The organism is Mycobacterium sp. SA01 (assembly GCF_041287105.1).
Lineage (GTDB): Bacteria > Actinomycetota > Actinomycetes > Mycobacteriales > Mycobacteriaceae > Mycobacterium.
Map to the genome: position 1 here is coordinate 173,014 of NZ_JBGGNO010000015.1, position 57,671 is coordinate 230,684.

The 57,671-nt window shown below is 66.9% G+C and carries 50 protein-coding genes and 2 pseudogenes (2 of these 52 only partly in view); 23 read left to right on the forward strand and 29 right to left on the reverse strand.

Going from position 1 to position 57,671, the window contains the following annotated elements:
• A protein-coding gene (locus tag AB4879_RS07175; protein ID WP_102807775.1) for a hypothetical protein crosses the window boundary here: on the reverse strand, positions 1 to 236 show its start. Its footprint begins 601 nt before the window's first position; 236 of the gene's 837 nt are visible here — the first part of the coding sequence; the start codon lies at positions 234 to 236; its stop codon lies beyond the left edge, outside the window.
• A gap of 68 nt (positions 237 to 304) precedes the next feature.
• Positions 305 to 601, reverse strand: a complete 297-nt coding sequence (locus AB4879_RS07180) for a hypothetical protein (RefSeq protein ID WP_102807774.1) — start codon at positions 599 to 601, stop codon at positions 305 to 307.
• A gap of 153 nt (positions 602 to 754) precedes the next feature.
• Here AB4879_RS07180 and AB4879_RS07185 point away from each other — a divergent pair, with 153 nt between their 5' ends.
• On the forward strand, positions 755 to 1,516 hold the full coding sequence (locus AB4879_RS07185) for an isocitrate lyase/phosphoenolpyruvate mutase family protein (protein ID WP_370507036.1): 762 nt from the start codon (positions 755 to 757) through the stop codon (positions 1,514 to 1,516).
• Between the two features lie 76 nt (positions 1,517 to 1,592).
• Here the strand turns inward: AB4879_RS07185 and AB4879_RS07190 are convergent, their stop codons facing one another.
• The 12 genes from AB4879_RS07190 to AB4879_RS07245 form a co-directional block, all read right to left on the reverse strand.
• The gene (locus AB4879_RS07190; protein WP_370507037.1) at positions 1,593 to 4,496 is read right to left on the reverse strand and encodes an RND family transporter; all 2,904 of its coding nucleotides are present in this window, start codon (positions 4,494 to 4,496) and stop codon (positions 1,593 to 1,595) included.
• The gene (locus AB4879_RS07195) at positions 4,493 to 4,933 is read right to left on the reverse strand and encodes an MmpS family transport accessory protein (protein ID WP_102804990.1); all 441 of its coding nucleotides are present in this window, start codon (positions 4,931 to 4,933) and stop codon (positions 4,493 to 4,495) included. Before AB4879_RS07195 ends, AB4879_RS07190 begins: the two co-directional genes overlap by 4 nt.
• 14 nt (positions 4,934 to 4,947) lie before the next feature.
• Positions 4,948 to 5,463 (reverse strand): MarR family winged helix-turn-helix transcriptional regulator, encoded by a 516-nt coding sequence (locus AB4879_RS07200; RefSeq protein WP_370507038.1) that lies wholly within the window; start codon positions 5,461 to 5,463, stop codon positions 4,948 to 4,950.
• 173 nt (positions 5,464 to 5,636) lie between these two features.
• On the reverse strand, positions 5,637 to 6,188 hold the full coding sequence (locus tag AB4879_RS07205) for a GNAT family N-acetyltransferase (protein ID WP_370507039.1): 552 nt from the start codon (positions 6,186 to 6,188) through the stop codon (positions 5,637 to 5,639).
• Positions 6,189 to 6,198: 10 nt separating this feature from the next.
• On the reverse strand, positions 6,199 to 7,092 hold the full coding sequence (locus AB4879_RS07210) for a 5-oxoprolinase/urea amidolyase family protein (protein ID WP_370507040.1): 894 nt from the start codon (positions 7,090 to 7,092) through the stop codon (positions 6,199 to 6,201).
• Complete coding sequence (locus tag AB4879_RS07215; protein WP_370507041.1) at positions 7,089 to 7,730, reverse strand: allophanate hydrolase subunit 1; 642 nt, start codon at positions 7,728 to 7,730, stop codon at positions 7,089 to 7,091. Before AB4879_RS07215 ends, AB4879_RS07210 begins: the two co-directional genes overlap by 4 nt.
• A 24-nt stretch (positions 7,731 to 7,754) precedes the next feature.
• The gene (locus AB4879_RS07220; RefSeq protein ID WP_370507042.1) at positions 7,755 to 8,471 is read right to left on the reverse strand and encodes a queuosine precursor transporter; all 717 of its coding nucleotides are present in this window, start codon (positions 8,469 to 8,471) and stop codon (positions 7,755 to 7,757) included.
• A 23-nt stretch (positions 8,472 to 8,494) separates the two neighbouring features.
• The gene (locus AB4879_RS07225) at positions 8,495 to 9,469 is read right to left on the reverse strand and encodes an ABC transporter substrate-binding protein (RefSeq protein ID WP_102804995.1); all 975 of its coding nucleotides are present in this window, start codon (positions 9,467 to 9,469) and stop codon (positions 8,495 to 8,497) included.
• Positions 9,470 to 9,478: 9 nt separating this feature from the next.
• Entirely contained in the window at positions 9,479 to 10,078 is a 600-nt protein-coding gene (locus tag AB4879_RS07230) for a LysE/ArgO family amino acid transporter (protein ID WP_102804996.1), read from the reverse strand.
• Between the two features lie 83 nt (positions 10,079 to 10,161).
• The gene (locus AB4879_RS07235; protein WP_142391297.1) at positions 10,162 to 10,377 is read right to left on the reverse strand and encodes a hypothetical protein; all 216 of its coding nucleotides are present in this window, start codon (positions 10,375 to 10,377) and stop codon (positions 10,162 to 10,164) included.
• Positions 10,378 to 10,477: 100 nt separating this feature from the next.
• Positions 10,478 to 11,281 (reverse strand): siderophore-interacting protein, encoded by an 804-nt coding sequence (locus AB4879_RS07240; protein ID WP_370507043.1) that lies wholly within the window; start codon positions 11,279 to 11,281, stop codon positions 10,478 to 10,480.
• On the reverse strand, positions 11,281 to 11,889 hold the full coding sequence (locus AB4879_RS07245; protein WP_370507044.1) for a TetR/AcrR family transcriptional regulator: 609 nt from the start codon (positions 11,887 to 11,889) through the stop codon (positions 11,281 to 11,283). The genes AB4879_RS07240 and AB4879_RS07245 overlap by 1 nt, the downstream gene beginning before the upstream one ends.
• A gap of 86 nt (positions 11,890 to 11,975) precedes the next feature.
• Here AB4879_RS07245 and AB4879_RS07250 point away from each other — a divergent pair, with 86 nt between their 5' ends.
• The 7 genes and pseudogenes from AB4879_RS07250 (at position 11,976) to AB4879_RS07280 (ending at position 17,431) form a co-directional block, all read left to right on the forward strand.
• On the forward strand, positions 11,976 to 13,226 hold the full coding sequence (locus AB4879_RS07250; RefSeq protein WP_370507045.1) for a cytochrome P450: 1,251 nt from the start codon (positions 11,976 to 11,978) through the stop codon (positions 13,224 to 13,226).
• Between the two features lie 71 nt (positions 13,227 to 13,297).
• Positions 13,298 to 13,570, forward strand: coding sequence for a hypothetical protein (locus AB4879_RS07255; RefSeq protein WP_370507046.1), 273 nt, complete (start codon positions 13,298 to 13,300; stop codon positions 13,568 to 13,570).
• The gene (locus AB4879_RS07260) at positions 13,567 to 14,466 is read left to right on the forward strand and encodes a LysR family transcriptional regulator ArgP (protein WP_370507123.1); all 900 of its coding nucleotides are present in this window, start codon (positions 13,567 to 13,569) and stop codon (positions 14,464 to 14,466) included. The genes AB4879_RS07255 and AB4879_RS07260 overlap by 4 nt, the downstream gene beginning before the upstream one ends.
• Before the next feature lie 63 nt (positions 14,467 to 14,529).
• Positions 14,530 to 14,799: a hypothetical protein gene (locus tag AB4879_RS07265; RefSeq protein WP_370507047.1), complete on the forward strand. Its 270-nt coding sequence runs from the start codon at positions 14,530 to 14,532 to the stop codon at positions 14,797 to 14,799.
• Between the two features lie 188 nt (positions 14,800 to 14,987).
• A pseudogene (locus AB4879_RS07270) lies at positions 14,988 to 15,737 on the forward strand (L,D-transpeptidase); the annotation flags it as partial.
• 68 nt (positions 15,738 to 15,805) lie between these two features.
• Entirely contained in the window at positions 15,806 to 15,937 is a 132-nt protein-coding gene (locus tag AB4879_RS07275; protein ID WP_286145603.1) for a hypothetical protein, read from the forward strand.
• A 27-nt stretch (positions 15,938 to 15,964) separates the two neighbouring features.
• Positions 15,965 to 17,431 carry a peptide MFS transporter gene (locus tag AB4879_RS07280; protein WP_370507048.1) on the forward strand — a complete coding sequence of 489 codons (1,467 nt, stop codon included), beginning with the start codon at positions 15,965 to 15,967 and terminating at the stop codon, positions 17,429 to 17,431.
• Here AB4879_RS07280 and AB4879_RS07285 read toward each other — a convergent pair.
• The 5 genes and pseudogenes from AB4879_RS07285 to AB4879_RS07305 form a co-directional block, all read right to left on the reverse strand.
• Positions 17,428 to 19,068: an AMP-binding protein gene (locus AB4879_RS07285; RefSeq protein ID WP_370507124.1), complete on the reverse strand. Its 1,641-nt coding sequence runs from the start codon at positions 19,066 to 19,068 to the stop codon at positions 17,428 to 17,430. The genes AB4879_RS07280 and AB4879_RS07285 overlap by 4 nt on opposite strands.
• Positions 19,063 to 20,565 (reverse strand): annotated as a pseudogene (locus AB4879_RS07290) (long-chain-fatty-acid--CoA ligase); the annotation flags it as partial. The gene AB4879_RS07285 and the pseudogene AB4879_RS07290, both read right to left, overlap by 6 nt.
• Positions 20,562 to 21,617: an acyl-CoA dehydrogenase family protein gene (locus AB4879_RS07295; RefSeq protein ID WP_370507049.1), complete on the reverse strand. Its 1,056-nt coding sequence runs from the start codon at positions 21,615 to 21,617 to the stop codon at positions 20,562 to 20,564. The gene AB4879_RS07295 and the pseudogene AB4879_RS07290, both read right to left, overlap by 4 nt.
• A gap of 1 nt (position 21,618) precedes the next feature.
• The gene (locus tag AB4879_RS07300) at positions 21,619 to 22,866 is read right to left on the reverse strand and encodes an acyl-CoA dehydrogenase family protein (protein WP_370507050.1); all 1,248 of its coding nucleotides are present in this window, start codon (positions 22,864 to 22,866) and stop codon (positions 21,619 to 21,621) included.
• Positions 22,867 to 22,879: 13 nt separating this feature from the next.
• Positions 22,880 to 23,776 (reverse strand): enoyl-CoA hydratase, encoded by an 897-nt coding sequence (locus AB4879_RS07305; protein WP_370507051.1) that lies wholly within the window; start codon positions 23,774 to 23,776, stop codon positions 22,880 to 22,882.
• A 226-nt stretch (positions 23,777 to 24,002) separates the two neighbouring features.
• Here AB4879_RS07305 and AB4879_RS07310 point away from each other — a divergent pair, with 226 nt between their 5' ends.
• From AB4879_RS07310 to AB4879_RS07330, 5 genes are read left to right on the forward strand one after another with little or no spacing between them, the layout of a single operon-like run.
• The gene (locus AB4879_RS07310) at positions 24,003 to 25,112 is read left to right on the forward strand and encodes an LLM class flavin-dependent oxidoreductase (RefSeq protein ID WP_370507052.1); all 1,110 of its coding nucleotides are present in this window, start codon (positions 24,003 to 24,005) and stop codon (positions 25,110 to 25,112) included.
• Positions 25,113 to 25,129: 17 nt separating this feature from the next.
• Positions 25,130 to 27,667, forward strand: a complete 2,538-nt coding sequence (locus AB4879_RS07315) for an FAD-binding oxidoreductase (protein WP_370507053.1) — start codon at positions 25,130 to 25,132, stop codon at positions 27,665 to 27,667.
• Positions 27,668 to 27,680: 13 nt separating this feature from the next.
• Positions 27,681 to 28,736 carry an alpha/beta fold hydrolase gene (locus tag AB4879_RS07320; RefSeq protein WP_370507054.1) on the forward strand — a complete coding sequence of 352 codons (1,056 nt, stop codon included), beginning with the start codon at positions 27,681 to 27,683 and terminating at the stop codon, positions 28,734 to 28,736.
• Between the two features lie 13 nt (positions 28,737 to 28,749).
• Positions 28,750 to 29,889: a 3,4-dihydroxy-2-butanone-4-phosphate synthase gene (locus AB4879_RS07325; protein ID WP_370507055.1), complete on the forward strand. Its 1,140-nt coding sequence runs from the start codon at positions 28,750 to 28,752 to the stop codon at positions 29,887 to 29,889.
• 38 nt (positions 29,890 to 29,927) lie between these two features.
• On the forward strand, positions 29,928 to 30,698 hold the full coding sequence (locus tag AB4879_RS07330) for an SDR family oxidoreductase (protein ID WP_370507056.1): 771 nt from the start codon (positions 29,928 to 29,930) through the stop codon (positions 30,696 to 30,698).
• Between the two features lie 17 nt (positions 30,699 to 30,715).
• Here AB4879_RS07330 and AB4879_RS07335 read toward each other — a convergent pair whose 3' ends face one another.
• Positions 30,716 to 31,921 carry a TetR/AcrR family transcriptional regulator gene (locus tag AB4879_RS07335; protein ID WP_370507057.1) on the reverse strand — a complete coding sequence of 402 codons (1,206 nt, stop codon included), beginning with the start codon at positions 31,919 to 31,921 and terminating at the stop codon, positions 30,716 to 30,718.
• 194 nt (positions 31,922 to 32,115) lie between these two features.
• Between AB4879_RS07335 and AB4879_RS07340 the strand changes: the two genes are divergently transcribed.
• Complete coding sequence (locus tag AB4879_RS07340; RefSeq protein ID WP_370507058.1) at positions 32,116 to 33,078, forward strand: LuxR C-terminal-related transcriptional regulator; 963 nt, start codon at positions 32,116 to 32,118, stop codon at positions 33,076 to 33,078.
• A gap of 4 nt (positions 33,079 to 33,082) precedes the next feature.
• On the opposite strand, the gene AB4879_RS07345 is transcribed toward AB4879_RS07340, so the two are convergent.
• Positions 33,083 to 33,946 carry an alpha/beta fold hydrolase gene (locus tag AB4879_RS07345; protein ID WP_370507059.1) on the reverse strand — a complete coding sequence of 288 codons (864 nt, stop codon included), beginning with the start codon at positions 33,944 to 33,946 and terminating at the stop codon, positions 33,083 to 33,085.
• A 197-nt stretch (positions 33,947 to 34,143) separates the two neighbouring features.
• On the opposite strand from AB4879_RS07345, the gene AB4879_RS07350 reads away from it, so the two are divergent.
• Positions 34,144 to 34,476: a hypothetical protein gene (locus AB4879_RS07350; RefSeq protein ID WP_102805015.1), complete on the forward strand. Its 333-nt coding sequence runs from the start codon at positions 34,144 to 34,146 to the stop codon at positions 34,474 to 34,476.
• A 13-nt stretch (positions 34,477 to 34,489) separates the two neighbouring features.
• Here AB4879_RS07350 and AB4879_RS07355 read toward each other — a convergent pair whose 3' ends face one another.
• The gene (locus AB4879_RS07355; RefSeq protein ID WP_370507060.1) at positions 34,490 to 35,248 is read right to left on the reverse strand and encodes a DeoR/GlpR family DNA-binding transcription regulator; all 759 of its coding nucleotides are present in this window, start codon (positions 35,246 to 35,248) and stop codon (positions 34,490 to 34,492) included.
• 10 nt (positions 35,249 to 35,258) lie between these two features.
• On the reverse strand, positions 35,259 to 37,202 hold the full coding sequence (locus AB4879_RS07360; protein WP_370507125.1) for a PTS mannitol transporter subunit IICBA: 1,944 nt from the start codon (positions 37,200 to 37,202) through the stop codon (positions 35,259 to 35,261).
• Between the two features lie 248 nt (positions 37,203 to 37,450).
• On the opposite strand from AB4879_RS07360, the gene AB4879_RS07365 reads away from it, so the two are divergent.
• Positions 37,451 to 38,509: a zinc-dependent dehydrogenase gene (locus AB4879_RS07365; protein WP_370507061.1), complete on the forward strand. Its 1,059-nt coding sequence runs from the start codon at positions 37,451 to 37,453 to the stop codon at positions 38,507 to 38,509.
• A gap of 66 nt (positions 38,510 to 38,575) precedes the next feature.
• Here the strand turns inward: AB4879_RS07365 and AB4879_RS07370 are convergent, their stop codons facing one another.
• The 3 genes from AB4879_RS07370 to AB4879_RS07380 are packed head-to-tail and all read right to left on the reverse strand — an operon-like array spanning position 38,576 to position 42,590.
• On the reverse strand, positions 38,576 to 40,036 hold the full coding sequence (locus tag AB4879_RS07370; protein WP_370507062.1) for an aldehyde dehydrogenase family protein: 1,461 nt from the start codon (positions 40,034 to 40,036) through the stop codon (positions 38,576 to 38,578).
• A 1-nt stretch (position 40,037) separates the two neighbouring features.
• On the reverse strand, positions 40,038 to 41,243 hold the full coding sequence (locus tag AB4879_RS07375; protein WP_370507063.1) for an acyl-CoA dehydrogenase family protein: 1,206 nt from the start codon (positions 41,241 to 41,243) through the stop codon (positions 40,038 to 40,040).
• Positions 41,244 to 41,246: 3 nt separating this feature from the next.
• Positions 41,247 to 42,590: an NAD-dependent succinate-semialdehyde dehydrogenase gene (locus AB4879_RS07380; protein ID WP_370507064.1), complete on the reverse strand. Its 1,344-nt coding sequence runs from the start codon at positions 42,588 to 42,590 to the stop codon at positions 41,247 to 41,249.
• Between the two features lie 108 nt (positions 42,591 to 42,698).
• Between AB4879_RS07380 and AB4879_RS07385 the strand changes: the two genes are divergently transcribed.
• Together AB4879_RS07385 and AB4879_RS07390 are read left to right on the forward strand one after the other, a co-directional pair.
• Positions 42,699 to 43,304, forward strand: coding sequence for a helix-turn-helix domain-containing protein (locus AB4879_RS07385; RefSeq protein ID WP_233209093.1), 606 nt, complete (start codon positions 42,699 to 42,701; stop codon positions 43,302 to 43,304).
• 46 nt (positions 43,305 to 43,350) lie between these two features.
• Positions 43,351 to 43,599, forward strand: coding sequence for a hypothetical protein (locus AB4879_RS07390; protein ID WP_036342815.1), 249 nt, complete (start codon positions 43,351 to 43,353; stop codon positions 43,597 to 43,599).
• Positions 43,600 to 43,605: 6 nt separating this feature from the next.
• Here the strand turns inward: AB4879_RS07390 and AB4879_RS07395 are convergent, their stop codons facing one another.
• Both AB4879_RS07395 and AB4879_RS07400 read right to left on the reverse strand, forming a co-directional pair.
• The gene (locus tag AB4879_RS07395) at positions 43,606 to 45,369 is read right to left on the reverse strand and encodes a sulfatase-like hydrolase/transferase (protein WP_370507065.1); all 1,764 of its coding nucleotides are present in this window, start codon (positions 45,367 to 45,369) and stop codon (positions 43,606 to 43,608) included.
• Positions 45,362 to 45,832, reverse strand: a complete 471-nt coding sequence (locus tag AB4879_RS07400; protein WP_370507066.1) for an SRPBCC family protein — start codon at positions 45,830 to 45,832, stop codon at positions 45,362 to 45,364. Before AB4879_RS07400 ends, AB4879_RS07395 begins: the two co-directional genes overlap by 8 nt.
• A gap of 67 nt (positions 45,833 to 45,899) precedes the next feature.
• On the opposite strand from AB4879_RS07400, the gene AB4879_RS07405 reads away from it, so the two are divergent.
• The 3 genes from AB4879_RS07405 (at position 45,900) to AB4879_RS07415 (ending at position 49,346) form a co-directional block, all read left to right on the forward strand.
• Entirely contained in the window at positions 45,900 to 46,499 is a 600-nt protein-coding gene (locus AB4879_RS07405) for a GNAT family N-acetyltransferase (protein WP_370507126.1), read from the forward strand.
• A 93-nt stretch (positions 46,500 to 46,592) separates the two neighbouring features.
• Positions 46,593 to 47,951, forward strand: a complete 1,359-nt coding sequence (locus AB4879_RS07410; protein ID WP_370507067.1) for a hypothetical protein — start codon at positions 46,593 to 46,595, stop codon at positions 47,949 to 47,951.
• Positions 47,952 to 48,011: 60 nt separating this feature from the next.
• A complete protein-coding gene (locus tag AB4879_RS07415; RefSeq protein ID WP_370507068.1) occupies positions 48,012 to 49,346 on the forward strand; it encodes a salicylate synthase in 1,335 nt (444 codons plus the stop codon).
• Positions 49,347 to 49,352: 6 nt separating this feature from the next.
• Here the strand turns inward: AB4879_RS07415 and AB4879_RS07420 are convergent, their stop codons facing one another.
• Entirely contained in the window at positions 49,353 to 50,948 is a 1,596-nt protein-coding gene (locus AB4879_RS07420) for a (2,3-dihydroxybenzoyl)adenylate synthase (protein WP_370507069.1), read from the reverse strand.
• A 111-nt stretch (positions 50,949 to 51,059) separates the two neighbouring features.
• On the opposite strand from AB4879_RS07420, the gene AB4879_RS07425 reads away from it, so the two are divergent.
• Both AB4879_RS07425 and AB4879_RS07430 read left to right on the forward strand, forming a co-directional pair.
• On the forward strand, positions 51,060 to 54,473 hold the full coding sequence (locus tag AB4879_RS07425; protein WP_370507127.1) for an amino acid adenylation domain-containing protein: 3,414 nt from the start codon (positions 51,060 to 51,062) through the stop codon (positions 54,471 to 54,473).
• Positions 54,466 to 57,671: the beginning of an amino acid adenylation domain-containing protein gene (locus AB4879_RS07430; protein ID WP_370507070.1), read on the forward strand. It continues 3,235 nt past the right edge of the window; 3,206 of the gene's 6,441 nt are visible here — the first part of the coding sequence; its start codon is at positions 54,466 to 54,468; its stop codon lies beyond the right edge, outside the window. Before AB4879_RS07425 ends, AB4879_RS07430 begins: the two co-directional genes overlap by 8 nt.

Consider the following 57,671-nt stretch of genomic DNA (forward strand, 5'->3'; position numbering starts at 1 on the left):
CATGCCTTGCTCAGGCACGGCGAATAGAACGGCGTCAGGTAGTGGTACTGCGGGACGAAGAAGTGGTCCCGCTGGAACGCGCGCACCGTCGCGTAGATGACGAAGGCCGCGAATCCGAGGTCGGTCCAGATCGGCGCTTTCAGCCAGTTGTCGGTCCGCAGCGTGCGTTGCGGTATCTGGGCACGGCCGGGTGAGAAGACGCCGGTCTTCGGGCGGTTAGCCGCAGGTGCGCTCATCTACTGTGATCCCCTTCGCATGAACTCATCGGAGGGTACCCAGATCACGGCACCCGGTTAAATTCGGGTCAGCGGCGGTTGTGGCCGCCCACGCCCTCGTCGTCGACGTCGCGCCAGAAGGCGGAGTCGTAAGGGGTGTCGGGGATCCCGATCTTCTCGGTTGACGACACGGCCGTTTGCTGGGTTAGGGCAAGCTCATTGGCGTCGATATCAAGAAGTTCCACGTCATTGAGGATGCGCTCGGCATCGTTGACGATTCGGCGCATTGCCGGACTGTCGGCGTAACGGCTCTGCAACGAGCTCACGCAGCGCCGCAATCCACCGATCAGATGGTGAAGTTCGGCCAATTCTGTGGTGGTGGACAAGGGGACCTCCCTGGGCTGAAGGTGTTATGGATCACAGTACGACACCCGATGCTAGCCACATTCGGATCCCAACGTGAGACAGGTCACGTCGGGAATGGCGTTGCGGCAGTCGTGTTGGACAGCCCAGGATCACGCCGACAGATAGGGGACCCGATGTCCGGTACGAGCAGTCTTGCCAAGCACGCCGACGCACTGCTGGCGTTGCATCAGCCGGGCAATCCGGTGGTGTTGCCGACGGTGTGGGATGCCTGGTCGGCGAACCTGGCGGTGGCGGCCGGGTTCGCGGCGCTGACCGTCGGCAGCCATCCGATGGCCGATTCCGTCGGCAAGCCCGACGGCGAGGGGATGAGTTTCGACGACGTCGTCGCCCGCGTCACCCAGATCACCTCGGCGGTGGATGTGCCGGTCTCGGTGGACATCGAGTCCGGCTACGCACAGCCTGCCGAGCGCCTCATCGATGGGCTGCTGAGCGCCGGCGCGGTGGGCCTCAATATCGAGGACACCGTGCACAGTGAGGGCAAGCGACTGCGATCCTCAGCCGAGCATGCCGAACTGGTGGGCGCGCTGCGTGCCGCCGCCGACAGCGCCGGGGTGCACGTGGTGGTCAACGCCCGCACCGACCTGTTCCTGCGCAACGACGGCGACGACGCCGACCGGGTGGACCGGGCGATCGCCCGGCTGACCGAGGCGGCGGCCGCCGGTGCCGACGTGCTGTACCCGGTGGGCCGTCACGAATCGGAGACGTTGCGCCGCTTGGCAACTGAGCTGCCGCTACCGATCAACGCGATCGCGCTGCCGGAGTCCGACGACCCGGCGTCGTTCGGGCCGCTGGGGGTGGGGCGGATCAGCTTCGGGCCGTTCTGGCAGCGGGCGCTGAGCGTGCGGGCCAACGAGATCCTGGACCGCTGGCGCTAGCAGTTCCACCGAGCGTGGGGGTTGTCGTGGAGAATCCGCGAAAACTCGACGACAACCCGCACGCTCGGCGAGGTTCCTAGGCCTGCGCCGGCATCGCCGCCGTGTCCGCGTCGTCGCTGGGTCGTTTGCGCGGCTGCGGGGGCAGGAAGTGGTGGTCGCCTCGGGGGTAGACCACCTGCGGCCACCAGAACCACCGGCCCAGCATCGTCGCGATCGACGGCATCAGCAGTGACCGCACGATGAAGGTGTCGATCAGCAGGCCGATCGCGATCGTCGACCCCATCTGGGCCAGCACCACCAGCTTGCTGAACATCATGCCGGCCATGGTGGCGGCGAACACCAGACCGGCCGACGTCACGACGCTGCCGGTGCCGGCCATCGATCGGATGATGCCGGTCTTCAACCCGGCGTGGATCTCATCCTTGAACCGCGAGACCAGCAGCAGGTTGTAGTCCGACCCCACCGCCAGCAGGATGATGACGGACATCAGCATGACCAGCCACTGCACTTGGATCCCGAACAGGTCCTGCCAGAGCAGCACCGAGATACCGAACGACGCGGCGATCGAGCTGCCTGCCGTTCCCACGATCACCAGTGCGGCGACCACACTGCGGGTCAGGATCAGCATGATCATGAAGATCAGCGTCAGCGACGACACCACCGCGATCAGCAGGTCGTAGCGCGCGCCGTCGGACATGTCCTTATAGGTCGCCGCCACGCCACCGAGATAGATCTTGGCGTTCGACAGCGAGGACATCTTCAGCGCCTCTTGGGCGGCCTTGCGTTCGGAGTTGACGCGGGCGATGCCGTCCACTGTCGCGGGGTCACCCTCGTGGGTGATGAACATGCGGGTCGACTTGCCATCCGGCGAGAAGAACATCTTCAGGCCGCGCTCGAAGTCGGGATTCTGGAAGGCTTCCGGCGGCAGGAAGAACAGGTCGTCGTTCTTGGCCTGGTCGAAACTCTCACCCATCGCCAGGGCGGTGTCGTTGGACGCCTGCATCTGGTCCAGCAGGGCCTTCTGCGAGTTGTATGACGCCAGTGCCAGATCGCGGCTGACCTTCATCGACGCGATCGTCTGGGGGAGCAGGGCGGTCAGCTGTGGCGCGATCGCGGCCAGCTGATCGGTATTGCCCTGCACGCCTTGGGTTTTGTCGGTCACCTCGTCGATCCCGTCGAGGGAGTCGAACAGTGACCGGGCCGCGGCGCACAGCGGGATGTCGTAGCAGTGCGGTTCCCAGTAGAAGTAATTGCGCATCGGCCGGAACTGGTCGTCGAAGTTCGCGATGTTGTCCCGCAATTGCTTGGTGGTCTCCAGCAGATCCTGGGAGCGGGCCGCGGAGTCCTGAGTGAGCTGCGTCTGCTTCAGGGACAGCTGATATTGCTTCTCCAGGATGTCGATCGAGACGTTCATCGAGTCAACCGTTTTCAGCTGGTTGTCCAACTGATCGCGCTGGAACGGCAGGTTCATGTTGCTCGTCTGGCCCTGGATGCTCGTCTGGAAGGGGATCGAGCTGTGCTGGATCGGGATGCCCAGCGGCCGGGTGATGCTCTGCACCATCGCGATGCCCTCGGTGTGCATCACATTGCTGGCGATCTTGTTCAGTACCAGCATGTCCGCGGAATTGCGCATGTCATGGTCGGCTTCGACCATGAGGATGTCCGGATTCATCCGGGCTTCGGTGAAGTGTCGATTGGCCGCGGCAAAGCCTTGATTGGCCGGGGCGTCCGCAGGGAGGTAGTGCTGGTCGTTATAGGCCGGCTTGTATCCCGGTATGGCCACGATGCCGATCAGCACCACGAACAGGCTCGCCACGAAAATCGGTGCGGGCCAACGCACCACCGCGGTGCCGACGCGCCGCCAGAATCTGCTGTGGGCGGGCCGCTTCGACTCGTACAGCCCGACGCGGCTGCCCAGGTAGAGCACGGCCGGCCCGAGGGTGACCGCGATCGCGACGATCACGAGCATGCCGATCGCGACGGGCGCGCCCATGGTGGTGAAGTACGGCAGGCGCGCGAACGACAGGCAGTACGTCGCGCCGGCGATCGTCAGTCCCGAGCCCACGATGACGGGCGCGACGGATCTGAACGTGGCGTAGTAGGAGTCGTCGCGGTCCAATCCCAGGGCGCGGTCTTCGCGATATCGGCCGAAGATGAAGATGCCGTAGTCGGTGGCGGCCGCGATCGCCAGCATTGTGAGGATGTTGCCGGCGAAGGTGGTCAGCCCGAACGCGCCGTGCAGAGCCAGGAGTGACACCACGCCGCGGGCGGTCAACAGTCCCAGGAACGTCAGGAACAGCTGGATCAGCGTGGTTCGGATCGATCGGTAGACGATCAGCAGCATGCCCGCGATGGCGGCCAGGGTGATCAGGGTGATCATCGCGAGGCTGGCGTTGCCGATGACGTGCAGGTCGTCGGTGAGCGCTGCCGGTCCGGCGACGTACGCCTGGACGCCGGGCGGTGCCGGGGTCTCCTTGATGACCTTGCGAACCTCGTCCACGCCTTCGTTGGCCAGCGTCTGGCCCTGCTCGCCGGCGAGGTTGATCATCACGTAAGACGCTTTGCCATCGGCACTTTGGGCGCCGGCTGCCGTGAGCGTGTCACTCCAGAAGTCCTGGATGTGCTGGATGTGCTCGGGGTCTTGTTCCAGCTTGCGGATGATCTCGTCGTAGTACTGGTGGGCGTCCGGGCCGAGGGGCTTCTGGCCCTCGATGACGACCATGATCGTGCTGTTGGAGTTGAACTCTTTGAAGTTGGCCCCCATCAACTTCATCGCCTTCATCGACGGGGCGTCTTCGGGTGCCATGGGCGCCGAGTGCATCTCGCCGACGACTTCGAGCTGGGGCGCGACGACGTTGACCAGGACAGCCATCGCGATCCAGAACAGGATGATCGGCAGTGCGAGGATGCGCAGTAGGTGCGGGACGACCGGCCGCTTCGGCGCGCTGGCGGGTTCGGGCGCGGTGACGGTGTGGGTCATGCCGACTTCACCAGGCAGTAGGTCTGGGCGTTGACGCCATCGGCCGATTGCTCTTCACGGACGGTTCCGTTCACGGTGACGCGGCATCCAATCTGATCTCCGTCGGTCCGCGCCATGAGGCTGGCGCTGACAGCGGGCAATGTTGTCGACAGGGTGATCGACCAGGGCAGCGGGACGGTGATGGTATGCACCTTGGCTTCCGGGTCGAAATAACTGATCTGGGCGTTGGTTCCGGGCGCGCCGTAGACGTCGTAGACCATGACCTTGGGGTTGAACTGGACGATCTCGATGCCCGAGCCCGCTCCGGCATTCAGGTCCTGAGAGGCGAACATCTTGTGCAGTCGTGAGACGACCAGGCCCGAAACGGACAGCACCACTATGAGTACCAACGGAATCCAGATGCGTTTGAACACGCGGCCGACCGGAATAGCTTTCACCCGAACACCTTCCGTCACCTGCCCGGCCGCGGCGCGGCCGGCCCTTCGTCTGCATGCTCTGAAGCGCCGTCTGTCCCGCAGTCGGCATTGGCGACGAGCCGGCCGATCAGCGGCAATGCCACTCGCGCCGAGAGCCACAGCGCCGACTGCTCTTCGGCCGTCAGTGTCGTCATCAACGCCGCCAGCCGTTCCCGGCGTAGACGCTTGCGATCATCGAGCAACGCCTGGCCCTCGGTGGTGATTCCGATCAGGCAGGCCCGGCCGTCGTCGGGGTCGGGCAGCCGGGTCACCAGCCCGGCGCGTTCCAGCCGCTGGACCAATTGGGTCATCGACGGCTGGCTGACGCCTTCCTTGCCGGCCAGCGTGGTCAACCGGACCGGGCCCTCGCGGTACACCCGGTTCATCGTGAACGCGGCGGAGGCGCTGAGATCGGCGCGGTCGCTGAGGAACCGGATGGTCAAGTCCATCGCCTGGTCGAGGGCGTCGCCTACGCACTCGCTGACCTCGGGATCGGTCAGCTGTTTTGCCACCGGGTATCTATATCACGAAGGCTATATAGCGGCAATCGGAGCCCGCCCGTACCGCGAGGACACCAGGCCCTCAACCTCGTCGACGCTGTCCAGAGCGCTTCCCTGTTGGTTGGGCGGTGAGCTGCCGAAGGCAAGGATGGCGAGTTGTATGCGGTTGCTTATCTATCGGGCGCTCACCAGACGTCGCCGGGACGCCAGTCGCACGCCAGTTCCGCCGTGGCATCGACCTCGACATCGACCGGCAGGACGAAGATCGAACCGTCGTCATCCGGTGTGCGGGTCGGGCCACCCGGCGCCAACGTCGATGTCGGCCCCTGCCAGTGCAGCCACCCGCGGGGCCGGTAAATCGTCTCGCCGAGCGGAGTCGAACTCAGGGCGCCGATTTGATAGGCGCCACGGATCACCTGCTCGACCGCGTCGAGCACGGCGTGGGCCAGCCCCTGCCCCCGCCAGTCGTCGCGCACCGCGACGGCTTCGACATAGCCACAGCGCAATGCCGTCCCGCGGTAGAGGAGTCGGCGCTGAACGACGGCCGCGTGGGCGATCAGCGCGCCGCGGTGGGTGACGATCGCATGCATCCCGCCCAGCGCGTGTTCCCAGTCCGAGTCGGTGAATTCAGCCGGGCCGCCGAACGCATCGGTGAGCATCTGACGGGCGCTCAGGCGGGTCTCGGCATCCAGATCGCTGGTGTGGATCAGCCGGGCGGTGTGGACCTGCGCGTGCACACCCTCAGCTCTACCAGTCCGGGGAGCCGTCCGCTGGGATACGGGGTGTGGTCCAGCGCAGTCGCACGGATTGGCCGGGCCGGATCTGTGCCACCGTGTCGGTATCGGCGTCGGTGACCACGCCGATGACGGGGTAGCCGCCGGTCACCGGGTGATCGGGCCCCAGGATTACCGGCTGGCCGTTGGGCGGCACCTGAATTGCGCCACGGATGGCTCCTTCGCTGGGCAGCTGGCGGTCGGGCCATCGGTATGTCAGAGGGCGCCCGCTCAGCCGCATGCCGACTCGGTCGCTTCGGTCGGTGGCAACCCAGTCGGTATGGACCAGTGCGTCCGGCATGACGAACCAGTCGTCGCGCGGTCCCGGCACGACGCGCAGCTCGATTCGGCCGGCGGCGATCGCGGCCACCGGCGCCTGGTCGAGTTCGGGGTACCGCTCGCTCGGGGTGCCCACCGGAAGTACGTCGCCCGCGCGCAGTGGTCGGGGCCCGATCCCCGACATCGTGTCGTAACTGCGCGAACCCAGCGCCGGTTCGACGTCGATCCCGCCGCGCACCGCGAGGTAACTACGCAGGCCGGCGTGCGGCACGCCGAGAGAGACCACTTCGCCGGCGCGGACGCGATGAACACTGTTGGTGCCGAAAGGAATTCCACCTACCGCGGGACCGGCGTCGGCGCCTGTCACAGCGATGTCGACGTCGCCGCCCTGTACCCGCGCGGTGAATCCACCCAGGGTGATCTCCACCGTGGCCCGGTCGTCGGGGTTGGCCACCAGCCGGTTGGCCAACCGGTGTGCGCCACGGTCGGCCGCCCCTGAGCGGGTCACCCCGACGTGCGCCAGACCGGGCCGGCCGAGATCTTCCAGCAGCGCCAGGGGGCCGGTCCGCAGGACCTCGAGCGTGATCATGAGCGACCTGGCGTGATCGCCCGGAATCGCACCCACATGCCGGGCAGGAGCAGCGCGGGTTGTGGGCGCGCGATGTCCCACAACACCGCGTCGGTGCGTCCGATCAGCTGCCAGCCACCGGGCGAGGGCCGCGGATAGATTCCGCTGAAATCGCCCGCCAGGCCTACCGATCCGGCAGGCACCGCGGTGCGGGGATCGCTGCGCCGTGGCACGATCAGGCGGGAGTCTCCCCCGACCAGGTAGGCGAAACCCGGTGCGAATCCGCCGAATCCGACTCGCCACGGCGTCCTGGTGTGCGCCTCGACCACCTCGGCGGTTGTCATGTCGGTGTGCGTGGCGACATCGAGTAGGTCGGGTCCGTCGTAGATCACGTCGATCGTGACGTCGGCCTCGCCGCTCGGATGGTGCTCGACGTGCCCGGGATCGATGCGTAGTCGGGTGAGGCGCTGCCGCGTCGGTGCCTGGTCAGCCGGGTCGGCGAGGGTCAGCAACACGGTGCGGGCCGTCGGCACGATGTCCAGGACGCCGGGCAACCGTGCCTCGCGCAGGCTGGCGGTCAGTGCCAGCACCGCGTCGGTGGACGGGCATTCCAGCAGCAGCGCTCGGTCGCCGTAGTCGCGAATTGTGTTGGACACCACGAGGTCTGCCGCCGTTGCCGAAGATCAGACCATCAGGGTGTAGGTCGGCTCGTGACGTTTGATGTATCCGATGACCCGATACGTGATTGGCAACATGATCACTTCGACGGCGGTCTTGTAGACCCAACCCAGCGCGGTGTAGGTGACGAAGTCGCCGAAGCTGGTGATGCCGATGGCGCCGGCGGCGATGCTGCAGAAGACCAGGGTGTCGCCGAGCTGGCCGGCGAAAGTCGAGCCGACCAGCCGCGCCCACAGGTGCTTTTCCTTGGTGCGTTCTTTGATCTTGACGACGGTCCACGCGTTGATGGTCTGGCCGACGATGAAACCGGCCAAGCCGGCGATGATCAGCTGGGTGTAGGCGTGGACGACGTTCTCGAAGTGTTCCTGGTTGGTGTAGAAGTCGGCCGACGGGAGATAGATCGTCACCCAGAACGCCAGTGCCGCAAGGATGTTCATGGCAAAGCCGAGGATGATGGCCCGGCGCGCGGCTTTGAACCCGTACACCTCGGACAGCACGTCACCGATCACGTACGTCAGCGGGAAGACGATGAAACCGCCGTCGGTGATGATCGACCAGTTTCCGATGACGGGCCCGAATGCGACGCCCTTGGTGGCGGTCACATTGGAGATGATCACCAGAGCCGTGAAGACCGAGACGAAGACCGGATAGTAGCGAGAACCGACCTGCGCGAATCCGGGAGTGGGAACGTCGGCGCGCGCGGTGGCCTGGCTGCTTGTCACAGGTGCTATCCAAGCACGGCAGGTCAGGCCAGCGCGCGTGAGAGCAGCGGCGGCAATTGATCCGCCACCACCGGATAGGACAGCGGCGAGGCGAACGCGATCGCTCCGGCGAGGTCCAGGCCGGTGAACACGTTCCGAGTGGCCAGCTTGGCGATCCCGGGATCGGCGGACAGCGCCGCCTGGTCCGCGTCGCTCTCGGTGGACCAGATCAGCACGTCGGCCGAGTCGAGGGCGTCGGTGAGCTTGTCGCGTGGGATTGCCGCCCGGTGGTCGTCGACGGCATACGCGGTGATGCTGTCGGCGATCTGGAAGCCCATCGCGGTCAGGAAGTCGGTGCGCCAGCCGGGCAGCGTCGCCGCCACGGTGCCACCGGAGAAGGTGCCCGCCAGCAGCACCGCCTTTTTGTCTTTGAAACCGGGGTTGTTCTTGGCGACGTCGGCGAACTTGGCGTCGACGTCGGAGATCAGCTGCTTCATCTGCCTGCCCTGGAACACCGCGGTTCCCACCGCGGTGGCCTGGTCCTTCCACGGTTCGAAGAAGGCGTCGTCGTCGGACTGGGCGATCGTCGGCGCGATCGCCGACAGCTTCTTGTACGTGTCGGCGTCGAGCCCGGCGTTGACGGCAACGATCAGGTCGGGTTTGAGCGCCGCGATCTGGTCGACCTGAATTCCGTTGTCCAGGTTGAGGACAACGGGCTGGGCTGACCCGAGCTTGGCGCGGGCCCACGGCCACACGCCGAATGGTTGGTCACCGAACCAGTTGGTCACCGCGATGGGGACCACCCCGACCGCCAGCAGATCGTCTTGCTCGGTGAAGCCGGCGCTGACGACGCGTTTCGGCGGCGCGGAGATGGTGGTTTCGCCGAAGATGTGCTTGATGGTTACCGATGTGGGGTTGGCGTCGTCGCCGGATCTGTTCGGCGAGCACGCCGCCGCAACCAGCACTCCCGCCGCACCGGCGGCTCCCAGGAATCCACGCCTCGTCCACTGCGCGCTCACGGCGCGAGATTAACCCACCACCAGCGAGATGCCGAGTCCAATCATTGCGACGGCAATCAGACCGTCGAGGATCCGCCAGGTCAGCGGAGTGGCGAACAACCCGGCCAGCCGGCGCGCGCCGAACCCCAGGCTGAAGAACCAGACGACACTGGCGGTCACCGCGCCGATGCCGAACAACCACCGGCTGTCGGCGTGCTGATTGGCCAGCGTTCCGAGCAGCACGACGGTGTCGAGGTACACGTGCGGATTGAGAAAGGTCATGGCCAGGCACGTCAGCAGCACCGAGATCAGCCGGGTGGAGCCGTTCTGCGCCGGCGCCATGCTGGCCGATTTCATTGCTCGGCGTGCCGCCATGGCGCCGTAGCAGAACAGGAAGGCGGCCCCGCCGATCTTGGCCACCGTGACGGTGTTCGGGTGCGCGGTGATGATGGCACCGATACCCGCGATGCCGGCGGTGATGAGCAGCAAGTCGGAGACCGCGCACACACTGACGACCGCCAGGACGTGCTCACGCCGGATTCCCTGACGCAGGACGAACGCGTTCTGCGCGCCGATGGCGGCGATCAGCGTGAACGACGTCAGGAATCCGACGAGTAGCGGCGAGGTCATGCCTAGACGGTAAGAAAGGACCGCCGCAACAGTCCAGCTAAAGTTGCTTGCGGTGCTTAAGCGCCGCTAATCCGATAGCGACGTCAGCAGATGGCGGCGGCGGCGATGAGCCCGAACGAGATGAGCACGATGCTCAGCACGAACGCTGCGTGACCCATCGACAGTGCCACGACCACGCCGACGACACCGGCGACGAAGATCGCGACCATCAGGAATGCCATCAGTCCGCTGTGCGGGTTGATGGCGGCGCGGGGGAGCGGTACGACTCTCGGTCCTTGAGGACGTTCCATGCCGGTCATCCAACACCTCCGTATGTGACTTAGTTCATGATCCTAGAAATAGGTGATGCGGATCACAAGCACCGCCGGGTAACGGTTGTCGGGTGGTCGTCTGGCGCCGCTAGAGACCGATCCGCTCCAAGGCGTCGTCGAACTCCTCGGCGGCGGCCTTGTCGCTCTTACCGTCGGCGATCGCCTGCCGGTACATCGCGAGGAAGTCGTCTCCTACCAGGGCGAACCGCGCGTCCCAGTCAGCCGAGTCCTGCCGCCAGTACCCCATGACGTCGTACTGGTCGATGGTCCAGCCGCTGCGGCGCAGGTGCTTGCGGACCTCCCGCGATGCGCCCGCCTCGCCGCCGGACCAGCAGTAGCCGTCCGCCGGCAGTTCGACGCCGCGGACCAGCTGAGCGAGCCGGCGCGCCGCGACGCCGTTCCCGCTGCCCAGGCTGGGTATGAGCGTGACGCCGGCCCGGGTCGGCAGATAGTCGAGATCGTCGTTGTCGAGTACCTCGACCACGACGGTGGTGGAGACGGCCGGCGGCGCTTCGGCCATGATGCGGGCGAGCGCGGGTAGCCCGGCGAGATCGGCGACCAGCAGCTGCCACGTCGTACTTGCCGGCGGCCGGTACCACGCGCGGGCGTGGTCGAGGCCGACATGATCGCCCACGCTGACGGTCTGCGCCCACACGCTGCCGGGACCGCCGGGATGCAGCAGGATGTCCAGGTCGATGAGGTCTCCGGCCTGGCGGCGCACGGAGTAGGTGCGGCCGTTGTTCGGCGAGTCCGCGTCGAAGTACACCCCGACGGCGCAATCGGCGGCCGGCGCGACGGCCAGCGATTCGGGGGCGTCCACCCGCAGCCTGACGCGACGCAGCCGAGAATTCGGTGCGAACGTCTCGACGACGGTCGCAGACGTGAAGCTCATCAGACCGCCCCGGCCGCTCCGAGTGTGGTGGCGGTCAGCGTGGCGACGAGGGTGTCTTCGTCGGTGTCGATGTCGCCGTGTAACCAAGCGGCGATGAGCTCCGTGGCGGCGGTGACCATCGTCCTGGTCGCAAGCAAGCGGTCCACTGACGGCTTCGGCGGTCCCTCGAACGGCATTGCTTCGGCCGCGATGCGTTCGGTGAACGCACTGATCTCCCGCTGTTGGAGCTGGCGCAGTCGGGGAAATCCAGGCGACTCCATGTAGAGCCGGGCGTCGGCGGCACTGGCGACCAGCGTGTGGACCACGGTCTGCAGGACCCCGTGGGCCCGCTCGGGCTTGGGAAGGGTGGCCAGCACCACCTCCATTGCAGCCTTGAGCCTGCTGTACAGGTCTTCGGCACAGGCGTCCAGGAGATCGTCTTTCGTGCTGAATTCGGCATAGAAGTAGCGCTTGCTCAGTCGCGCTCGCTGGCACACCAGGTCGACGGTCAGCGGTGCGATGCCCGTCTCGGCGATCAGGTCGCGGGCGGCGTCGAGCAGCCGGGCTCGGCGCTCCTGCGAGCGCTGCAGTGAACTGAGCCCGCCGTAGGTGCGTCCTTCGACAACCATGACGCCATCTTGACCCATCGTGTGGGCCGCGCCATAATCCAGAACGAATTCGTTCCAGATTACTCGCATGGCGCAAGGAGTCACCGATGACGACCCGGATCATGGATGAAGCGGCGCGCGTCCTGGCCAACCCGCAGGCCTACACCGACGAGGCGGGGCTCCACAGGGCGCTCGCGCACCTGCGTGCGCATGCCCCCGTGTCGTGGGTGGACGTCGAGGGATACCGGCCGTTCTGGGCGATCACCAAGCACGCCGACATCATGGACATCGAGCGTCAGAACGACCTGTTCACCAACGACCCCCGTCCGATCCTGGTGGTGCAGGACCTCGACGACAAACTGCGCGCCGACCGGGAAGCCGGGGCGGGCCTGAGCACGCTGATCCACATCGACGACCCGCATCACCGCGACCTGCGCAAGATCGGTGCCGACTGGTTCCGGCCAAAAGCCATGCGCGCGTTGAAGGCTCGCTGCGACGAATTGGCCAAGATGTACGTCGACCAGATGGTGGAGCGCGGACCGGAGATCGATTTCGCCCAAGAGATCGCGGTCAACTTTCCGCTGTATGTCATTCTGACGCTGCTCGGTCTTCCGGAGTCGGACTTTCCCCGGATGCTCAAACTCACTCAGGAACTGTTCGGCGGTGACGACAGCGAGTTCCAACGCGCGCAGGACAAAGACGCGATGATCGCCGTGCTGCTGGACTTCTTCGGTTACTTCTCGGCACTGACCGCCTCGCGCCGGGAGCACCCCACTGAGGATCTGACGTCGGCGATCGCGAACGCCACGATCAACGGAGAACCGTTGTCCGACATGGACACCGCCTCCTACTACGTGATCGTCGCCAGCGCCGGCCACGACACCACCAGTGCCGGAATCGCCGGCGGCCTGATGGAACTCATCCGCAACCCGGGTGAGCTACAGCGGTTGCAGGACGATCCGTCCCTGATGGGCACCGCGGTCGAGGAGATGATCCGCTGCGTCGTGCCGGTCAAGGAATTCATGCGCACCGCCCAAGCCGACACCGAGGTTCGCGGCGTCCCCATCGCCAAGGGTGAATCCGTGCTGCTGTCCTACGTCTCGGCCAACCGCGACGAAGAGGTCTTCGCCGACCCGATGCGCTTCGACGTCGGGCGCGACCCCAACAAGCACCTGTCCTTCGGCTACGGCGTGCACTTCTGTCTGGGCGCAGCGCTGGCCCGCATGGAGATGAACAGCTTCTTCACCGAACTCGTCCCGCGCATCAACTCCATCGAACTCGCCGGCGATCCCGAGCTCATGGCCACCACCTTCGTCGGCGGGATCAAGCACCTGCCGATCCGATACTCCTTGAGGTGATTTCTCCGCGGTGACCCCCGCCAACGGCGATAATTGCCGGTGAGTCGGTCGCACGAGGGGAAGTACTGACGATGAAGAAGCTGGCAGCGGCGCTGTTGAGCGCCATGGCACTGGCTGTTGCGCCGGTCGCCGTCGCGCCCGGTGCGCACGCCGATGTGTGCGGAGACGTCGGAGGACGTCATGTGAACGTCGGCGGGTGCACCAACGTCGCCGGTGATGTCGCCGTGGCCGGCGCGGTGGCCTCCGACGACGACGCTGCGGCGCAGGCGGCCGCGGGGCAGCCGCCGTGCTACACGCCGCAGGGGGTCCCGTATTACACCCCAGGTTCGGATCCCTGCTACTGAGCGCCGCCGGTGAGGCTCGCCTCGACGCGGGCCAACTCGCGGCGTTCGCCGCGATAGTCGAACTCGGTAGTTTCGAGGCGGCGGCCGATCGATTGCATGTCACGCCGTCGGCGGTCAGTCAGCGCATCAAGGCTCTGGAAAAGCAGGTGGGCCAGGTGCTGGTGGTCCGCGGAAAGCCCTGTGTGGCAACGATGGCCGGCACACCGCTGCTTCGGTTGGCCGCACAGACCGCGATGTTGGAGGCCGAGGCCATCGCCGAGATGGCCGGCGGCGGCGAGGCTGCGCCGCGACCGCGGATCGCGATGGCGGTCAACGCCGACTCCATGGCGACATGGTTCGTCCGGGTGCTGTCCGAGATGCCCGATGTGCTGTTCGACATCCGCATCGAAGACCAGGACCACTCCGCGCGGTTGTTGCGGGAGGGGGTAGTCATGGGTGCGGTCACCACCGAGCGCACCCCGGTACCCGGCTGCCGGGTCCATCCGCTGGGGGTGATGCGGTACCTGCCGGTGGCCAGCGCTGAGTACGTAAAGCGGTATTTCCCAGCTGGTTTCACACTGGAGTCGGTCAAACCTGCGCCGTCCCTCGCATGGAATCGCGACGATGCACTGCAGAACATGCTGGTGCGCAAGGCATTCGGTCGGCCTGTCGAACGTCCGGTCACGTACGTGCCGACCGCGGAGGGCTTCGGTGCCGCGGTACACGCCGGCCTCGGGTGGGGCATGTATCCCGAGCAGTCGGCGGCACAGGCGCTCGCCGACGGCTCGTTCGTCCAGGTCAGCGATGTCCACCTCGATGTCCCGCTGTTCTGGCAGTGCTGGAAGCTCGACAGTCCCTTGATGGGGTCCCTGACCGCGACCGTATTGGCCGCCGCCGACGTACTGCGCCGCGGCTGACAGAAGGGTCACACTCACCGGACAACGGTTTGCCATCGTGCTGATGCGGATAATCCAGGCCGCATGAACGCGAGCCGACTTTCTCGCTCCAAGGTCGTCGCGGCATCGGTGGGTGCCAGCGCGGCCTTGGCGAGCGTCTTCCTGGTGGCAATACAGGTGGAGCGCGGTAGCGAAGGGACGGTGATGTCCGATCCCGGGACGTTCATCGCCCCGGCCACCAGCACGATGACCACCGGCGCGACCACGACTACGTCGCCGGGCCAGGCGTCGGTGTCGGCGCAGGTCGCCACGCCGCAGCTCACCACCACACCGACCTCGGCCGAGCCCGGCTAGCAGCGCAACTGGGCGGAATGGCTGTGATGCACCATGATTGATCGGTTGGGCGAGAGATCGTGGAGATGTGAATGGCTGTAGTGGGTCGCAGGGCACGAGTTCTGCTGTCGGTGGTGTTGGTTCTGGTGGCGGTTCAGGCGGGCCCTGCCGTCGTGGCGCACGCCGACGATGTCCTGCCGCCGGTGGCGTTCACCACCACCTCGAATGCGCCGCTGCACAACGGCGGCACCTACGGCATCGGCACCGTGATCGTCGCGCATTTTGACGCTCCTGTCGGTGATCGCGGTCTGGCCGAGCAGGCACTGCAGGTCGACACCTCGCCTCCAGTGGCCGGTGCGTGGCACTGGGTCGACGACCGCACCATGCACTGGCGCCCGCCGCAGTACTACGCGCCGGGCACCGTGGTGACCGTCACTCCCGGTCCGGGCGCGCCTGTCTCGTTCACCATCGGTGCCTCGCACGTGTCGATCGCCGACGACGCGACCAAGCAGGTGACGGTGTTCGACGGAGGGAAGCTCGTCCGGACCATGCCCACATCGATGGGCCGCGGGGGCACCGAGAAAGTCGGAAACACCACGTTGAGCTTCTGGACCCAGCCCGGCGTCTACACCGTTCTGGACAAGAGCAATCCGGTGGTGATGGACTCCTCCACCTACGGCCTGCCGATCAACTCGCACCTGGGCTACAAAGAGACGATCCCGTACGCGGTGCGCATCAGCACCGACGGCGTGTATCTGCACGAGCTGGACGCGACAGTCTGGGCGCAGGGCAACACCGACACCAGCCATGGTTGCCTGAACCTCAACCGCGACAACGCAATCTGGTTCTACAACTTCTCGGTGCCCGGTGACGTCGTCGAAGTGCGCAACACCGGAGGCAAGCCGCTGCAGTTGTGGCAGAACGGGGACTGGAGCGTCCCGTGGGATCAGTGGGTCTAGCCGGCGTGGGGCGGTTTCGAGTAGCGACTACTCGTGACACGCAACGTCCGTCCCACGAGACTGGGGGCGTGTCATCCCCGTATCCGGAGCCGCGCCTCGCCGACGTCGTCGAGTTGCCGCTGGCCCGTGTGGCCGGTCAACGCGACCCGGCGGGCGAGGACGACGAGTGCGAGCCGGAGACCATCATCCTGCTCTGGTGACGGCCCGGATATGGCATGGTGAAATCCATGGCTGATGCCGTCGGAACCGAGAACGCGCCCGCGCAACGAACATTCTTCGGGCACCCCGTCGGTCTGGCCAACCTCTTCGGCGTCGAGTTGTGGGAGCGCTTCTCCTACTACGGGATGCTCACGATTCTTGGGTATTACCTGTACTACTCACTCACCGAGGGCGGTCTCGGCCTGCCCAAGGCCACCGCGACCGGCGTCGTCGGGGCGTACGGCGGCCTGGTGTATCTGTCCACCGTCCTGGGCGGCTGGGTCGCCGACCGGTTGCTCGGCATGGAACGCACGGTGCTCTACGGCGGCGTCGTGGTCATGTTCGGCCACATCGCACTGGCGGTACTGCCCGGACTGACGGGTGTCGGCGTCGGTCTGATACTGATCGCGCTGGGTTCCGGCGCGCTCAAAGCCAACGCCTCGTCGCTGCTCGGCACGCTCTATGACGATGGCGACCCCCGTCGCGACGGCGGATTCACACTGTTCTATCTCGGTATCAACCTGGGTTCGTTTGTCGGCCCGCTGATCACCGGCCTCCTGCAGACCAAAGTGGGTTTCCACTACGGGTTCGGCGCCGCGGCCGTCGGCATGGCGCTGGGCCTGACCCAGTACGTGGTGTTCCGGCGCAATCTCGGTAGCCACGGCCGGACACCACCGAACCCGCTGTCCCGCAGTCATTTCGTGCGCACCGCGAGCATTGCCGCAGCCGTCCTGGTGGTGGTTGTCCTCGCCTTCGTCTTCGGTCTGATCACTCTTGCCACCCTCTCCCAGGTGACCACCGGAATTCTGGTCGTCGCCTCGATCGCCTACTTCGCGGTGATGCTGCGCAGCCCGCGTGTCGAACCACTCGAGCGCATGCGGGTGCGGGCTTTCATCCCGCTGTTCATCGCCAACGCGGTGTTCTGGTCGCTGTTCCAGCAGATCTTCACCGTGCTCGCGGTGTACTCCGACGAGCGGATGAACTGGTCGATCTTCGGGTGGCGGGCACCGTCGAACTGGATCGGCTCGATCGAACCGGTGTGGATCATCCTGCTGTCACCGGTGTTCGCGGCGATGTGGACCAAGCTGGGCCGGCGCGCCCCCACCACCCCACGCAAGTTCGCCTACGGCGTCATCGGCATGGGCGTGGCGTTCCTGATGTTCCTGCCGATGGCCGGAACAACCGGACGCAGCGTGCCCGCCCTGTTCGTGGCGGCGATCATGGCCGTCTTCGCGATCTCCGAGCTGATGCTGTCGCCGATCGGCCTGTCAGTGACGACACAGTTGGCGCCCAACGCATTTCGGGCGCAGATGATGGCGCTGTATTTCTTCTCGGTCGGCCTGGGTACGTCGATGTCGGGGGTGCTATCGGGGTACTACCACCCGGACCGCGAGTTCGCCTACTTCGGCATCCTCGGCGCCGTCGCGGTCGTAGTCGGCGTCATCGTATGGGCGTTCGCACCCCGGGTGAGCCGTCTGATGGAGGGCGTCCACTAAGGCTGCGCGTCGAGCAGCCGCACCATCTCGTCCCGCATTTCGACCTTGCGCACCTTGCCGGTGACGGTCATCGGGAACTCGTCGACCAGCCGCACATAGCGCGGGATCTTGTAGTGGGCCAGTTGTCCGGCCGAGAACGCCCGCACGCCGTCGGCGTCCAGGGGCGTGCTGCCGGGACGCATCTTGATCCAGGCGCAGATCTCCTCGCCGAAACGCGGGTCGGGCACACCGATCACCTGGACGTCGTCGATGTCGGGATGGGTGTGCAGGAATTCCTCGATCTCCCTGGGATAGACGTTCTCGCCACCACGGATGACCATGTCCTTGATCCGGCCGACGATCGTGCAGTAGCCGTCGTCGCGCATCACCGCCAGATCACCGGTGTGCATCCAGCCCTCGTCGTCGATCGCTTCGCGGGTCTTGCCCTCGTCGTTCCAGTAGCCCAGCATGACCGAGTAACCGCGGGTGCAGAATTCGCCGGTCGCACCGCGCTCGACGACCGCACCGGTGTCCGGGTCCACGATCTTGATCTCGACGTGTGGATGCGCGCGTCCCACGGTGGCCGTGCGCCGTTCCAGGTTGTCGTCGTGCAGGGTCTGGCAGGACACCGGCGAGGTTTCGGTCATCCCGTAGGCGATGGACACCTCCGACATGTTGAGCTCGTCGACGCAACGTTTCATGATCTCGACCGGGCAGGGGGCGCCCGCCATGATGCCGGTGCGCAGGGACGAGACGTCGCGGTGCGCCAGGTCCGGATGCCCGAGTACCGCGATGAACATCGTCGGCACCCCGTACAAGGCTGTGCAGCGTTCCTGTTCCACGGCGGCGAGAGTCGCAGCCGGATCGAAGCCGGCTGACGGAATCACCATCGTGGCACCATGTGTGGTGCAGCCGAGGTTGCCCATGACCATGCCGAAGCAGTGGTAGAGCGGCACCGGGATGCACAGTCGGTCGCCGGGTCCGAAGTTGATGAGATCGGTGACGAAGTAGCCGTTGTTGAGGATGTTGCGGTGCGAGAGCACTGCGCCCTTCGGGGAACCCGTTGTCCCGGAGGTGTATTGGATGTTGATCGGGTCCGAAGGCGTCAGCGTCTGCATCCGGGCGCGCAACTGGTCGGCCGACACCGCTTCCCCGCGCTGCTTCAGCGACTCCCAGTCCGAGGAGTCCAGGAACACCACCTCGGTCAGATCGGGCACCTCGTGGCGTACCTCGGCGACCATACCGCGATAGTGGGATGACTTGAACTCGGTGACGGACAACAGCATTCGGACGCCGGCGTGCCGCAACACATAGGCCAGTTCGTGAGTTCGGTACGCGGGGTTGATGGTCACCAAGATCGCGCCGGCCTTGGCGGTGGCGTACTGCACCACAGTCCACTCCGCGCAGTTGGGTGCCCAGATACCGACCCGGTCGCCCTTGCCGATACCCGAGGCGATCAACGCCTGCGCCACCAGGTCGATCTCCCGATTCAGTTCGGCGTAGGTCCACGACCGGCCGGTCGCGACCTCGACCAGCGCGTCGACACCCGCGTGTGCGGCGGCCGTGCGCTCGAAGTTGGCACCGATCGTCTCGTCGAGCAGGTCGGTGCCGTCGGGTCCTGCCGCATACGACCGCGGCGCACCGAACTGTTCGCGCAGAGCGCCTTTCAGCACCTTGCCGCTGGCGTTGCGGGGCAACGCATCGACGACAGCGATACGCCGCGGACGCTTGTAGGGTGCCAGGTGTTCGCGGCAGTGCGCCTCGATCTCGGTGTCGCTCGGCGGGTCGCCGGGGTCGCGGGCCACGATCACGGCCAGCGGGGTTTCGCCCCACTTCGGATCCGGCACGCCGATGACCGCCACCTCGGCGACCTTCGGGTACGCCGCCAGGGCGTTCTCCACCTCGGCGCTGTAGATGTTCTCTCCGCCCGAAATGATCATGTCTTTCTTCCGGTCGACCACGTAGATGTAGCCGTCCTCATCCTGCCTGACCAGGTCGCCGGAGTGGAACCATCCGCCGTGGAAGGCCGCCGCGGTCTGGCCGGGGTTGTTCCAGTACTCCTTCATCACCAGCGGACCCTGGTAGACGATCTCACCGACCTCCCCGGTGCTGACGTCGTTCATGTCGTCGTCGACGATGCGGGCCTCGACGTTGAGCATCGGCGTTCCGACCGAACCGATCTTGCGGATCGCATCGTCACCGCGCAGCAGGCAGGTGATGGGGCCGCACTCGGTTTGTCCGAACGCCGCGACGATCTCCGCATCGGGGAACGCTTCGGTCATGCTCTGCAGCAATGTGGTGCTCGCCGGGGCGGCGCCCCACCAGATTCGCCGCAGGTGCGACAGGTCCCACTGCCCCAGGCGGTCCATCGCGCAGACGGCCTGCCATTGGGATGGGGTCATCCAACAGGAGGTGACGCGCTCGCTGACGATGGTGCACACCGTCGCCTCGGGGTCGAATCCGCCGGAGGGCGGAATGATGACCGTGCCCCCGGTGAAGAACGCGGGCAGCATGCCCGATACACCCGCGGTGTGGAACAGCGGCGCCACCCCCAGCCAGCATTCGTCGGCGAGGTGGCCGAGCGTGGCGATCGAACTGAAGGCGTGGAGGTAGAGGTTGCGGTGTGTCAGCACAGCACCTTTCGGGAACCCGGTGGTGCCCGAGGTGTACATGATGAAGGCGGGCTCCTCGTCGCCGACGGCGATGTCGACGGGCTCGCCGGGGGCGCGGTCGATGGCGGACTGGAAGTCGTCACCGATGGTGAGCACCGAATGCACCGATGCCGCCTGCGCCTGCTCGACGACGGGGGCCAGCGCGGCGTCGACCACGACGGCCACCGCACCGCTGTCGACCAGCTGGTAGGCGATCTCGTCGGCCACCAGACGGAAGTTCAGGGGCACCACGACCGCGCCCAGTCGCAGTATGGCGAACCAGGTCTCGACGACCTCGAGACTGTTCAGCCCCAGCACGGCGACCCGGTCACCGCGGCCGATTCCGCGCTGGGCCAGCGCGTTGGCCAATCGGGTCACCCGCGTGTCGATCTCGCCGAAGGTGCCGCGGCGGCGCGGATCCACGAATCCGATGTTGTCCGGGCGCACCCGGGCGTGCCTGGCCAGGACGTCGCTGAGCGTGAGTCCGGTCGACGGGGACGTCATAGGCCGACCCGGTCGGCCAGAAGTGCCCGGTGCCGACTGCTGCTGCCGAACAGCGCCTCGCAGGTCTTGGCCCGACGCAGATAACGGTGCAGATCGTGCTCCCAGGTGAACGCGATGCCGCCGTGTACCTGGGTGGCGGTGTTGGCGCACAGGGTGAAGGTGTCCGCCGCCTGGGCCTTCACCAGTGGCGCGGCGACAGCCAGTTCGGCGGGGTCGTCCGCGCTCATCGCCGCGAACATCACCGCCACCCGGGTCGCGTCGATTTCTATCGCCATCTCGGCGCACATGTGCTTGACCGCTTGGAACGTGCCGATCGGTCGATCGAATTGAGTTCTGCTGCAGGCATACTCGATGCTGCGGGCCAGGCAGGCTTCGGCGCCGCCGAGCATCTCTGCGGCCAGCAGTACCCGCGCGGTGTCCAGTACCCGGTCCAGTTCGTCCGGGGCCGCGCCGAGACGTTCGGCGGCGGCCTGTCGCAGCGTCACCCGCGCAACCGGTCGGGAGGCGTCGAAGGAGGGCAGCTGCGTGATGTCGACGCCGGGAGTGGCGGTGTCGACCACATACAGCCCCGCGTCGTCACCGGTGTGGGCGGCGACGACGAGCAGATCGGCGCCGTGCCCCTGCACTACCGGGCCGCACCCGCCGTCCAGCACGGTGCGGCCGTCGTCTTGGGTGGCCCAGACCGTCGCCGCCGCTGCGTCACCGGCGCCCGGGCCGGTCGCCGCGAACGCTGCCCTGCGGGCACCGCTGAGCAGGCCGGGCAGCAGGCGATGACGCTGTTCGTCGTCGCCCAGGCGCAGCACCGCATGGACCGCGAAAACGTGCGACGCCAGGGGCAGGGGGCTCAGTGCGCGGCCGAACTCCTCGAACACGATGGCCGATTCCACCAGTGTCGCGCCAACGCCGCCGTACTCCGCGGGCACGGCCAACCCAGGTAACTCCAAGTCGGTGCACACTGGGTGCCAGCCACGCTCGTCACGGCCGTGCACATCGAGGAAGTCACGGGTCGAATCCCGCAGCGCCTCGTGCTCGCTGCTGTATTGGAAGTCCATGTCAGCGGGGCTCCTTCGGCAGTCCGAGCAACTGTTCACCGATCACGGTGCGCTGGATCTGTGAGCTGCCCGCGTAGATGGTGGCGGCGCGCGCGTAGAGAAACTGGTCGAGCCAGCAGGCAACCGAGTTCGCCGTGCCCGGCGACGGGATCATCAGTGCGGCAGCGTTTCCCGGACCTTCCGCGCAGAGCGCATCGGTGCCCAGGATGTCGACCGCCAGATCGGTGTAGCGGCGGAAGTACTCGCTCCAGATCACCTTGTTGATGGCGGCTTCGGCGCCCGGGCGTTTACCGTTCGAGAGTGTGGTCAGGCCGCGGTACCCCTGGTAGCGCAGAATCTGCACGCGCGAGTAGCACCAGGCCAGCTCGTCGCGGACCAGCGGATCGGTGTGCCGGCCACGCTCGGCCGCCAGCCTCCGTAGCCAGTCGAGTCCACGCCCGAATTCGATTGCTGCCGTGGTTATCTGGGACCCGCGTTCGAAACCGAGAACCGTCATCGCGGTCGCCCAGCCGCCGCCGACCCCGCCGAGCACGTCGCCGGCCGCGGCATGGGCGTCGGTGAAGAACACCTCGGAGAACGACGCGTGTCCGGCCGCGTTGACAATGGGCCGCACCACGACGCCGGGTTGGTCGACCGGAACCAGCAACATCGACAGACCCTTGTGCTTCGGCGCGGTGGGATCCGTCCGTGTGAGCACGAAAATCCAGTTCGCGGTCGGTCCTGCCGACGTCCAGATCTTCTGCCCGTTGATCGTCCAGTGTCGTTCTCCCGTCGCTTCGCTCGCCCCGTCATCGCCCCCCTCCAACACCGCCCTGGTCCGCACCGACGCGAGATCCGAACCCGCCTCCGGTTCGGAGAAACCCTGACACCAGCGGTCCTCGCCGGACAGGATGCGCGGCAGGAACCGCTTCTTCTGTTCCTCGGTGCCCAGCGCGATCAACGTATTGCCCAGCAGATCGATACCGAACATGTCGTTCTCGTCGCGCTCAGGGGCGCCCGCGCGGGCGAATTCCTCGGACAGCACGGCTTGTTCCATCACTGAGAGTCCGCCGCCGCCATACTCCTTGGGCCAGGAGACCGCCACCAGCCCGCGGTCGGCGAGGACCTTGCGCCACTGGTGCCGCAGTTGCTCACGCTCCTCGGGCGGTAGAGCGCCGGGACCGGCCCAGTCGGCAGGCAGGTGCTCGGCCAGGAAGGCCCGGATCTCCTCGCGGAACGATTGCGCTTCGTCGGGATAGTCGATGTCCACCTGTGCTCCGCTTTCAGGGCCGGTTCTTCGCGGCGGGCAGGATTTCCGGGGCCAGCCGCCAATCTTCGAGGCCGTATTCGACCGTGCCGATGCCCAGCGGATCGCCGGTGAGCTCGGCCCAGTGCGAATGATTGAGCTGGTGCAGCGAGAAGCAGGCGTCCAGCGCGGTGGAGAAGCCCATGGCATCCACGGTTTGGTTGACCGACTCCTTGATCAGAAGCGCGGCCATGGTGGGCACTTTCGCGATGCGGGTGGCGAACTCGATGGTTCGCGCCGACAGTTCGGCGGCCGGGAAGACCTTGCTGACCATGCCGAGGGCGTGGGCGTCGTCGGCGTCGAGTGAGTCACCGGTGAGCAGCAGTTCCTTGGCCTTGCGCGGCCCGAACTCCCAGGGATGGCCGAAGTACTCCACGCCACACATCCCGAGCCGGGTCCCGACGACGTCGGCGAAGATCGTGTCCTGCGCGGCGACGATCAGATCGCAGCACCAGGCGAGCATCAGCCCGGCGGACAACACCATTCCGTGGACTTCGGCGATCGTGATCTTCCGCAGGTTCCGCCAGCGTTTGGTGTTTTGGTAGAAGTAATGCCATTCCTGCCGGTGCCGGGCATCCGCCCCGGTCAGCGTGCCGCCATTGCACAGGTAGGTGGGGTGTTGCCCGGAACCGGGTGAGCGTTCCCGGACGTCATCGGCGGAACCGAGGTCGTGGCCCGCGGAGAAGCAGGACCCGGCTCCGCGAAGGATCACCACGCGCACGGAGTCGTCCTCTTCGGCCAGCTCGAACGCCGTGCCGAGTTCGACGAGCATGCCGCGGTTCTGCGCGTTGCGCTGTTTCGGGCGATCGAGCGTGATCACCGCGATCCGGCCGTCCTGGATCAGTTCATAGCCGATGTAGTCGAAATGCTGCACGAATGCTCCCTTCCGTTGCCGCGGACGGCCGCCGCTGATGCAGCACGCTACGCGGCATATCCCAAAAATGTCCATAGCCGATACGCTCACATCGAAACTTGCGACTAGGTAAACAAGCAAGAAAAATGGATCTTGCGCCGAGTCAAGTATCTTGCTAGTACTGTGTTGTAAGTCGCAGCAGACGGATCGCACGCGCGTGCTCGACCACTAACCGAGAGGGTTCAAGATGGAGATCGGACTTTTCCTGATGCCGGCGCATCCACCGGAGCGCAGCCTGTACGACGCGACCCAGTGGGACCTCGACCTGATCACGCTGGCCGATGAGCTCGGCTACGTGGAGGCGTGGGTCGGCGAGCACTTCACCGTGCCGTGGGAACCGATCTGCGCACCGGACCTGCTGTTGGCTCAGGCGCTGCTGCGCACCAAGAACATCAAGCTCGCTCCCGGCGCCCATCTGCTGCCGTACCACCATCCCGTCGAACTGGCCCATCGGGTGGCCTACTTCGACCATCTCGCTCAGGGCCGCTTCATGCTGGGCGTCGGCGCCAGCGGCATCCCCGGCGACTGGGCATTGTTCGACGTCGACGGTAAGAACGGCGAGCACCGGGAGATGACCCGTGAGGCGCTCGAGATCATGCTGAAGGTCTGGACCGAGGACCAGCCGTGGGAGTTCCGCGGGAAGTACTGGAACGCCAACGGAATAGCGCCGATGTTCGAAGGGCTGATGAGGCGGCATATCAAGCCCTTTCAGGCTCCTCACCCGCCGATCGGGGTAACCGGATTCAGTGCGGGCTCCGAGACGCTGAAGATGGCCGGCGAGCGCGGCTACCTTCCGATGAGCCTGGACCTCAACACCGAATATGTTGCCTCGCACTGGGACGCGGTGCTCGAGGGTGCCGCCCGGTCCGGCCGCACGCCGGATCGCAAGGACTGGCGCCTGGTCCGTGAGGTGGTCGTCGCCGAAACCGACGAACAGGCGTTCCGCTACGCGGTCGACGGCATGATGGGCCGCAACATGCGTGAGTACGTTCTACCGACGTTCCGGATGTTCGGGATGACCAAGTTCTACAAGCACAACCCCTCGGTGCCCGACGAGGATGTGACACCGGAGTACCTGGCGGAGAACACCTTTGTGGTCGGTTCAGTCGAGACCGTGGTGGACAAGCTGGAGGCCACCTACGACCAGGTCGGTGGGTTCGGTCACCTGCTGATCCTCGGCTTCGACTACCTCGACAATCCGGGGCCGTGGAAGGAGTCCATGCGGCTGCTGGCCGAGGAGGTCATGCCGCGCCTCAATGCCCGGATCGCCAAGAAGCCCGTGCCGGCGATCGTCTGAGGAGAAGGCCGAAAGACATGCAGATGCCCGAGATCACCGTGCGATATTCGGACGGAACGTGCAAGACGATGGCGGTGCAACAGGACCAGTCGATCCTGGAGGCGGCCGAGGAGCACGGCATCGCGATCGTCAACGAATGCCAAAGCGGGATCTGCGGGACCTGCGTGGCCACCTGTGTCGCAGGCGATTACGAGATGGGGCGCACCGAAGGGCTTTCCGAAGTCGAACGCGACGCCCGCAAGGTCTTGACCTGTCAGACGTTCGCGAAATCCGACTGCGTGATCAGCGTGCAGTATCCCGCCGATGACAACGCCGCGCGGCTGGTCACCGGTACCGGTGTGGTGACGGCCGTGGAGCACGTGTCGCCGACGACGGCGCTGCTGCGCGTCGACGTCTCCGGACTCGGACCGCTGGTTTATCTGCCCGGGCAGTTCGCCCAGCTGCAGGTGCCCGGGAGCACGGTGTGGCGCAACTACTCCTATGCGCATCCCGCCGACGGACGCACCGAGGTGGAGTTCATCGTCCGGCTGCTACCTCAGGGCGTGATGTCGGATTATCTGCGCGACAAGGCCAAGCCCGGTGATCGAATTGCCATGCGGTGCAGCAAGGGCGGCTTCTACCTGCGACCGACTGCGCGCACGGTGGTCCTGGTGGCCGGTGGCACCGGACTGTCGGCGATCCTCGCGATGGCGCAGAGTCTGAAGGACGATCACCGCGGGACCGTCCATCTGCTGTACGGCGTCAGCGACGTCGACGATCTCTGCAAGCTCGACGAGCTCGAGGCACTGAAGCGTCGGTTGCCCGGGCTGGCGGTCCACACCGTCGTCTCGCGTCCCAGTACCCGGTGGGATGGACCGGTGGGCCGGGTCACCGATCTGCTCGAGGCGAGAATGTTCGACGGCGGTAACGCCGACGTCTATCTGTGCGGTCCGGCCGGGATGATCACCGACACCCGTAAATGGCTTGACGACAACGGTATCCACGGCACCGGGCTGTACTACGAGAAGTTCGTGGCCAGCGGTGCCGCACGCCGGCGATCAGCACCCCGGCTGGATTACGCCACGGTCGATCTGGCCGATGTGCGACGCCGCGGGCGGGGTACCGCGGTGGTGGTCGGCGGGAGCATCGCGGGAATCGCGGCGGCCAAAGTGCTCAGTGAGACCTTCGACAAGGTCATCGTTCTGGAAAAAGATGCTCCGCACACCCGCCGCGACGGCAGGCCCGGTGCGGCGCAGGGCTGGCACCTGCACCATCTGCTCACCGCGGGCCGCATCGAACTGGAGCGGTTCTTCCCCGGAATCATCGACGACATGGTCCGCGAGGGCGCGTTCGACGTCGACATGGCCGCCCAGTACCGCATCCGGCTCGGCGGAACCTGGAAGAAACCGGGCACCGGGCCGATCCAGATCGTCTGTGCCGCGCGACCTCTGCTGGAGTGGTGTGTTCGGCGCCGCCTCGATGACGAACCGCGGATCAGCTTCCGCTATGAATCCGAAGTGGCCGACCTGGTCTACGACCGTGCCGATGACACCGTGATCGGCGTCGCAGTCGCCGGTGACGGTGACGAACTCGGAGTCATTCCAGCCGAATTCGTGGTCGACGCATCGGGGAAGAACACCCGCTTTCCGGAGTTCCTGGACCGCATCGGCATCGGGGCGCCGGAGGTCGAGCAGGACATCATCAACTGCTTCTACTCCACCATGTTCCACCACGTGCCGCCGGAGCGGCAGTGGGACGACAAGGTGATGGTCATCTGTTACGCGTACCGTCCCTACGAGGACACCTACGCCGCGCAGTACTACACCGACAGCTCACGCACCATCCTGTCCACCTCGCTGGTGGCCTACAACTGCTACTCGCCGCCCCGTACGGCACAGGAGTTCCGGGAGTTCGCCAACCGGATGCCCTCGGCGGTGATCGGGGAGAACATCGACGGCCTCGAGCCGGCCTCGCCGATCTACAACTTCCGCTACCCCAACATGCTGCGGCTGCACTACGAGAAGAAGCGCAACCTGCCCCGGGCACTGGTGGTCGTCGGTGACGCCTACACCAGTGCCGACCCGGTATCCGGGCTCGGGATGACCCTGGCGCTCAAGGAAGTCCGGGAGATGCAGCTGCTGCTGGCGAAGTACGGGCCCACCGACCCGGATCTGCCGCGGCGCTACTTTCGCGCGATCGCCAAGTTGGCCGACACCGCCTGGTTCGTGATCCGGGAACAGAACCTGCGGTTCGACTGGCTCAAGGACGCCGACAAGAAGCGACCGTTCTACTTCGGCGCCCTGACCTGGTACATGGACCGGGTGATGGAGTTGGTGCACGACGACCCGGAGACCTACAACGAGTTCCTGGCCGTCGTGCATCTGGTCAAACCCGCTGCGGCACTGATGACACCGAAGGTGGCCGGCCGCGTGGTCGGCAAATGGGCCAGGACCAGACTCTCCGGGCAGAAGACCCTCATCGCGCGCAACTACGAGAACCGCACCATTCCGTCCGTCGAAGACCTGATCCGAACCGAGGAAGTATCAATCGGTTTGGCTGCCACCCGGTCCCATTAGAGAAGAGGTCGTGATGTCGCAGACCCATCGGATGCTCAACTGCCGTGGCACCCGGATCCACGCCGTGGAGGAGGGCGAAGGGCCGTTGGTGGTGTTGGTCCACGGCTTCCCCGAGTCCTGGTACTCGTGGCGCCACCAGATCCCGGTGCTCGCCGAGGCGGGGTACCGGGTGGTGGCCATCGACCAGCGGGGCTACGGCCAGTCCTCGAAATATCGTGTGCAGACCGCGTATCGGATCAAGGAACTGGTCGGTGACATTCTCGGCGTGATCGACGCCTACGGTGAGAACCAGGCTGTGGTCATCGGCCATGACTGGGGTGCGCCGGTCGCCTGGACGTTCGCCTGGCTGCACCCCGAGCGGTGTCGCGGTGTGGTCGGGATCAGCGTGCCGTTCGCCGGGCGAGGAGTGATCGGGTTGCCCGGCAGCCCGTTCGGCGAGCACCGGCCCAACGACTACCACCTGGAACTGGCCGGCCCGGGAAAGGTCTGGTACCAGGACTACTTCGCCGAGCAGGACGGCATCATCGCCGAGGTCGAAGAGGATCTGCGAACGTGGCTGCTCGGTCTGACCTATACGGTGTCCGGCGATGCGATGGCCGCCGCCACGCAGGCCGCCGAGGCGGCCGGGGTGGACCTCGCCGCGATGGATCCGATCGACGTGATCCGGTCCGGCCCGCTGTGCATGCCGCACGGTGCGCGGCTCAAAGACGCATTCGTCTACCCCGACACCATGCCGGAGTGGTTCACCGACGCTGATCTCGACTTCTACACCGGCGAATTCGAGCGATCCGGACTCGGCGGCCCGCTGAGCTTCTATCACAACATCGACAACGACTGGCACGACCTCGCCGAGTACGAGGGCACCCCGCTGACCCCGCCCGCACTCTTCATCGGCGGCCAGTACGACGTCGGCACCACCTGGGGTGCCGAGGCGGCTGAACGTGCGCACGAGGTGATGCCGAACTACTGCGGCACCCACATGGTGGACGGCGTCGGGCATTGGATCCAACAGGAGCAGCCCAAGGAGACCAACCGCCTGCTGCTCGATTTCCTTGGCGGACTGAGCTAGTGGTGTCACGACGATGAAGACCGCATACGGACGGGTGCGGCGCGCCATCGCCGCCGTGGCCACCGGTCGTCCCGCCATCGTGATCGACGACTCGGAAGACCAGGGCTATCTGGTGTTCGCCGCGGATGCCGCCACGGCACAACTGCTCACGTTCACGGTCCGGCACACCTCCGGTTACATCCGGATCGCCCTGCCCGCTGCGGACTGTGAGCGACTCAACCTGCCGCCGGTGTGCCATCGAGACGATGAGTCAGTGGGTATCGCCGCTCAGCGGGTGACAGTGGACTTCCGCGAAACCGGCACCGGAATCTCGGCGATCGATCGGGCCCGCACCATCGCCGCCCTCGCCGACGCCGACGCCACTGTCTCGGACTTCCGCAGGCCCGGACATGTGGTGCCGGTGCAGGCCGGGCGGCACGGCGTGCTCGGCCGGTCCGCGGGTGCAGCCGAGGCGGCAGTCGACCTGGCCCGGCTCGGTATGCGACGGCCGGCGGGCGGGTTGTGTGAGATTGTGTCGCAACGAAACCCGGCGGGCATGGCGGACCGTCCCGAGCTGGTGTCGTTCGCGGCCCGGCATGGCCTGCCCGTGATCTCGGTGGCGGAGCTGGCGACGTACCGGCGTCGCACCGAGCCGCAGGTCGTGCGTTCGGCGGAGACCACGCTGCCGACCGGGTCGGGCGCTTTCACGGTGGTCGGCTACCGCGACCCCCGAGAAGGATCCGAGCACCTTGCGGTGATCGCCGGCAATCCCGGCGCGGACGCGCCGATGCCGGTCCACATCCACCTCGAATGCCTAGGCCCAGGGTCCATCCCCTGGTCGCTTCGCTCCTGCCCGCCGGATGACGTGTTCGGTTCGCTGGCTTGCGGTTGCGGTGCGGAACTCGCCGATGCGGTCGCCGCGATGCGGTCCCGTGGCACGGGCATGATCATCTATCTGCGCCCGCCGGCCGCCCGCGCCTGCGGTCTGCTGTCCGGCACGACTACACCGGATCTGCTGTCCGAGACCGTCGCATGGATTCTGCGCGACCTCGGGGTGTACACCGTCCGGTTGTCCGACGACGCACCGGAGCTGGGACTGCTCATGTTCGGTGCCGTCCGGGAACACGGTCTGCACGTCGAACCGTCCGCGACGGTGTGGCCGGTGGCAGGCTGACACATGCTCGCACCCAACGGTTTCGCAGAGGAGAAGCGATGACGCATCCCGATCTGGCCGGCAAGTCCGCGATCGTGACCGGGGCGGGTGCCGGCATCGGCTTGGCCATCGCCCGACGGCTGGCCGCCGAAGGGTGCCGTGTCCTGTGTGCGGACATCAACGCCGACACCGCGAAGTCCGCGGCCGCCGAGATCGGCGGCGATGCCATCGGTCACCAGGTCGACGTGAGCGACGAGCCGCAGGTGGCCGGGATGGTCGAGGCGTGCGTCGCAGCGTTCGGCGGTGTCGACAAGCTGGTCGCGAACGCCGGTGTCGTGCATTTCGCCCCGCTGCTGGACACCGATGTCGCCGACTTCGACCGGGTGATCGGAGTCAACCTGCGCGGCGCCTGGCTGTGCACCAAGCACGCCGCACCCCGAATGGTCGAGCGCGGGGGTGGTGCCATCGTCAACATGTCCTCACTCGGCGGCCAGGTCGCGGCCGCGGGCACCGCGGCCTACGGGATGTCCAAGGCGGGGATAATCCATCTCAGCAGGATCACCGCAGCCGAACTCCGCACGGCCAACGTGCGATCCAATGCGTTGTTGCCGGCGTTCGTCGACACCCCCATGCAGCAGACCGCGATGACGATGTTCGACGAGGCGCTCGGCGAAGGCGGGGCCGACACGATGATCGGCCGCCTGCAGGGCCGGATGGCCGGACCTGACGAGATGGCGGGAATCGTCGCCTTCCTGCTCTCCGACGACGCATCGATGATCAACGGGACGGCACAGGTCGCTGACGGCGGAACCCTCGCGGCACTGTGGTGATCGGGCTTCTCGCCGGACTACTCGGAAGCGTCGGCCTGGCTGGTCAGGATTGCCAACGCGATCGCCGTCATCTCCTGCGCGACGTCGGTCCTGCGGGTGAGATGCCAGGTCCGCGAGACATCGTCGATGAAGCTGACCGCGGCCGCGACCAGTAGCCGGGCCTGCGCGACGGTGGTCTGCGGGACCAGCGTGCGAATGAGGTCGATCCAGAGCCCGTCGCGGTCAGCCTGGTTCCTGACGACACTGTCGCGAACCTCCTCGGAGGCCGAGGACAGTTCGGTGATCGACACCGACACCAGGTCGGGGTCGTCCAGGCTGATCCGTACCCGACCGGCCACGAGCTGGTCAAGCCGTTGCGCTGCAGGACTATTGGTGCGAAGCACCCGGATGCACTCCAGGGCGGACCATTCGTCCAGCCGGCGCACCAGGGTGTCGAGGATGGCTTGCTTGGAGGAGAAGGAACGGTACAGGCCGGGCCCGGCGATTCCGACGGTCTTACCGATGTCGGCGGTGCTCACCGCGGGATATCCACGGGCACGGAACAACTGCGCACCTGCGGCCAGCAGCGTCTCGTACCGCGAGAACGCGGCCAACTCCCGGCTCGCCGGTCCCTCGATCGGTGTGAGCGCACCGACCGGTGCGGCACGCGCAGCTGCCATGCACGCCCGGTACAACAGCACCCTCAGCTCAGTGCCGGGCAGGCTGAGGCTATGTCGCCCAAGGCTTGTCAGGGTGCTGGATACCGCCCACGCGCGCAGTTCGGCATGCGGAGGGCTCAGGTCGGGCACCTCCAGGCGCACACCGGCCTGCATGCCCGCCACGATGGCGTTGATCCGTTGCCGAACTTCGGCGCGGTCGTCGTCGGTGAGATACCGGGCCTCGCGTTGCCACAGCACGGTCAGCGCTCGGGTCTCGACGGCCGCCGCGATCAGGTCGGGCAACTCGTCATGGAGCGGGCGGGCGGTCGCCTCGGGCGTACGCCCCTCGGGATTGCGAAAACTCTGGTATTCGTCCTGCGCGTTGAGGATCACCGCGGTGAGCAACGCCTGTTTGTTGTCGTAATGGCGGTACAGAGCGCGAGCCGTCACGCCGGCGGCCTCCGCGATCTCCTCCAGTTTCACCGAGTGGAACCCGCGGTCGATGAACAGTCGGGCGGCCTGATCGAGGATCTGCTTCTTGCGGTCCTTCGGCCTGCGCCTGACGGCCGGGACGGTTGGCTGCATCGCTGGAGTGTTCCTTCCTTCCGGCCGGATTGGAACATCCTCCCAGATCGACTCGGCGCCGGTTGTGGAACGTAACAAACAAGTACATTGATCCGAGAAATAGCCCTATTGCGTGGCTGATTCGACCACATAAGTGCGGCAACAAATGTTATCAGCTATAGACATAAATTATCTTCCCGCGTACGCTCGCGGAGGTGATCGGTCGTCTCGACACCGCGGTGAAGACATCTGGCGGGACTTCGCTGGGCCGTCTGCCTGCGGTGGTGGGCGGCACCGCCCGGACGCGAAGTGCCGTGCAGGAGCCCGACTCCGGCGGTCTCGTCGCCGGCGTGCAGGATGCCGTCAGTCAACTGGTTCTGGCGTCGTCGATGAACGAACTACTCGGGTTGGCGGCCGAGGCGGCCGCGCGAATCGGCTTCACCCGCGTCCTGTTCTCCAGGATCGACCACGGAATCTGGGTGACGCACAACGCCTACACCGCTGATGATGCCGATTTCGCCGAGCAGCTCCTGGCATTCGGAACCGCACACTCTCAGCGATTGGCCGGTCAACTGCTGGAATCCGAGATGCTGCTCAGCGGCGCCCCAATCCTGGTGTGCGATGCGCAATCCCATCCCCGGGTGTTCCGCAAGATCGTGAAGTTCACCCGGACCACCGATTACGTGGCCGCGCCGGTCCACGCGTGGGGCGCTCCGGTGGCCATGCTCCATGCCGACCGCTACCCGGCCCGCAGTGTCCAGGAGATCGACCGCGACCTGCTCGGCCTGTACGCCGGCGGTCTGGGTCTCGCCATCGAGCGAGCGCAACTCGCCGACAGGTTGAAAGTGATCAACCAGGCATCGGCATCCTTGGGGGATCGGGCCGGCGACGATGGTCCGGTCGGCCCATCGGCCCAGCAGCCCCCACCACGGTTGGCCGCGGTGTCGCCGTTGCCGCGCGCCGAGCGTGCCACCGAACGGCTGTCGCCGCGCGAGTGGGATGTGTTGCGCAGCATCGCCCTGGGCAAGACGAACGCGCAGATAGCCACCACCCTGTTCCTGACGGAGAACACGGTGAAGGTGCATGTCAAGCGCATTCTGCGGAAATTGGGCGCCGCCAACAGAACCGAGGCCGCCGCGCTGTATCACCGGCTGGCCCGGCGCGGGCCGTGCGACTAGGGCGTCACGTTGTCGCCATCGGAGTCCACGGTGCCGTCGAGTTGACGAACGCCTCGAGCGAATCAGCAACGGCTGCGGGCGCTTCCAACTGCGGGGTGTGCCCGACGCCGGGGAGGATCAGCAGCCGGCTCCCGGGCAGCGCGTCGTGCGCGGCCCGCGCGTGCGCGACGGGAATGATCGGGTCCTGCTCGCCCCACAGCAGGGAAACCGGCAGCCCGTGGGTGACGTCCAACCGTGACCGAGCACTGACAGCCTGTCCGCGGTAGTCGACCACCGAGCGCAGGGTACGCAGAAATGCCTGGCGGGTGGGACGGTCCGACAGCGAGGCATAGGCTTCCCATGTCTCGGTCGTCGCCATCTGTGGTGGTCGAACCGAGTCCAATCGCCTTAGTATCCGATTGCCAACAGCGACAACCGATTTCGGTGCGATCAATGGTGCGATGAGTTCGGCGGCCGGCGACGCGAGCAGCCGCAGGCTCAGGCCCACTTCGGCCCCGAGTCCACCACTGGCGATCAGCGCCAACCGTTCACAGTACTCGGGATGCTGGTGCACGAACTGCATGCCGATGCCCCCGCCGAGGGAGTGCCCCACTATCGTCGCCCGAGGAATCTCCAACTCGTCGAGGAAGTTTCGCAACCACACCGCGAAAGCGCCCAGCGAGTAGTCGGTCCGGGGCTTCGCGGACTCGCCGTGACCGAGCAGGTCCGGTGCCACCACCCGGAAATGTTCGGACAGCCGGGGTGTGACCGCGCGCCACGTGCGTGAACTGCTGCCGATCCCGTGCAGCATCACCAGGGTGGGGCCATCCCCGCTGTCCCGATACGCGACGAGTTCGCCGTGCAGCCGCACGTACTTGAGCTCAGTCATGGCACCTCCTAAGTTACCCACTAGTAACCTACGGTACCGTAACCAAGGCTCCGCCGTCGAGTCAGCCGCGGCCACGGTGGGGCCTTCCTGGTTGAACGGCCCTGTCCGGCGCAGTTCAGCGGTTAGGGTTTCGCCAGTAGCAGCGCGGCGTGGCGACCGGGAGATCGCCGGCCGACCTACCACCGGAAGGCACGCGCATGAGCATCGAACCGCCCGACGGGCTGCCTTCGGTAGACGATTTCCGCAGCCGGGTCGGGCACGTCGACCGGGAGTTCGCCGACGCCCGGCGGTACCTGTCCGCATTGTGCGATGACGACAATCACTCACTGGGCGAACTGATGACCGAGATTCACCGCAGTGGGCGGGCAATGCAGGTGCTGGCGGCCATGGCGGTGCTCGCTCTGGACTTTGCAAACCTCGCCGCCGACCGTCTTGGCGGCGATGTGCAGCGGTGGCTGGACCAGTCTGAGATGACACCGGACCAGGCCGATGCCGAGCGGAGCCAGAATGAACTCGGCGGTGAGGCATAACCTCGCGGTCGAGTCAGGTCCGCAGGACCGTGGGCCCCATCGCCTCATACCGGCGGGCGTCGGCGGCGGGCAGCTCCGTGCCGGTCACGATCGCGTCGAAATCGGCCACCTCGGCGAACCGGCAGAAGCTGCTGACACCGAACTTCGTGTGCGCGGCCACCAGAACCCGGCGCCGGGCGACCTTGACTGCCATGTGCTTCACCGCGGCGACGGCCGGGTCGGGCGTGGTGAGGCCATGCTCGGGCGAAATGCCGTTCGTGCCAAGGTAAGCGACGTCGATCACCAGGCTGCCGAGCATGTCGGTGGCCCAATGGTCCACCGTCGCCAGCGTGCGGCCGCGCATCCGGCCGCCGAGCAGCAGGACCGTCACCGACTCACTGTGTGCCAGCGCCTCCGCGGCCAGCAGTGACGAGGTCACCACCGTCAGCTCCTGATCGGCCAGCCGTTCGGCAATCAGCCGGGGAGTGAAACCTTCGTCCAGGTACACCGTTTCGGCTCCGTGCAACAGCTCGGTGGCCGCCCCGGCGATCCGGTGCTTCTCGGCGAGGTCCACCTGGCTGCGGTATTCGACGGTCGATTCGAATGCCGCGGTCTCCAGCGGTATGGCGCCGCCATGCACGCGCTTGAGGATCCGGCGACCGGCGAGCACCTTCAGGTCGCGGCGAATGGTCTCGGCCGCGACGTCGAGTTCTTCGGCCAGTGCCGCCACCTCGACTCGCCCCCTGGTGCGGGCGAACTCGACTATGCGGGCTTGGCGGGTGTCCGAATCCACCTGGGTATTCTCACCCGCCTGCGCCACCGAGGACTGCCCGGACCTCGGCGGCAGTCGTGGCCTCCCTGAGCCGGGCCACCTCGTCGTTGTTGAGGAACACCCCGGCGATCTTGGTCAACAGCGCCATATGGTCCTTGCCGGCACCGGCGATGCCGACGACGAACTCGGCAGGCTTGCCGTTCCAGTCGATCGGTTGGGCGTAGCGCACGAACGAGATCCCGGTGCGCCGGATGGCGTCCTTGGCCTCGTTGGTGCCGTGCGGGATCGCCAGGCCGTTGCCCATGTAGGTCGACACCGAGCCCTCCCGCTCGTGCATCGCGTGCACATAGGACGGTTCAACCGCGCCGCAGGCCACCAGCAACCGGCCTGCCTCGCTGATCGCGCCGTCCCGCGTGGTGGCGGTGCCGGCCAGCACGATCGACTCGACGGCCAGCACGTCGTCGCCCGGCGCCTCGGCGGCGGATTCCGCCACGGCCGGAGCGCCGGCGCCTGCGCCGTTGGCCGACCCGAGCAAGTCCACGATCTCGTCGTACTGCGGGGCGTTCATGAAGTTGTCGACCGAGACATGGGTGGCCGACGGTGTCTTCTGGCGGGCTCGATCGGTGAGGTCCTGATGGGTCACCACCAGCCCGTAGTCGTCCGTGAGATTCGAGATGGCCTGATTGGTCACCTTCACGTCGGTGAACCCGGCGCCCTGAATCTTCTTGCGCAGCACCGAGGCTCCCATCGCGGACGATCCCATGCCGGCATCGCACGCGAACACGATGCTGGTGATCGGGCGCCCGTCGGCGGAGCCGACAAGTGCGGCCCCGTCGGCGGAGCCGGCAAGTGCGGCCCCGTCGGACCCCACCAGCGCCGAGGACACACTGGACTTCTTGCCTTTGAGGGTCTCCATGCCCGCGGTCGCGGCGGCCAGGTCTCCGTCGTCGTCGGAACGGTCGGTCTTCAGCAGCAGCGCGGCGACGGCGAATGACACTGCGGCGGCGCCCAATACCGAGAGGGTGACGCCGAGGAAGCTGCCCGAGGCGGTCTGGGCGTAGACGGCGATGATCGAACCGGGCGCCGCCGGTGCGCGCAGGCCGGATCCGAAGAGAACATTGATGAAGATGCCGGTCATGCCGCCCAGGATGGTGGCCGCGATCAGCTTCGGCTTCATCAGGACGTACGGGAAGTAGATCTCGTGGATGCCGCCGAAGAACTGGATGATCGCCGCGCCCGGTGCTGACGCTTTGGCGGCACCTCGACCGAATGCCATGAACGCCAGCAGGATTCCCAGCCCCGGTCCGGGGTTGGCCTCCAGGAGGAACAACACGGACTTGCCGGTTTGTAGCGCCTGGGTGGTACCCAACGGCGTGAGCACCCCGTGGTTGATCGCGTTGTTGAGGAACAGCACCTTGGCCGGCTCGATGAAGATCGACGTCAGCGGCAACAGGTCGTGGGCGACCAGGAAATCGACCACCCGGCCCGCGCCGTGGCTGAAGCCCGACACGATCGGACCGATACCGAAGAACCCGAAGGTGGCCAGGATCAGCCCGACGATGCCGGCCGAGAAGTTGTCGATGAGCATCTCGAAGCCGGGGCGGACCTTGCCGTCCCAGATGGCGTCGACCTTCTTCATCACCCAACCGCCGAGCGGTCCCATCAGCATCGCGCCGAGGAACATCGGGATGTCCGTGCCGGCGATCACGCCCATGGTCGCGATCGCGCCGACCACGCCGCCGCGGATTCCGTACACCATCCGGCCGCCGGTGGCTCCGATCAGGATCGGCAGCAGGTAGGTGATCATCGGCGCGACGATGCCGCCGTCAGCGAAGTCACCCCAGCCGCCGATCTTGGCCACCCAACCGCCCGGGTCACGCAGTCCCGGGAAGATCCCGGTCAGCCATCCGGCCTTGATGAACAGCGCGGTGATCAGGCCCCAGGCGATGAAGGCGCCGATATTGGGCATGACCATGTTCGACAGCGACGTGCCCAGCTTCTGAACATGGACCCGTGCCCCGGTCCGGGGTTTTGTCTCGGTGGTGGACAACTCGGTGCCTCCGATTCTTGGGGTGATGCCGATCACATCTAGTGACCAGTAAAACCCACATGTGGGCATCAATGCAAGCATCCGGTCATAAACGGGCAGAAATGGCTGTGGTTTTGTGCCCGGAATGCCGCTAGAGTGTGGGTCAGCTCACGCGAGAGGAAGGACGATCGCCCATGAAAGCCCTGCGCTTCTACGCACCGGAGGATGTCCGGCTGGAGGACGTCCCCGAGCCCACCTGCGGGCCTGATGAGGTCAAGATCCGGGTCCGCAACTGCTCCACGTGCGGCACCGACGTCAAGATCTTCCACAACGGCCACCAGAACCTGACCCCGCCGCGGACGATCGGCCACGAGATCGCCGGCGAGGTCGTCGAGGTCGGGGCCAAGGTCAACCAGACCTACGGCAGCGGCTGGCAGATCGGTGACCGGGTGCAGGTCATCGCCGCGGTGCCGTGCGGGCATTGCCACGAATGTCGCAAGGGCTGGATGGCGGTGTGCCAGAACCAGACGTCGGTCGGCTACCAGTACGACGGCGGCTTCGCCGAATACATGATCGTGCCCAAGCAGGTCCTCGCCGTCGACGGACTGAACCGGATTCCCGACAATGTCGGCTTCGACGAGGCGTCCGCCGCCGAGCCCTTCGCCTGCGCCATCAACGCCCAAGAACTGTTGAGCATCGAGGAGGGCGACACCGTCGTCGTCTTCGGTGCGGGCCCGATCGGCTGCATGCACATCCGGATCGCCCGCGGCGTGCACAAGTGCGGACCGGTGTATCTCGTCGACGTCAACGACAGCCGCCTGGCGATGTCGGCTGACGCCGTCCATCCCGATGAGGTCATCAACGCCGCCGACGTCGACGTCGTCGCCAAGGTCATGGAGCTGACCGGCGGCCGGGGTGCCGACGTGATCATCACCGCGACAGCCGCCAACATCACGCAGGAGCAGGCGATCGCGATGGCGGCGCGCAACGGGCGCATCTCCTTCTTCGGTGGCCTACCCAAGACCAATCCGACCATCACCTGCGACTCCAACGTCGTGCATTACCGCCAGCTGCACATCCATGGCGCGAACGGCTCGGCGCCCGAGCACAACAAGCGTGCGCTGGAATACATCTCCACCGGGCAGGTCCCCGTCAAGGACCTGATCACCCGCCATCTTTCGCTCGACAACGTGCTCGACGCGTTCGACATCGTCAAAAGCGGCGAGGCCATCAAGGTCACCGTCGAGCCGTAGCCCACTAGCCGTCGAGTGAGTACTGAGGTGTCATAGATCGGCTGAATCGCCGACCTCAGTACTCACTCAATCTGGAGCGCCCCCACGCAGATACACCGTGGTGGTGTGGGTGAAGAACTCGCGGGCAGCAGTGCCCTGCTCTTTGGGGCCGAGCCCGCTCTTCTTCGCCCCGCCGAACGGCACATGCGGATCCGCCCCCGCGGATTCCGAGTTGATGTGCAGCACACCGACGTCGATGTGCTCGACAGCGTGCAGAGCGCGGGTCAGGTCCTGGGTGAAAACGGCTGCAGACAAACCGAATTCGCTGTCATTGGCCAATGCGAATGCCTCGTCGGCATCCGTGGCGCGCCGCGCCGCCAGCACCGGGCCGAACAACTCCTCGGACCAGATGTCGGCCTGCGCCGTCAACTCCACCAGCGTGGGTGCGACGAAAAAGCCCTCCGCCAGCAGGCCTTTGAAGTAGGGCTCGCCGCCGGCCAGCACGTCGACGCCTTGGTTCATCGCGGTGCCCAGGCCCCCATAGATATTCCGCTGCGCAGCACCGGTGATCACCGGACCCATCTGCGTCGCGTCATCGGTCGGGTCGCCGACCACCAGCGCCTCGACCCGGGTCGCGAGCTCGTCGAGGAAGCGGTCGGCAATTGCCTCGGTGATGATCAATCGTGATGTGGCCGTGCATTTTTGGCCGGTGGAGCGGAATGCGCCCAGCATCACCTGGTCCAGGGCGAGCGCGATGTCCGCGTCGTCGAGGACCACGGCCGCGTTCTTTCCGCCCATCTCGGCCTGGACCGGCACGCCCCGGGCCGCGGCTGAGGCGGCGATGCGGCGGCCCACCGCGGTCGAGCCGGTGAAGCTGATCGCGGCGAGGTCCGGGTGTTCGACCAGCGCCGCACCGATCGCGGACTCGCCGATCACCAGATTGAGCACACCCGGCGGAAGGCCCGCCGATGTCAGCGCCTCCGCGAGCCGGATCGCCAGCAGCGGGACGGTGGTCGCCGGCTTCCAGACCACGGTGTTGCCATAGACCAACGCCGGAGCGATCTTCCAGGCGGGAATTGCGATGGGGAAGTTGAACGGCGTGATGACGGCGACGACGCCGACCGGCTTGCGGGTCACCAGGATCTGCTCACCCGCTCGCGGTGAGGCGAAGATCTCGCCGGACTGACGGTCGCCTTCGTTGCCGTAGTAGCGCAGGATCTGGGCAGCCCGGCGAACCTCACCGATGCCCTCGGCCTTGGTCTTGCCCTCCTCGGTCGCCAGCTCGAGACCCCATGCCTCGGCGTTGCGCTCGACGACGGCGGCCGCCGCCGCCAGGATGGCTCCGCGCTGATGGATGGGCGTGCGGGCCCAGCCCGTCAGCGCCTCACCTGCCGCGCCGACGGCACTGTCGACATCGGCTGCCGTTGCGCAATGTCCCTCGGCGACAACCGCACTCGGCCGCGTCGGGTTGACACTGCTGATCGCGTCGCCGTGGCCGGCGTGCCATTCTCCGGCGATCAGATGCCGCAGTTCGGTCGCGTCGGTCACCTCAGCGGAACGCAGCCTGGCCGGTCAGTGCACGTCCGATCGACAGCAGATGCATCTCGGAGGTGCCCTCATAGGTGAGCACGGACTCGAGGTTGTTCGCATGCCGCAGCGGCGAATACTCGAGCGTGATACCGCTGCCGCCCAACAGGGTTCGGCATTCTCGCGCAATGGCCAGCGCCTCGCGGACGTTGTTGAGCTTGCCGAGGCTGATCTGCTCGGGGCGGGCGCCCTCGGCATCTTTCATCCGGCCGAGGTGGACGGCCAACAGCATGCCCTTGCCCAACTCGAGGGTCATGTTGGCCAATTTCTCCTGCGACAGCTGGAAACTCGCCAGCGGCCGGTCGAAGACCTCACGCTCGCGTGCATAGGCGATCGCGGTCTCCAGGCTGTCCCGGGCCGCTCCCAGCGCGCCGAACACGATCCCGAACCGGGCCTCGTTGAGGCACGACAGCGGCGCACCCAGGCCGGTGGCCTCCGGCAGCTGCGCCGATGCCGGCAGCCGGACGTTGTCCAGCACCAGCTCCGAGGTGACCGAGGCCCGCAATGACAGCTTCTTGTGGATGACGTTGGCGGTGAACCCGGGTGTGTCGGTCGGTACCAGGAAGCCGCGAATACCGTCGTCGGTCTGTGCCCACACCGTGGCCACATCGGCGAGATTGCCGTTGGTGATCCACATCTTGGTGCCGTCGAGTACCCAATCCGCGTCTTTTCCTGCCCCGGAGCGCCTCGCCTTGGTGCGCATCCCGGCCGGGTTGGAACCGAAGTCCGGCTCGGTCAGGCCGAAGCACCCGATCGCCTCGCCGGTCGCCAGCCGGGGCAGCCACTCGTTCTTCTGTTCCTCGGAGCCGTACCGGTAGATCGAGAACATCGACAGCGAGCCCTGGACCGACACGAAGCTGCGGAACCCGCTGTCACCGGCCTCGAGCTCCATGCACGCCAAGCCGTAGCTGACCGCATTGGTCCCCGCGCAGCCGTAGCCCTGCAGGTGCATGCCCAACAAGCCCATGTCGCCGAACTCTTTGCCGAGTTCTTTTGGCAGCGTGCCGGATTCGAACCAGTCCTCGACATTCGGCCGAAGCCTGGTGTCGACGAACTTGCGGACGGTGGCCGCGATGTCGCGCTCGTCGGAGTCGAGCAACCGGTCGGTCGCGAACAGCTCCAGCGGGGTGTAGGTGTCTTTCTTGGCCGGAGCCGTGGTGGTGCTCATGGATTATCCGATCCGGATCAGTTTCTTGTTGACGAACTCGTCGATGCCGAACCGCCCCAGCTCCCGTCCGAAACCGGAGCGCTTCACTCCGCCGAACGGCAGCTCGACCCCGTCGGCGCCGACCACGTTCACAAACACCATTCCGGCGTCGATCTTGTCGGCTACCCGCTTGGCCTGCTCTTCATCCGTGGTGAACACGTAGGAGCCGAGCCCGAACGGGATGTCGTTGGCCAGCTCCACGGCCTCGTCCTCGGAATTGACCTTGAACACCATCGCCACCGGGCCGAACAATTCCTCGCGATAGGTCGCCGAATCGGGGGACACACCGGTCAGCACCCCGGGCGGGAAGTAGGCGCCGTCGCGCTTGCCTTCCGAGACCAGGTTGGCGCCGTCGGCCACCGCGCGATCGATCTGCTCGGCCAGCCGCTGGGCCGCACCCACCGACGACAATGGAGCCAGCCCGTCGGCCGCTTCCACCACCTTCTTGGTGAACTTGTCCAGGAACTCGTCGTAGAGGTCTGCGGAAACGATGAACCGCTTGGCCGCGTTGCAGGCCTGACCGGTGTTCTCGAAGCGCCCCGCCATCGCGGCCTCGACGGTCGTGTCCAGGTCATCGCTGGACAGCAGGATGAACGGGTCCGACCCACCGAGCTCCAAGACCACCTTCTTCAGGTTGCGTCCGGCGATCTCGGCGACCGCGGCACCGGCGCGCTCGGAACCGGTCAGCGACACCCCCTGCACGCGCGGGTCGGCAATGGCCTCGGCGATCTGCTCATTGGTCGCATACACGTTGACGTAGGCGCCTGCGGGGTAGCCGGCGTCGTCGAAGATCTGCTGGAGGGCCTCGGCGGACTCCGGGCATTGCGGCGCGTGCTTGAGCACGATCGTGTTGCCCAGCGTCAGGTTCGGTCCCGCGAACCGTGCGACCTGGTAGTACGGGTAGTTCCACGGCATGATGCCCAGCAGCACACCCACCGGGCCGCGCTTGATCACCGCGCTGCCCTCGCCGTCGAGCAGCTCGATCGGCTCGTCGGCGAGGAACTTCTCGGCGTTGTCGGCGTAGTACTCGTAGATCGCCGCGCTGAAGTCGACCTCGCCGAGGGCCTGGTCCAGCGGCTTGCCCATCTCGCGGTTGATGATCTCGGCCAGCTTCTCGCGACGCTCGGTGTGCAGTGCGGCCACCCGGCGGATCAGAGCCGCCCGGTCGGCCACTGTGGACGTCTTCGACCAGGTCCGGAACGCCGCGGCGGCCGAAGCCAGCGCCTGTTCGATCTGTTCGTCGGTCGCTGTCGGGTACTCGCGCACGACTTCGCCGGATTTCGGGTCGACCACCGCGTACAGACTCATGCTTCGTCCTCAGGGTTTAGTGGTGTAAAACTATCGAAGTTATATACCGCTAAACTCCCATGCCACAAGGGCCGGGTGACCGGCCGTCCGCCGAAGTGAGGTGTCCCGATGCAGGAGGGCACCGGCGTCGAGGTTCTCGCGGGGGTCGACGGCTGGATGACCAGGCTGGGCCCGAAGCTGCGCGAGCTCCGCAAAGAGCGCGCGCTGACGTTGGAGGCGGTCGCCTCCTCGGCCGGCCTGACCAAAGGTTTCTTGAGTCTGCTGGAACGCGGTCAGACCACCATCTCGGTGCCCAACCTGCTGCGCGTGTGCGAAACCCTCAGTGTCTCAGTGGGTTCGCTGTTCGACTATCCGGATTCGCCGGTCGTGCGCGGCGGTGGTGCCCCAGTCGAGATGGGCGGCACCGGAATCCGCGAATATCTGCTGACGCCGGAAACCGAACGCAATCTGCAGGTGATGCGGACGGTGCTGCATCCCGGCGGCGGGACGGGCGGGGCGTACACGCTGGATTCCGAAACCATCTTCGTCTTCGTGCTGCGCGGGTGTCTGCGTCTGACGGTCGACGGCCAGGAATCGGTGCTCAAAACCGGCGACTGCTACACCTTCTCGGCCAAGGCAGCGCATTCCTGGGACAACCCGGGACCGGATGTCAGCGAGGTATTGTGGTCGATCACGCCACCGATCCCGCGGAATTCGGACCCGAATCGGGCCTGAACGTGCTCTACTGACCAGACAGTGTGGTGCCGGGGAAGGTATTTGGGTGGTCAAGAAGTCAGCGGGAAAGCGCGCTGAGGGCGACGAGAAGATCGCCGTCGATCAGCGCGTCCGTGTCTATGCCGACACCGACGACGAGGTACGGGGCGTCGTGGTCGAGGATTTCGGCGACCTGGCCGGCCACGCGGTCGATGTCGGGGACGTGCACATCTCGGATGCGGCGCGGCGCTGGGCGGTTCTCACCGATGCCGGCACCCTGGTGTTCGTCGACAGCCACCAGATCGCCTCGGAGTAAAGACCGCTAGCCGAACAGGCGTCGGCGTCGCGGCACCGGAGGCCGTCGTGACGCGTACGGCCAAGGATTGTTCCGCTCGGGAACCGCGTCGGCGCGCACCTGCTTGAGTTGCGTTCGCAGATTCGCTTTCAGCTCGTGCAACTCGGGATCGGTCCAGCGATTGATCGCCTCGATCGGGTCGTCGGTCAGGTCGTAGAGCTCCCATTGGTCGTCGAGCGGACTGGTGCGATACGTCTCGCCCCCCATACCGTTGGCGGCGAGATGCCGAACCCCGGGCTCGGTCCAGGTGCCCGGGTCGTCGAACGTGCGCACCAACTTCCACAGGTGACCGTCGACCCGGGTGACCAGCCCTTCGAAGTTCGCGGCGGTGTGTGCCGGAATCCGGATACGCAATGGCGCAGGGGGATTCACCGTCTGCTTGAGGCGGCGGCCCAGACCTGAGGCTCCGGTGTCACCTTCGAGCATGTTGTCGCGGGTCATGATGTACACCGCCCGTGTGTCGTCGGCAGGCGCCCCGTCGACGATCGGCATGAGATTTCGGCCCGGCAGCGGGTGAACTTCGGTGAAGGATTCGGAAAGCGTTGCGGCAGTGGACTGTACGTCGATGCCGGCGGCGTCGAGCAGGGTCGGCAGCAGATCCACGTGAGAGGTTGGCGCGGTCACCGTTCGCTGCTCTGTCGCGCCGGCGCCGACCCGCGCGATCACGAACGGTACGCGGGTTGCCTCGTCGTAAAGGTTGAACCACTTCTGATGCAGTCCGCCGTGCGCACCGAGCAGGTCGCCGTGATCGGCAGTGCGCACCAGCACGGCTTGCTCCGAGCCGCCGTCGGTCACCGCCCGGCGAACGCGGTCGATAGGCCCGTCCACCTCGGCGTGCAACCGGTAGTAGAGGTCCCGATAGCGTTGCGCGCCAGAGTCATAAACCCGCTGGATCGCCGCAGCGGGCCCATACCCGGAGTAGTAGGCCTCCCGGAAGGCGATCTGCGCGGCGGGCTTGGTGCGCAAGTCTTCTGCCGCGGTGGGCGCGGGCGGAACCCGCGGTGGATCCAGGGGCGAGGGTTCCAGCGGGCTTCGCAGCGCCCAGGTGGGGAACAGCACGATGTCGTGCGGGTTGACGAAACTCGCCACCAACAGAAACGGCCGCAGTGCCGTCGCGTCACCGGCACGCCGGCGGGCATAGCGATCCTGCAGCCAGGTCACCACCCGGTCGGCGATCAGCGGGTCGCGCCGGACGCCGCTGTTGGCCAGTCCCGCGCCGTGCGGTTCGGGGCCGACCCAGCCGGAGAACCCGAACGGGGCAAGGGGATCGGCGTCGAGATAGCGACGTACCGCACCGGGATCGACGACACCGTCGTCGTCATTGGTCGCCAGCGGGCCACCGGTCTCGGGATCGGTCAGGTCGGCGTGCGAGATGTGCCACTTGCCGTCGTAATGGGTGTCATAGCCCGCCGCGCGGAACCAGTTACCCAGAGTGGGCACTTCACCGCGGCGCAGCCAGCGCATCCGCGAATCGTCAAATACCTTTCCGATGCCGTCGGTCTGGGTGACGCCGTGCAGATCGGGATACTGCCCGGTGAAGATCGTCGGCCGGCTCGGCACACAGGCCAGCGAGCCGGTGTAGTGGCGCCCGAAACTCACCCCGTGCTCGTCGAACCACCGCCGGCCGTTCAATACTCGCTGCCGCCAGGCCAGAACGTCCTCGGCCTCGTACGGCGGAGTCGCACGTTCCTCGTCGGTCATCACGATGATGATGTCGGGGCGTTCAGACATGTTGTTCCTCCAGTCGTTTCGCCAGGCACGCGAGGAGGCGATCGAGCTGCGCGACGGATGCCCGAGCGAGGGCTCGTTCGGCAATCCGTTTCAGCGGATTGGATCCCACGGTCACCGCACTCGTCAGGGTCACCTCGGTGAGACCCCGGGCGATCGGTCGCAGTGTCCAGCGGTTGTGAAGTCGGCGCACCAGCGGGGGAAGTCCCTCGACGTCGTAGGCAAGTGTGTGCGGCGGGTCGACGTCGGTGATCCGCTCGACGAGCGTTGTGCGCCCGAGCTGCACACGGCGCGACGTCCCGACGGTGCCGCCGGCCGCTCCGTGATCGAGTACGCAGGAGTGGTCGACGATGTCGGCCCACGAACTGATCGCGCCGAAGTCGGCCAGCACGTCCCAGATCTTCTGCGGGTCGGCGGCGATTGCTCGGCTGCGGCGGATGTCGGCCACCGGACCATTCAACCGCATTCGTGATGGTGATGAGGCGAATGTGGGAGGCCACCGTCAACGCCGTCGTTGGGCTACGCTGCGCGCGATGAACGAGGTTGTACTGGCTCGCGCGCTCGCCGACCTGCCACAAGAGGTGGCACGAGTCCCGGCTCCCGTCGTCCCGACCGTCGATCCGCCGTATGCGATACGGGTGGCGACGGCCGCCGATGCCGAGATGGTCGCCGAATGGATGAGCCGGCCGCATCTGGCGCAGGCGTGGGAATACGACTGGCCCGTCGACCGCTGGCGCCGGCATCTGCAGGCGCAACTCGACGGCACGTATTCCGTGCCGCTGATCGTCAGCCTCGACGGTGTAGACGACGGGTATCTCGAGCTGTACAGGGCGGCAAAGGATTCGATCGCGCCCTGCTATGACGCGGACCCATACGATCTCGGCCTGCATGCCGCCATCGCCAGCACGGCGCTTCTCAACCGCGGTGTGGGGCTCGGCCTGCTTCCCCAGCTCATCACCAACCTGTTCGCGGTCGAGCCGCGGTGCCGGCGGGTGATGTTCGATCCCGACCACCGCAACGCGGCCGCCCGACGGGTGTGCGAAGCCGTGGGATGTGAATTTGTCGGCGAGTTCGACATGTCGAACCGGCGCATGGCGCTCTACGCGTTCGAGCGGCCTGCTGAGCTCAACTAAGTATGGTTAGGCGTACCTATTGAAACTTAGGTAAGTCTTAGCTAATCTCCGACGGCGATACTTACTCGTCAATATCTTGCAGAAGGAGATTTCGTGCACGCCGCTGTCAACTATTCGGGGGCTGATCTTGTTGCCAGCCCGGCAATCTCGGCGCGCCGCGCCAGCAGATTCACCATCGCCGGTGCGGCGATGATCACCGCGGGCGCGCTGGTCGCCGGTCCGGCCACCCAGTCGCTGCCTGACGAAATCCAGCGGCGGGCGGTCCAGGCCGTCGAGCTGACCGGCCTTTCGGTCACCGCCTCACCGTTGACCATCTACCCGCAGATCGTGACCAACACAGTCACCAACATCGCAGCTCTGACCCAGGCCATCGCGGCCGATCCGCTTCCTGTTCTGTCTCAGGTGGCGCGCAACCAGCTCGGCTACGCCACCGAGCTCGGCACCGCCATCGGCGGCATCCCGGTCAACTGGGACAACTACATGGCGGGTCGCGGCGGGACGTTCCTGGCGAACCTCAAGGTCGCCATCGACCAGGGCAACAACGCCGAGATCGTGAACCAGCTGAGCAGTTTCGTGCTGTACGGCGCGCTGGCAACGATCACGCCGATCTACAACGCGCTGCTGACTTACACCCCCCGCGGCAGCACGGTGGCGAATCCCGGTATCCCCCAGCAGATCGCGCAGAACTTCGCGAACGCCGTCGGCGCGATCTTCAGCAGCACCACTCTGGTCAACGGCATCTTCCAGCCGGTCTACGGTGCGGCGTTGAGCGTGTTGGCCACCGCCGGAGACATCGTGGGCGGTCTGGTTCAGTCGGTGTCCGCCGGCGACGCCGTGGGAGCGATCAACACCGTGGTCAACACCCCGGGTCTGTTCGTCAACGCGGTGCTCAACGGCTGGAACAACCCGAAGTCCGCCGCGCCGTTCCCGGCTCTGCTGACCTTCATCCCGGTGGCACCCCCGACCGACCCGGCCAACGGGGTGACCGTCACCGGTCCGTCGATCGGCCTGCTCGGCCGGCTGCTGGTCTCCATCCCGCAGGCGATCGCCAAGGCCATCACCCCGGTCACCACGACGACGGCAAGCAGCACGCCGGCGGCGACCGCGGTGTCCGCGGCAGCGGAGTCGGCGCAGACGAAGGCCGTGACGGCCGGCACCTCTGAGGAGGCCACGACCTCGACCGAGGGATCCACGGCGACCTCGGCGGCGAGCTCGACCGAGACCGCGACGAGCGAGACCGCTGAAAGCGCCACCAAGAGTGCCGTTTCGGTCCCGACCGCAGCCGGCAAGACCGCCAAGAAGACGGCCACGTCATCGACGAAGGCGAGCAGCGACACCGGCTCGGCCGGCAAGGCCACCGGCGGCAAGAAGTCGACCGCAGGCAGTGCCCGCAGCCCGCGCGGCAAGGCCGCGTCGTCGAGCTCAGCGTCGAGCTCGTCGGACGCCAAGTAACGGTATGAAGAGCCGGGCCCCCGCATGGGGGCCCGGCTTTTTCCAGTGAGGACTGTCGATATGACCGACGTGACCGCAGCACCGATCGAGGCGGCCCACCGTGCCGAGGCCCCCGAGGGCATGACACCGGCCGATGTGGTCGCACAGCTGGCAGCCGCCGTTCCCGAACGAACGGGAGACGACTACCTCATCTACGAGCAGCACGGCCGCTGGACATTGGCGATCGGCGCTCGGACGTCCATCGAGCTCGATCGCGACGAATGCCGCATCCACGATGGCCAGACCGTGGTCGCACACCCATGGAGCGGACGTCCGGCACAGGTGCTTGCCGCCGCGCTCGAGTCCGCGTTGGTCGACGGTGGGCCGGCATTCGGTTGGATCGCCTTCGAATTCGGTGCACACCGCCACGGCTTGTTCGACAAGCTTCCGGTGGGCGCACCGCTGGCCCGCATCTTCACCCCGCGCAGCCGGGTGGTCGTCTCGGATGACCGAATCCAGGTGGTCGACGGTGACGAGGAGATCGACGCGGCGATCCGTGCGCTGCGGCCGGACCGCCTCAACGCGCGGGTGGGCGTGGTGGATGTGACCACCGACCCCAGCCGGTACCGCGATCGCGTCGCGACGGCGGCCGCCGAGATCCGGAGCGGCCGCTACCAGAAGGTCATCCTGTCCCGTGCCGTCGACGTGCCGTTCTGCGTCGACTTCCCGGCGACTTACAGCCTGGGACGCAGAAACAACACCCCCGCGCGATCATTTCTCCTGCGGCACGGCGGAATTCGGGCTCTGGGGTTCAGTCCCGAACTGGTGGCAGCGGTGCGCAGCGACGGAGCGGTGGTGACCGAACCGCTGGCAGGCACGAGGGCGTTCGGGCGCGGACCGGACGACGACCGGGCGGCCCGGGACGATCTGGAATCCGACGCCAAGGAGATCGTCGAGCACGCGCTGTCGGTGCGAACCTCTCAGGACGAGATCGCGGAGGTGGCCGAGCCCGGCAGCGTCGCGGTCACCGACTTCATGACCGTGCGGGAGCGGGGCAGTGTTCAGCACCTCGGCTCGACCGTCGGCGGCACATTGCTGCCCACCCGCAACCGGATGGACGCGCTGGAGGCGCTGTTTCCTGCCGTGACGGCGTCGGGAATTCCGAAAGGCCCCGGGGTAGAGGCGATTCTGCGGCTCGACGAGATGCCGCGTGGTCTGTATTCCGGCGCGGTCGCGATGTTCACCCCCGACGGCGGGATGGATGCCGCGCTGGCGTTGCGCGCGGTGTACGAAGCCGACTCCCGGACCTGGCTGCGCGCCGGAGCGGGCATCATCGCCGCCTCGACGCCCGATCGGGAGTTCGAGGAGACCTGCGAGAAGATGGCCTGCCTGGCGCCCTACCTCGTCGAGCGGTGAGCCGGCTCAGCCACTCAACTGCGCGACGAGGGAGCGCTTGTCGACTTTACCGACCGCTGTCGTCGGCAACGCCGGCATCGGCGCGATCATGTCCGGGCGGCAGTGCACAGCGACGCCGCGGGCGTCGAGATGCTCGTTGAGCTCGGGCAGCGCGACCGGGCTGCCATGGAAAACAATTGCCGCACAGATTTTCTCGCCCAGGTAGGGATCAGGCAGGCCGACCGCGGCCGCGGCCGCGACCCGCGGGTGGGTCAGCAGATGGCTCTCCAGGTCCAGGGCGGCCACGGTCTCCCCGCCACGAACAATGACGTCCTTGACTCTGCCGGTCACCTCCAGATACCCGTTGGCAAAGCGGCGCACCGTGTCCCCGCTGCGGTAGAAGCCGTCCGGGGTGAACGAACGCTGGTTCTCCGCCTCCGCCCGGAAGTATCCGTTGATGGTGTACGGCCCCCGCACCAGAAGCTCTCCCGGCTCACCGTCCGGCACGGGGGCACCGGCGTCATCGACGATGCGCAACTCGTCGTCGTCGGCCAGCGGTTTGCCCTGGGTGTGGTCGACGATCTCCGGGGGATCCCCAATCCTGGTGTAGCACAACAGTCCCTCGGCCATCCCGAACACCTGCTGCAGGCCGGGGGTGAGCACGGACCGGATGTGTCCGGCGTCGTCCGCGGCCAGCTTGGCGCCACCGACCTGGAGCAGTCGCAACGTGGTGGGGGGCTGCTCCTCCCATTCGCAGGCGTGCGCCCACAATCGGGCCAGCGCGGGCACCAGCGCGGTGGCCGTGACACGGTGACGGGCGATGGTGGCGAACGCCGCTTCCGGGCTGGGGTCTCGTCCGAACACGACGGTGGCACCCACGCTCATGGCACCGAGCAGGCCGGGGCACGCGAGCGGAAAGTTATGGCCGGCGGGCAGCGCGACAAGATAGACGTCGTCGCTCGTCATCTCGCACAGCGCGGCACTGGCCGTCGCGTTGTAGACGTAGTCGTCGTGGGTACGGGGGATCAGTTTCGGGGCACCCGTCGTGCCACCGGACACCAGCAGCAGGGCTGGCCCGCTGGTGTCGGGCTGCAGTTGCGGCGGCTTTCCGGTGCCCTCGCACAGCCGCGACCACGTGATGTGCGGACCCGCGTCACCGTCGATGATGATGTGTCGCAACTGGTTGGGGCGCTGCGCAAGCCGCTCGGCCATCGCCCGGTAGTCGTAGGCGGGGTCGCAGCCCACGATGATCCCGACCGCGCCACTGACATCCAGGAAGTGCACCAGCTCTGCGTCGCGATGGCCGGGCAGGCAGAGCACGGGCAGCGCGCCGGCACGCAGCAGACCGAACAGCGCGACCGCGAACTGGCAGCTGTTCGGCAACTGAACCAGCACGCTGTGCCCCGGCTCGATGCCCAGCGCGGACAGCCCGGCGGCGGCGGCGTCGGCTCGACGGTCCAGCTCGGCGTAGGTGAGGCGAGCCGAATCGTCGACGATCGCCGGCCGGTCGGGCCACCGCGTCGCGGCCGTCCGCAAGATCTCGTCGAGTGGCCGGCCGGCCCAGTACCCCGAGTCGCGATAGTGCCTCGCGCGGTCCGGGGGGAAGGGGGTGAATCCGCTCATTGCGCTCCCTGACGTAGCCATCTCCACGCAGCAAGCATAGGGTAGCCTTCCCAAAGTTAGGTGAGGCTGTTCTGAGGTAGGGAGGCGACAGTGACCGCGGCTGAAGCGGCCATGATCACCGACCGGATCGCCGAGGTGCTCGGCGTCGACCACACCGACATCGACCCGGACGGCGACCTGATCGCGCAGGGTTTGGACTCGATACGCATGATGGCGCTGGCCGGACGCTGGCGCCGTGCGGGTTTCGACGTCGACTTCGCCCGGCTGGCGGCCGCCCCGTCGGTCCGTGCCTGGGCTGAGCTGCTGACCACCGCCGAACCCGCGAATCCGCTTCCTGCGCAACCACAACCGGCCGTCGGCGAGCCGTTCCCGATGGCGCCGATGCAGCACGCGATGTGGGTCGGCAGGCACGCCGATCAACAACTCGGCGGCGTGGCCGGCCACCTCTACGTGGAGTTCGACGGCGACGCGCTGGACCCCGAGCGGCTCCGGCGGGCGGCCACCCTGCTGGCGGCTCGGCACCCGATGCTGCGGGTCCAGTTCCTGTCCGACGGCACGCAGCGCATCGGCGTACCGCCGGACACCTTCCCGGTCGACGTCATCGACCTGCGGGAGTCCGACGACGTCGAGCAGCGGCTGGCCGCGATCCGGTCGGAGAAGTCGCGGCAGCAGCTCGACGGGCAGGTCTTCGAACTCACGCTGACTCTTCTACCCGGCACGCGCAGCCGGTTGCACGTCGACCTGGACATGCAAGCCGCGGACGCGATGAGCTACCGAGCGTTGATGGCCGATCTGGCCGCGCTGTATCGCGGTGACATGCTCACCGACATCGGCTACACGTACCAGCAATACCGGCAACAGCTTTCGCCGTCGGACCGATACGACACCGACCGGCAGTGGTGGTCGAACCGGGTGCCGGATCTGCCCGACGCGCCCGCGCTGCCGGTGGTGCCCGCCGCCGAACAGACCGACCCGCATCGGCCCGGTCGCCGCTGGCATTGGCTGGACCCACACACCCGCGACGGGCTTTTCGACCGGGCCCGCCGCCACGGGGTGACCCCGGCGATGACGCTGGCAGCTTCGTTCGCCGACACGGTGGGCAGCTGGTCGGCAGACCCGCGCTTTCTGCTCAACGTCCCGCTGTTCGGGCGGGAACCGCTGCACCCCGACATCGAGAACGTGGTCGGTGACTTCACCTCGTCGCTGCTGCTCGATGTCGACCTCACTGCTGCCGACACCCCGAGTAAGCGGGCACAGGTGCTGCAGCACACCATGCACGAAGCGGCGGCGCACGCGTCGTACCCGGGCTTGTCGGTGCTGCGCGACATCAGCCGCCATCGCGGGACACAGGCGCTCGCGCCGGTCGTGTTCACCAGCGCCCTCGGCCTCGGTGAACTGTTCTCTGCCGATGTGACAACGCAATTCGGCACACCCGACTGGATCATCTCCCAAGGGCCGCAGGTCCTGCTCGACGCCCAGGTGACCGAATTCGCCGGCGGCATCCTGCTCAATTGGGATGTCCGGGAGAGTGCCTTCCGCCCCGGCGTCATCGACGCGATGTTCGCCCATCACATCGACGAAGTGCAGCGCCTGGCGCGCGAGGACGACGCCTGGGACAGCGAGCGCGGCCCGCTGCTGCCCGCGTCGCAACGCGCCGCGCGGGAAGCGGTGAACACCAGCGCCCTACCCAGCGGAAAGATGTTGCACGACGGCTTCTTCGACCTTGCATCGCGTCAACCCGATGCCCCTGCGGTGTTCAGCAGCATGGGTGACCTGACCTATGACGATCTGTGCCGCCAGGCGCTGGCAGTGGCCGCCGCGCTGCGGGCCGCGGGACTTCCGGACGGCGGCACCGTCGCGGTGCTGGGGCCCAAGACGGCCGAACAGATCCCGGCGCTGCTGGGTATCCACGCGGCCGGCGGGGTGTATCTGCCGATCGGCATCGACCAGCCGGCCGAGCGGGCCCGGCGGATCCTCACGAGCGGGGCCGTCGACATGGCGCTGGCTTGCGGCGCCGAACTGCCGGAGGCGCCGGTTCCGTGCATGACGGTCACCGACGCGATCACCCGCGGCGACGGCGCCGAATCGGCCGCTGTCACCGGGGATCCGGGCCGTCTGGCCTACGTGCTGTTCACCTCGGGGTCAACCGGCGAGCCCAAGGGTGTCGAGGTCTCCCACGACGCCGCGATGAACACCGTCGAGTTCATCACCGGCCATTTCGGGCTCGGGCCGCAGGACCGGTGCCTGGCGCTGTCCACACTCGAGTGCGACATCTCGGTGCTGGATGTGTTCGCCACCCTGGCCGCCGGCGGGGCGATCGTCGTGGTCGACGAGGAACACCGGCGCGACCCCGACCACTGGGTGCGGCTCATCCAACGGCATCGGGTCACGGTCTTGCACTTTCTGCCGGGCTGGTTGGCGATGCTGCTCGACGTCGCAGGCCCGCTGCCGACGCTACGAGTGGTGCCGACCGGGGGTGACTGGGTCACCCCGGCGATGGCGCACCGGCTGCGCGGCCGGGCCCCCGGCGTACGGTTCGCCGGCCTGGGTGGGGCCACCGAGACCGCGATCCACAACACCGTCTGTGAGGTGGCCGACGTCCCCGAACACTGGACCGCGATTCCGTTCGGAAAGCCGTTGCCGAACAACCGATGCCGCGTCGTCGGTCCCGCCGGCACCGACTGCCCGGACTGGGTGGTCGGCGAGCTGTGGATCGGAGGGCGAGGACTTGCCCGGGGGTATCGCGGCCGGCCGGACCTGACGGCGGAGCGATTCGTCGAACACGACGGGGTGCGCTGGTATCGGACCGGTGACCTGGCCCGGTTCTGGCCGGACGGCACCTGCGAATTCGTCGGGCGCGCCGATCACCGGGTGAAGCTCAGTGGCTACCGCGTCGAACTCGGTGAGGTGGAAGCGGCGTTGCAGCGGGTGCCCGGTGTGCTGGGTGCCGTGGCGGTGACCGTCCCCGGGCGCACCGAGTCCGCGGACCGGCTGGTGGCCGCCGTCCAGCTCGCGGCCGGAACAAGCCTGGACTCCCTTCACACACGGATCGCCAAAGACCTTCCCGCTCACATGGTTCCGCGACACATCGAGGTGCTCGACCGGATCCCCTACTCCATCGGGGGCAAGGTCGACCGCAACGCCGTCGCCCGACGGGTCGCCGAGCGGGTGGACGCCGGAAGCGGAAACCGTCCGCCGACGGGTCCGGTGCAGTCCGCGCTGGCCGCGATCGTCGCCGATGTCCTCGGCGCGGCCGCGGTGGGAGCCGAGGACGACTTCTTCGCCCTCGGCGGCGATTCCGTGCTGGCCACCACGCTCGTGGCACGGATCCGGCAACGACTGGACGTCACGGATGTCAGCGTCGCGGACATCTTCGCCACCCGCACCGTCGAAGCCCTGGCCCGGCGGCTCGGCGAGCTCGAGCCGGCGGATCGGCTCGACGCCATCGCCGAGCTGTACCTCGAAGTGGCCCTCATGGACACCGCCGAGGTCGCCTTGGCGCTCACCCGGAGATCTGATGACTGACACCCTCACCGATCCGTTCGACCAGCAGCGGCTGGAGTTGTTGCGCCAGAAGCTGTCTCAGCGCGGCTTGCTCACCGAACCGGCCACGTCGGCGGACCCGGCCGGGATGACCGACGGTCAGCGCCGGATGTGGTTCGTGCACTCGATCGACGGCACCGGGGCGCTGTTGAACGTCTGCGTGTCGTACCGGCTGAGCGGTGAACTCGACTCGACCCGACTGCGTGCGGCCGTGAACGCGGTCGCCGCACGCCATCCGATCCTGCGTACCACCTACCAGACCGACGCCGACGGCGAACCGCGCCCGACCGTGCACGGGGAACTCGCCCCCGGCTGGGCCGAGCACGACCTCCGTGAGCTCGGGGCGCAAGCCAGCGGCCTGCGCGTGGAGGTGCTCGCGCAGCGCGCATTCACCGAACCCTTCGACCTGGGCACCGACTCGCCACTGCGGATCACGTTGGTCCGAACTGGTTCCGACGAGCATGTACTGCTGCTGGCGGCGCACCACATCGCCTGGGACGACGCTTCGTGGCGAGTGTTCTTCGCCGACCTCAGCATCGCCTACCAGGGCGGCGACCTTCCGCCGGCGCCACTGGCCGAAGCACCCGCATCCGGCAGCGACGACGCCGACGTGGCGTACTGGCGCGCGCTGCTCGCAGACCCACCCGAACCGCTGGAACTACCCGGGCCGAGGGGATCCGCGGTTCCCACCGAGTGGCGGGCCGCCCGGCGCACCACCCGAGTGAACTCCCGCACCGTCGATGCGGTGACCACGCTGGCGCACGAATCCGGGGCGACGCCGTACATGGTTCTGCTGGCGGCGTTCTCGGCGTTGATGCTGCGCTATACGCACGCCGACGACTTCCTGGTTGCCGCACCGGTTCTCAATCGCAGTTCCGATGACGTCATCGGCTACTACGGCAACACCGTCGCACTGCGCATGCGGCCGGACCGCAGGAGCACCTTCGGTGATCTGGTCGGCGCCGCGCGTGATGCCGCCGTCGGTGCCTTCGCCCATCAGCGGGTCAACCTCGACCGGGTGGTCCGGGAGCTGAACCCGGACCGTCGCTACGGGGTCGAACGGATGGCGCGGGTGAGCTTCGGCATGCGGCATCCGGACGGCGACGGCTTCCAACCCGGCGGCATCACCTGCCGGCGGGCCGAGTTCCGCGGCCAGTACGCCCAACTCCCGCTGGGATTCATGGTCGAGTTCGCCGGCGGCGAAGCAGAAGTGGAGGTCGAGTACCTCACCGAGGTCATCGATGCGGGCTTGGCCGAGCAGATGTTGCGGAGCTTCGTCGTCCTCCTCGAGGACGCGCTGTCCCATCCGGATCGGGTGCTGGCCGATCTGGCCGTGCTGGACGAGACGGACACCGCGCGGCTGTTCGACATGTCCCGAGGTGAGGACTACGTCTGTCCGCCGATGACACTCGGTGACCTGGTCGCCGAGCAAGCCGCCCGCCAGCCGAATGCGATCGCCGTCGTCTACGAGGGCCGCCACTACACCTACCGCGAGCTGAACGCGGCGGCCAACCGGCACGCGCAGTGGCTCGCCGCGCAGGGCATCGGCGCCGAAGATCGTGTCGCGGTGCTGCTGGACAAGTCGCCGGAGCTGGTCATCACCGCGTTGGGTATCGCCAAGGCGGGCGCGGTCTATCTGCCGGTCGATCCGGAGTATCCCGCCGATCGCATCGATCACATTCTCGGCGACGCGGATCCCAAAATGGTGATCCGCCAACCCATCACCGGTGTCGAGGACTTCCCCGACCACGACCCGGGTCCGTCGGATCTGGTGCGCCCGTTCGGTCCGGCCAACACCGCCTACCTGATCTACACCTCGGGGTCGACCGGTCTGCCCAAGGGGGTTCCGGTACCGCACCGTCCGGTCGCCGACTACTTCCGGTGGTTCGCCGACGAATACCAGATCGGTCCCGACGACCGCCTCCTGCAGGTGGCCTCACCCAGCTTCGACGTGTCGATCGGTGAGACCTTCGGGATCTTGGCCCAAGGCGCCCGCCTGGTGATCCCGCGCACCGACGGGCTGCGCGACATCGGCTATCTCACCGATCTGCTGCAGCGCGAGTCCATCACGTCGATGCACTTCGTGCCGTCGCTGCTCGGATTGTTCCTGTCGCTGCCCGGCGTCGAACAGTGGCGCAGCCTGCGGCGGGTGCCGATCGGCGGGGAAGCGCTGCCCGGAGAATTGGCCGACAAGTTCCACGCGACGTTCGACGCGCTGCTGCACAACTTCTACGGGCCGACCGAGACGGTCATCAACGCCTCCCGCTATAAGGTCGAGGGCAGGCAGGGCACCCGGGTGGTTCCGATCGGGAAACCCAAGATCAACACCGCGATCTACCTGTTGGACGATGCGCTGCGGCCGGTGCCGACCGACGTGATCGGCGAAATCTACATCGGCGGAACACAACTGGCGCACGGCTACCACCACCGGCCGGCGCTGACCGCGGAACGCTTCGTCGCGGACCCCTTCACCCCCGGCGGTCGGCTCTACCGTTCGGGCGACCTGGCCCGGCGAAACCGCGACGGCGACCTGGAATTCGTCGGCCGCGCCGACGAACAGGTCAAGATCCGCGGCTTCCGCATCGAACTCGGCGAGGTCGCCGCGGCCGTCACTGTGGATCCGAGCGTCGGGAATGCGGTCGTGGTCGCCGCCGATCTGCCCCATCTCGGCAAGAGCCTGGTCGCCTACGTGGCGCCGGCGGCCGGCGATGTCGTGGACGTCGAGCGGATCAGAATCCGGGTCGCCGCCGCGTTGCCGGACTACATGATCCCGGCCGCCTACGTCGTCGTCGACGAGATCCCGGTCACCGCCAACGGAAAGCTGGATCGGGCCGCCCTTCCGGCAGCCGAGATCGGCCCGATGGTCGACTACCGTGCACCGGTCACCGAGACCGAGCGCACCGTCGCCGCATTGTTCGCCCGGTTGCTCGGCGTGGGCGACGTGGGTTGTGACGACTCGTTCTTCGCCCTCGGCGGGCACTCTCTGCTGGCGACCAAACTGGTCGCCGCGATCCGCGAAGCCTGCGGGGCCGAGGTCACCGTCCGCGACATCTTCGAGGCCGGCAGCGTCGGCGAACTCGCCGCGGTGATCGATGGGCGCCGCGACCGTCAGACGCCGTCCACCCGGCCGCCGCTGGTCGCCGCCGGGGGCGACCCCGAGAGCGCACCGCTGTCGGCCGC

Excerpts from the sequence above, each read along its gene's own strand:
- AB4879_RS07400 (WP_370507066.1), bottom strand. The coding sequence starts at position 45,832 with ATGCGGTTGAATGGTCCGGTGGCCGACATCCGCCGCAGCCGAGCAATC.
- AB4879_RS07185 (WP_370507036.1), top strand. The coding sequence starts at position 755 with ATGTCCGGTACGAGCAGTCTTGCCAAGCACGCCGACGCACTGCTGGCG.
- AB4879_RS07335 (WP_370507057.1), bottom strand. The coding sequence starts at position 31,921 with ATGCAGCCAACCGTCCCGGCCGTCAGGCGCAGGCCGAAGGACCGCAAG.
- AB4879_RS07385 (WP_233209093.1), top strand. The coding sequence starts at position 42,699 with ATGCAGGAGGGCACCGGCGTCGAGGTTCTCGCGGGGGTCGACGGCTGG.
- AB4879_RS07245 (WP_370507044.1), bottom strand. The coding sequence starts at position 11,889 with ATGGTTGTCGAAGGACGCACCTACGGCGGGCTCAGTTCACTGCAGCGC.
- AB4879_RS07240 (WP_370507043.1), bottom strand. The coding sequence starts at position 11,281 with ATGAGCTTCACGTCTGCGACCGTCGTCGAGACGTTCGCACCGAATTCT.
- AB4879_RS07255 (WP_370507046.1), top strand. The coding sequence starts at position 13,298 with ATGAAGAAGCTGGCAGCGGCGCTGTTGAGCGCCATGGCACTGGCTGTT.
- AB4879_RS07345 (WP_370507059.1), bottom strand. The coding sequence starts at position 33,946 with ATGACTGAGCTCAAGTACGTGCGGCTGCACGGCGAACTCGTCGCGTAT.
- AB4879_RS07235 (WP_142391297.1), bottom strand. The coding sequence starts at position 10,377 with ATGACCGGCATGGAACGTCCTCAAGGACCGAGAGTCGTACCGCTCCCC.
- AB4879_RS07310 (WP_370507052.1), top strand. The coding sequence starts at position 24,003 with ATGGAGATCGGACTTTTCCTGATGCCGGCGCATCCACCGGAGCGCAGC.
- AB4879_RS07420 (WP_370507069.1), bottom strand. The coding sequence starts at position 50,948 with ATGAGCGGATTCACCCCCTTCCCCCCGGACCGCGCGAGGCACTATCGC.
- AB4879_RS07365 (WP_370507061.1), top strand. The coding sequence starts at position 37,451 with ATGAAAGCCCTGCGCTTCTACGCACCGGAGGATGTCCGGCTGGAGGAC.
- AB4879_RS07325 (WP_370507055.1), top strand. The coding sequence starts at position 28,750 with ATGAAGACCGCATACGGACGGGTGCGGCGCGCCATCGCCGCCGTGGCC.
- AB4879_RS07265 (WP_370507047.1), top strand. The coding sequence starts at position 14,530 with ATGAACGCGAGCCGACTTTCTCGCTCCAAGGTCGTCGCGGCATCGGTG.
- AB4879_RS07250 (WP_370507045.1), top strand. The coding sequence starts at position 11,976 with ATGACGACCCGGATCATGGATGAAGCGGCGCGCGTCCTGGCCAACCCG.
- AB4879_RS07210 (WP_370507040.1), bottom strand. The coding sequence starts at position 7,092 with ATGATCACGCTCGAGGTCCTGCGGACCGGCCCCCTGGCGCTGCTGGAA.
- AB4879_RS07405 (WP_370507126.1), top strand. The coding sequence starts at position 45,900 with ATGAACGAGGTTGTACTGGCTCGCGCGCTCGCCGACCTGCCACAAGAG.
- AB4879_RS07380 (WP_370507064.1), bottom strand. The coding sequence starts at position 42,590 with ATGAGTCTGTACGCGGTGGTCGACCCGAAATCCGGCGAAGTCGTGCGC.
- AB4879_RS07330 (WP_370507056.1), top strand. The coding sequence starts at position 29,928 with ATGACGCATCCCGATCTGGCCGGCAAGTCCGCGATCGTGACCGGGGCG.
- AB4879_RS07350 (WP_102805015.1), top strand. The coding sequence starts at position 34,144 with ATGAGCATCGAACCGCCCGACGGGCTGCCTTCGGTAGACGATTTCCGC.
- AB4879_RS07280 (WP_370507048.1), top strand. The coding sequence starts at position 15,965 with ATGGCTGATGCCGTCGGAACCGAGAACGCGCCCGCGCAACGAACATTC.
- AB4879_RS07425 (WP_370507127.1), top strand. The coding sequence starts at position 51,060 with ATGATCACCGACCGGATCGCCGAGGTGCTCGGCGTCGACCACACCGAC.
- AB4879_RS07230 (WP_102804996.1), bottom strand. The coding sequence starts at position 10,078 with ATGACCTCGCCGCTACTCGTCGGATTCCTGACGTCGTTCACGCTGATC.
- AB4879_RS07415 (WP_370507068.1), top strand. The coding sequence starts at position 48,012 with ATGACCGACGTGACCGCAGCACCGATCGAGGCGGCCCACCGTGCCGAG.
- AB4879_RS07190 (WP_370507037.1), bottom strand. The coding sequence starts at position 4,496 with ATGACCCACACCGTCACCGCGCCCGAACCCGCCAGCGCGCCGAAGCGG.
- AB4879_RS07375 (WP_370507063.1), bottom strand. The coding sequence starts at position 41,243 with ATGAGCACCACCACGGCTCCGGCCAAGAAAGACACCTACACCCCGCTG.
- AB4879_RS07295 (WP_370507049.1), bottom strand. The coding sequence starts at position 21,617 with ATGGACTTCCAATACAGCAGCGAGCACGAGGCGCTGCGGGATTCGACC.
- AB4879_RS07360 (WP_370507125.1), bottom strand. The coding sequence starts at position 37,202 with ATGGTCATGCCCAATATCGGCGCCTTCATCGCCTGGGGCCTGATCACC.
- AB4879_RS07320 (WP_370507054.1), top strand. The coding sequence starts at position 27,681 with ATGTCGCAGACCCATCGGATGCTCAACTGCCGTGGCACCCGGATCCAC.
- AB4879_RS07395 (WP_370507065.1), bottom strand. The coding sequence starts at position 45,369 with ATGTCTGAACGCCCCGACATCATCATCGTGATGACCGACGAGGAACGT.
- AB4879_RS07315 (WP_370507053.1), top strand. The coding sequence starts at position 25,130 with ATGCAGATGCCCGAGATCACCGTGCGATATTCGGACGGAACGTGCAAG.